We start from the raw sequence: 56790 nt of genomic DNA, 5'->3' as shown, positions 1-56790 counted from the left end.
TCGCTTTCATGGCTGTACCGCCGCTACGCCAACGAACTGCTGACGCACGCCGAAGCCGCACCGCGCTAAATCGCGCGGTACGCCGTAACTCAGAACAGCTTGCCGGGATTCAGAATCCCATGCGGGTCCAAAGCGTGTTTGATCGCGGCCATTGCGGCCAATTCAGCCGGCGAGCGCGAGATCGGCAAGAACTCGCGCTTGAGCAAGCCGATCCCGTGTTCCGCCGACACCGAGCCGTGCAGCGGCCCCAGCATCTCGTAGACGAAGGCATACACCGTACGGTGATCGACACCGGGGATCGAATGGCCATCCACGGTGACATGCAGATTCGAATCGCCGATATGGCCGAAGAAATACGACGCGTTGCCCGGCCAGCGTTGATCGAGCGCCGCGCGGCACCGGTCGACGAAAGCACCGATCTCGCCGATCGGCAAGCTCACGTCGAAGTTGATCGCATCGAGCCGCACCGGAAACTCGGCGGTGCATTCGCGAATTGCCCATAACGCGCGCACGTCGGCCATCGATTGAGCGATTACCGCATCGCGGATCGCTTCTGCGTCGAGCGCTTCGGTGAGCGCGGCGGAGAAGCGTTCGCCGTCGTCGCCCGCGTCGAAGCTCGCGTGTTCGATCAGTGCGTAAAGCGGGTGCGGGTCGGCGAACGGCGAACGCGTGCCCGTCAGTTTCACGCCGAAATCGTAAAAATCCGGCCACATGATCTCGAACGCGCCAATGTCGTTGCCAAAGCGCGTCGACAGTCGGCGCAGCAGGCTGACGGCCGCGTCGTAACCGTCGAGTGCGACGAGCGCCGTGTGACGCGCCGCGCGCGGCGGATGAAGCCGCAAGACCGCGCGCGTGATCACGCCGAGCGTGCCTTCCGAACCGATGAACCAGTGTTTCAGGTCGTAGCCGGTATTGTTCTTGACCATCTTGCCGAGCGACGTCAGCACGTCGCCGTTGGCGAGCACGACTTCGAGGCCGAGCACCTGGTCGCGCGCGGTGCCTGACTGGATCACGCGATTGCCGCCCGCATTGGTCGCGAGGTTGCCGCCGATCTGGCACGAGCCGCGTGCGCCCAGATCGAGGGCAAGTTCAAAGCCGGCTTCGGCGGCGGCTTCCTGTGCGGTTTGTAAAGTCGTGCCGGCGCGCACGGTGAGCGTGGCCGAGGCGGCATCGATTTCTTCAACGCCGGTGAGCCGTTCGAGCGACAGCGCGATATCGGTCGCGCGGGCAATCGCGCCGCCCGCGAGTCCGGTCATACCGCCCTGCGGCACCACGGGTTGATGTGCTGCATGACAGATTGCCAGCGCGCGCGAGACTTCTTCCGTGCTGCGAGGCAAAAGCAGCGCGGCGGGACGCGTTGGATCGTGACGTGTCCAGTCGGTCAGTGCATGTTCGCCGATCTGCTCGCCGGTGCGCACCGCGTCGGCGCCGAGCGCGGCACGTAGCGCGTCGAGCGTCGCCGAAAGCGGTGCGACGCTATGGGTTGCGCTGCCCGCTGCGCCGTTTGCCAAACTCGTATCTGTCATGCAGTGGTTCCTTGCGTTCCTTGAGCGGCCGCTTTCTTCCTATAACCCATCGAATCGTTGATCCGCCCGAGAATGTAATCGCCCGCGGCGACCGGCTGATACTTGAGGTCGGCGTCGCTCGTGCCGAGTTCACGCGGATCGACCGTCGCACCGTAAGTAGGATCATAAAACGTCGCGATCGAATAGCGCTCGCGCCCCGATGCATTGATCACGCGATGCAAGGTGGAGCGGAAGCGATCGTTGGTCCAGCGCGCCAGCAGATCGCCAACATTCACCACGAAGCTGCCCTCGATCGGCGGCGCGTCGACCCACGTGTCGTTGGCGATCTCGCGCACCTGCAAGCCCCCTACCTGGTCCTGCCACAGCAGGGTAATGCAGCCGTAGTCGGTATGCGGTGCGACGCCGAACTGATCCGCGTCCGATTGGGGCGGCTGCGGCGGATAGTAGACCATCTGCGTGCGCTGCATCCGCTTCGTATAGCGCGGCGTGAAGAAATGCTCGTCGACGCCGAGGCTCACCGCCACCGCCCGCAGCAGATCGGCGCCGCACGCGGCCACCGCTTCGTAATAACCATAAAGCGCGGGTTGCAACTCAGGCATGAAATCCGGCCAGTTGTTCGGCCCCCGCAAAGCCTGACCCGCGCGCACATCGGGATCGTCCTCCGGCAATTCGAGGCCGATGCTGAAGAACTCCTTGTAGTCGGGGCGCTTCGCCTGATACATGGTAGCGTCGCCGAGCGCGTTGAAACCTCGATGCCGTTGATTGACCGCCACGCGCCGCTTCGTCTCGACGGGAAACGCAAAGAACGTACGTGCCGCCTGGGCGGCTGCATCGATTGCCGTTTGCGGCACGCCGTGATTGACGATATAGAAGAAGCCGATCGTGGTGCACGCTTCGCGGATTTCATGCGCCACGCGGGTCAAGGCCTGCGGGTCGCCCGCGCGCACGCCGGCAAGATCGATGATCGGAATACGGGTCACGGGCATTGCGCTGCTCCCTGGAAGGCCGGTCGATTCAACTGATAAAAGAGACGTGTGAGTCGGCTTGCGAATCGCGCCACTCGCGACACCTCGCGACACGCAGGCGCGCTTCGCGCGTCCGCGTGCCTGTTCGTTGTGTGTGCGTTGCCGGCTCGTTGCTTCTTCGTTGTATATACCGCCAAAAGCGCACCCGCAAGTTGCTTCGCGCAGCTTCACATAAGGGCTTTTCTCTACTCGCGCGTTTATTTATTTCGCGCCAAAACTGCGGTATATACTGCCTCGAATGATTCGCGCAGAGTCTGCTGACGAACCGCTTTCGCGCGACGCGATTTTGCCAACCGGAGAATCCCATGAGCATCCTTGCAGGATGGAAGTGTCGTTTGGTCATGCTGGCGTTGTGCGCGGCAAGCATCACCGCCCACGCAGACGATCAACTCGCCAAAGTGAAAAAAGCCGGCGAGCTGGTGGTCGGCACCGAAATGCAGTTCGCCCCTTTCGACTTCCTCGAAAACGGCCAGCAAGCGGGCTTCAATAAGGATCTGTTCGCCGAGGTGGGCAAGGAACTGGGCGTGAAAGTGCGCTTCATCGATTTGCCTTGGCCAAGCGTGCTGCCGGGTCTCGAAGCCGGCAAGTTCGATATGGTGGGCGGGCCGCTGACGGTCACCAAGGCGCGCATGGAACGCTACACGTACACGCTGCCGATCGCGGACGCCACCGACGCGCTGCTCAAGCGCGCCAACGACAGCGCGCTCAAGCAGTCGTCGGATATTGCCGGCAAGACTGTCGGCGCGGGCAAAGGCTCGGCCCAGCTCGACCAGTTGAAGGCCTACGTCGCCACCTTGCCGAAGCCGCCTGAAATCCGCGAATACGTCGACAACAATCAGGCCTACGCCGACCTCGCCGCCGGCCGGATCGCGGCGGTCGCGAACTCGATGACCAATATCGCGTATGTCGCCAAACAGCGTCCCGAGACCTTCGCCGTGGTACAGCCGCCGTTCGGCGCGAAGGTGTACTTTGCTTATTGCCTGCGTAAAGACGCGGATAGCAAGCCGCTCGCCGACGCCTTCAACGCGGCGCTCGTGAAGATGCACAACGACGGACGCCTCGCGGCCCTGCAGAAGAAGTGGTTCGGTGTCGCGATGGACGCGCCGACCACGATGCCGGCGCCGAACTATTGACGGTTTGATGTTTGGAGGGACCGCTTATGTTCAGCACGACCGTCTTCCTCCAGGGTTTGCCGCTGCTATTGCATGCGGCACTCGCCACCATCGGCATTTCGTTGACAGGTCTGCTGATCGGCTTTTTCGTCGCGATCGGCGTATGTGCGGCGCGCCTCTCGCCGAGGCGCGCGGCGCGCATGTTCGGCGGCGCTTATGTGTTTTTCTTCCGCGGCGTGCCGATGCTGGTGCAACTGCTGCTGGTGTACTACCTGCTGCCGTTCGCCGGAATCAATGTCTCGCCCATCGTCGCGGCGATCAGCGCCGTGTCGTTATGTTCCGCTTCGTATATCGCCGAGATTCTGCGCGGCGGTTTTCTGAGTATTCCGCCGGGCCATCTCGAGGCCGCGCGCATGCTCGGTCTTTCACCGTTCGATATGCTGCGGCGCATTCTGGTGCCGCAGGCGTTTCGCCTGACGCTGCCCTCGCTTGTCAACGAAATGGTGCTGCTGATCAAGGCTTCGTCGCTGATCTCGGTGGTCGGTGTGGCCGAACTGACGCGCACCGCGCAGAACATTGCGGCCAGCACCTATCGGCCGCTCGAAGCCTACGTCGCCGCCGGGCTGATTTACTTCGTGATCTGCGGCAGCCTCGCGCTCGTTGCGCACGCCGCCGAATACCGTTTGCAGCATGCCTGAACGCCCCTGAGCTCGAGATCGGATAAGTCATGCAAACGCTCGACCCCACCGTCATCACGCACAATCTGCAGCCGATTGCCGCCGGCCTCGCCACCACGCTCGGCACCTGGGCTGCCGGCGTGGCGATCGGCATCCTGATCGGCTTTCTGATCGCCGTGCTGCAACTCTTTTGCGGACGCTGGGTGCGCGCTCTATTGCGCTTCTATATCGAGCTATTCCGCGGCACGCCATTCCTGGTGCAACTGTTTTTGCTGTACTACGGCGGCCCTTCCTTCGGCCTCACGCTCGAACCGATGACAGCCGGCGTACTCGGCCTGGGTCTCTACGGCAGCGCGTATTTCGCCGAGGCGTTTCGCTCCGGCTTTCAATCGGTGCCACCGGGCCATCTCGAAGCAGCCTCCTGTCTCGGGCTCACTCGCTGGCAAGCAATCCTGCGCATTCAGGTACCGCAAATGCTGGTGCTGATCGTGCCCGCGCTCACCAACCTGATCATTGTGCTGAGCAAGGAAACCGCCGTGCTGTCGATCGTCACCGTCCCCGAACTCACCTTCGTGCTGACCGGCATCGGCTCGGCTACCTTCGCTTTCGTCGAGACGCTGCTGGTGCTATGCGTGTGCTATCTCGCGCTGGTTGAATTGACCTCGCGCGCGGGTATGTGGGCAGAAACCCGCATCGCGCGCTTCATGGCATGAACGCAATCCGGACCTCCCTATGAACGCCATCGCCGACATGCCCTCCTCCGCGTCTAACGCCGCCTTCGATACGCCGCCAAGCGCGCCGCTCATCGAAGTGCGCGGCCTGAAAAAACGCTTCGGCGAAGTCGAGGTGCTGCGCGGCGTCGACCTCGAGATCGCCCGCTCCGAAGTGGTCTGCATCATCGGGCCGTCCGGTTCGGGTAAAAGCACACTGCTGCGCTGCCTGGCCGCACTCGAAACCTACGATCACGGCGACGTGCGCATTGAAGGCGAGCTACTGGGCTATAGCGAGCGCAATGGAAAACGCGTGCGAGCGTCGCAGAACGAGATCAATCGCGTGCGGCGCAACGTCGGCATGGTGTTTCAGCAATTCAATCTGTGGCCGCACATGACAGCGCTCGGCAATGTGATGGAAGCGTTGCTGCGCGTGCGCCATCTGTCGCACGACGAGGCGCGCCGCCGTGCCAATGCGATGCTGGAAACGGTCGGCCTCGCGCATAAGGGCGACGCCTATCCTGCGAAACTCTCGGGCGGCCAGCAGCAACGCGTCGCGATTGCACGCGCGCTGGCGATGGAGCCTCACATCATGCTGTTCGACGAACCGACCTCGGCACTCGATCCCGAGCTGGTCGGCGAAGTGTTGCAGGTGATGAAGCAGCTTGCGCGCGACGGCATGACGATGGCCGTGGTCACGCACGAAATGGGGTTTGCCGCGCAGGTGGCCGATAAGGTCATGTTCATCGATCAGGGACGTATCGCCGTGCAAGGCAAGCCGCGCGAAGTCTTTCACGATGCGGGGCAGCCGCGTTTGCGGCAGTTCCTGCAAAACTATTTCGACCGTAATGCGTTCTGGACGCGCGGCCCTGATGACGTGGAACCGCAATGAAAACCACGCACGCGGCGATTGAGCCGCCCGCCGCCCGCTACGAACAGGTCAAGAACCATATCCGCCAGATCATCGAATCGGGCGGCCGGCAAGCGGGCGAACGGCTGCCGTCCGAGCAGGAGCTGGTCACGACACTCGGCGTGTCGCGCATGACGGCGAATCGCGCGCTGCGCGAACTGGCCGATGAAGGTCTCGTCACCCGCGTGTCCGGCGTCGGCACCTTCGTCGCGCAAACCAAACCACAATCCACGCTGCTGATGATCGCCCATATCGGCGACGAAATCCGCTCGCGGGGTCACGAATACAGCTACGACACAGTTCTCGCGCAACGCGAAACCGCGCCGGTGACCGTGTCGAACGCACTAGGGCTGGCACCCGGAGCGTCTGTGTTTCATGTGATTTGCGTGCATCGCGAGAACGGCTTGCCGGTGCAGCTCGAAGACCGTTACGTCAATCCGGTAACCGCGCCCGACTTCCTGAAGCAGGACTTTGCCACGACGAGGCCGTCCGAGTATCTTTTCCTGACGGTGCCGGCGCACGACGTCGAACATGTCGTCGACGCGGGCCTGCCGACGCGCACCGAGGCCGAATTGCTGGAAATTCACGCCGACGAGCCGTGCCTGACGCTGATGCGCCGCACCTGGACGAGCGGCGTTGCGGTCACGTTCGCACGCTTCGTGCATCCGGGTTCGCGCTACCGGCTGGGTTGCCGGTTTACGCCGGACCTGTCGCAGCGCCAAGGCTAGCGGCGCCCACGCCGCGCACCGTCGCCCTCGCCCTGTGGCCCTCGCCCGCCTCGCGAGGACGCCGCCTGAAGATTGCCTGCTGGCTGCTTATACGTTGCCCGCCAGATGAAAACGTGATGCCGGATGCCACAACTGCACCGACGTCGCCACATCCTCGCCGACCCAGGTGCGGCGCCATAGCTGCAAGCAAGGCTCGCCGATATCCATCATCAGATGCCGCCGCACATACGCGTCGGGCTTCTGCGCATAGATGCGAAACTCCGCGCGCTGGATCGGCGCGAGCCGCACCATGTAATGATTCGGCGTCTCGACGGTGAAGTCCTGTTGCAGGTAGTCGGGAAACACCTTCGGATTGACGTAGCGATCTTCGTACTGAATCGGTTCGCCCTCCTCGCTATGCACGATGCACGAGTGAAACGCAGGACCGCTGGCGAGGCCGAGCGCTTCGAGCGCGTGCGGATCGTCGCTGGGTTCGAGCATCAGCACGCGCGCTGAATGACGATGACCGCGCGCGGCGATTTCGTCGGCAATATTGCGGATTTCCAGTACCGTCGATTCGTAACGCTGCGGCGCGACGAACGTGCCGGAACCTTGCACGCGCGTCAGCACCCGTTCGGTGGTGAGCTCGCGCAAAGCGCGCGACACGGTCATGCGCGCGACGCCGAATTCCTTGACCAGTTCCGTTTCGGATGGGATCAAGCCGCCCGGCTTCCAGTCCCCTTCGCTAATGCGCCTGAGTACATAGCGTTTGATCTGCTCGTAGGCGGGCATCGCTCTCGCGGGTGTCTCCTGGGTGCGGCCAGGCGGGTCCTGCGTCTCTGCGGCTTGCGGGTGTGTGTTTGTAATAGTGTTCACGTCGACCTCGTGGGTGGTACGCGGGTGGTACACATTTTTGGCCGGCTCACCGGCGGGTAGCCCGCTCACCGGCTTTGTCTCCGTTCATGCAATCCGTTCATGCAATCCGTTCATGCAATCCATGCATGCAATCCGTCAATCAGGTCTGCCAGTCGGGTCTGTCAATCGCAGGCCCAACGACCCGGGCCCGGCAAGCGGCCCTTCAACCTGCATGGGCGGCCGCGTTGCCGTCATTGGCAGCCGGATCGGCGCCGAGCCTGTTCGCGGCGGCCACACTCGTCACGCTTGCCAACGCAGCAAGACTCGCGCCGCCGCTCAAAGCACCCGACCCGGGGCGAATGTTACCCGGGTTTGGCAGCGGCGGTGGCATTCCGTCGGCGATCATGCGAAACGCAATCGCCATGTCGTCCGCGAGCGGCCGGTCGTCGCGGTAAGTCGGTACGACGCCGCGCACGCGATGCCAGAGCGCGTCCGTGTGCGGCGCGCGCGATGCGTCGACGCTCTGCAGATCGTAAGCTTGTGCCGCCGCCAGCAACTCGATAGCGACAATGCGTCCGGCATTGTCGAGAATCTCCAGCGCCTTGAGCGCGGCAGGCGTGGCATGGCACAGGTGGTCCTCCTGCAAACCGGACGTGATACCACCGTCGAGACTCGCCGGCATCGCGAGGCGCCGGTTCTGCGCCACCAGCGAAGCCGCCGTGTACTGCGCGATCATGAAGCCGGAACAGGTGCCGCCCGGCTCCGCAAGAAACGCCGGCAAGCCGCTCACGAGCGGATTGACGAGGCGATCGAGGCGCCGCTCGGCCATCGCCGCGACTTGCGCGATCGCGGTGGCAAGGCTGTCCATCGCCAGTGCGATCGACGCCCCCACCGCGTGCGCCTGCGAATAGACGCGTGGCGCTTCCGGCGTGCCGGCGACGATCGGGTTATCGGTAATCGATGCGAGTTCGCGATTGACCACGTCGGCGGTCGCGGCGAGCACGTCGCGCGCGGCGCCATGTACGTGCGGAATGGTCCGCATGCTCAACGGGTCTTGCGTGCGCTGGCCGATCACCGCGGCGAGAATGCCGCTGTGCGCCAGCGCGGTGCGCATCCGCTCGCCCACCAGGTTCAGACCCGGCGAAATGCGCAACGCCAACGAGTCTTCATCGAAAGCCGCGATCTGGCCACGCAGGTTCTCGAAGCTCATCGCGGCGACCACATCGGTCCAGTCGAGCAGGCGCGCGGCACGCGCCAGCGCCAACGCTGCGAGGCCCGTCACGCACGGCGTGCCGTTGACGAGGCATAGCCCCTCCTTCGCGTCGAGCACCAGCGGTTCGAGGCCGAGCAGTTGCAACGCATCACGCCCTTTGAGGCGTTCGCCGCGATAGCGCACGTGGCCCTCGCCAATGCACACCAGCGCGATGTGCGCCATATGGCTCAGATAACCGACCGAGCCGAACGCCGGCACTTCCGGCAGGCAATCGGCATTGAGCAATGCGACCAGTCGATCCGCAACTTCGAGGCGAATCCCCGAATGCCCGTGCGCAAAGTTGTTGACGGCGGCCGCCATGATCGCGCGTGTCTCAGCGACACCGAGTGGCGCGCCCACGCCTACCGCGTGGCTCATCAGAATGTTGCGCGACAGCGTGCGTTGTTCGGACGGCGACACGATCACATCGCACAACGCGCCGACGCCGGTATTCACGCCATACGCGCGAATCCCGCGCTCGACGATCTGTTCAACAAGTACGCGCGCCGCGGCGATGCGCGAGCGGGCTTCGGCGGAAAGCTCGAGCGGTTCGCCGGCGGCGATTGCCGCCACCTGAACCCAGTCGAGAGGACGATCGGAACGGATCACGGCCATGGTAGTGCCCGGTGCAGTGAAGTGGAGTGAAATGACGACGGGATAACCCGCGAATGCCGATGAATCAGTTAGTCGTGCGATCCTGGTGACTCGACACGAACTGGCGGAACCGGTCCGACTTGCACTCGACGAATACTTCGTCCGGCGTACCATCGGCTTCGACCTGACCTTGATGCAGGAACATCACGCGATTCGACACGTGCCGCGCGAAGCCCATCTCGTGCGTGACGACCAGCATGGTGCGGCCTTCTTCGGCGAGCGAGCGCATCACACGCAGCACTTCGCCGACCAGTTCGGGGTCGAGCGCCGAGGTCGGTTCATCGAACAGCATCACCTTCGGATGCATCGCCAAAGCACGCGCAATCGCCACCCGTTGCTGCTGACCGCCGGACAGATGCGCCGGATAGTGGCCGCGCTTTTCCGCAAGGCCGACTTTCGCGAGCAACGCTTCCGCCTCCTCAACCGATTCGGCGCGGCTGCGCTTCTGTACGCGCATCGGCCCTTCGATCAGGTTCTCCAGCACGGTCATATGCGACCACAGGTTGAAGTTCTGAAACACCATGCCGAGTTGCGAGCGCACCCGGTCCACCTGACGGCGGTCGCTCGGCTGCAGCTTGCCGTCGCCGCGCCGCTTCATTTTCAGCTCTTCGCCGCCGAGCGCGACCGAGCCGTCATCCGGCGTTTCGAGCAGATTCAGGCAGCGCAGAAAGGTGCTCTTGCCGGAACCGCTCGCGCCGAGAATCGAAATCACGTCGCCTTGATGGGCGTCCAGCGAAATGCCTTTAAGCACATGGTGGTCGCCGAACGACTTATGGATGTTCTTGACCGACAGTGCAACAGGTGCCGTAGCGTTCATAGGGTTCTCCAGATTCTGCAAGAAGTGCGATCGTTCAGGGCGTAGCGCGGCGTGCTTCGGTCGTGGTCGAAACGGGCCGGTTCGGCGCGCTTTGCGCGGGCGCCGCACGCAGATGGCGCGACAGGCGCGTCTCGAGCAAACCGAGCAACCGCACAATGACGAAATTCAGGAACAGATAGATCAACGCGGCGCAGATGAATACTTCCGTCGTGCGGTATGTTTGCTGAATGATCTGCTGCGCGACACCGGTCACTTCCCACACGGTGACGAGACTTGCCAGCGCGGTGGATTTGACGAGCAGCACGGCCTCGGTGGAGTACGCGGGCAGACACTGACGCAACGCAATCGGACCGATCACACGGCGCAGCAGCGCGAAACCCGACAAGCCGATCGAATAACCCGCTTCGATCTGGCCGACCGGCACGGCCATCAAACCACCGCGGATAATCTCCGCGGTATATCCGGCAGTGCACAGCGCCAACGACAAAACCGCGCACATGTACGGCTCGCGTAACACCGGCCACAGAAAGCTCTCGCGAATCACGCCGAACTGGCCCATGCCGTAGTACACCAGGAACATCTGGATCAGCAGCGGCGAGCCGCGGAACACAAGAATATAAGCACGCGCGAAGCGGTTCGGCAGCCAGTGCGGCGACACGCGCATCGTGACGATCACGAGCGAAAGCAAGCCACCCAGAATCAGCGAGCAGAAGAACAGCCCGAGCGTGGTCGGCACGGCCGCGATCAGTTGCCGCAGCGTATCGAGCAGGAAATCGAAGTCGAAGTGCATGATGTCCGGTCCTCGTCAGTTGCGAGCGAAGTTGCGCTTGAAGGATCGGCCCACGCGCGCTTCCGCGCGGTTGAAGATCCGGTTCGAGATGCTGGTCATCAGCAGATACAACGCGCCGCCCACCACGAAGAACGTGAAGTACTGGTGTGTCGAACCCGCCGCCACCTGGCTCACGCGCAGCAGTTCGGCGAGCCCCGTGACGGAAATCAGCGCCGAGTCTTTCAGGCTCAATTGCCAGACATTGCCGATGCCCGGCAACGCGAAACGCAGCACTTGCGGAATCAGAATGCGGCGCGCCATGGTCATGGTGGGCATGCCGATCGAACGCGCCGCTTCGAGCTCGCCGCGCGATACCGCGAGCACCGCCGAGCGGTACACCTCGGCCTGATACGCGCCGGAAATCATGCCGACAGCGAGCGCGCCGACCACGAACGGCGGCACCCCGACAAAGCCGTCCGCGCCGAACCATTGACCCACCGTGGTGACGAGCGTCGAGCCGCCGAAATAGAACAGATAGATGACGAGCAATTCAGGGACGCCACGAAACACCGTGGTGTACGTATCGCCAATCACGCGCAGCGTGCGAAACCGCGACAGCTTGGCCGCCGCGACCAGCGCGCCGAATACGGCGCCGACCGCGAGCGCTGCCAGCGTGAGCGCGACCGTCATCAATGCCGCGAGCAGCAACACGCCGCCCCAGCCCTCCGGCCCGAAGCCGAGCATCCCTATCAGAGCCATTCCCTACCCCTCATCCATTGCGACGGATCGAACCCGTGGGCCTGCCCGGTTTCTTCACACCGCGCAGGCCGTTACTTCTGAACGCTCAAACAGCTCAGGAGCGAATCAAGGCGTGACGTCGGTCTTGAACCACTTGGTGGAAAGTTTCTTGACGGTGCCGTCTGCGAGCGCGGCGCTAATCGCGGTGTCGAACTTCGCTTTCAGGTCGGCATCCTGCTTGCGGAACGCGAGGCCTTCACCCGGACCCCAGATCGGGCCGCCGATCTTCGGGCCGGCCATGATGATCGACGCGTTGTCCTTCTTGTCCATGTTGGCGGCGTAGTAGGTCACGTCGTCGAACGAGGCGTCGATACGGCCATTGGCCAGATCGAGGTCGCGCTCAGGCGAGGTCTTGTAGACACGGATCGTGGACACGTCCTTGAAGCCGTCGTTGATGAATTTGGTGTAGACCGTGCCCGACTGAATGCCGATGGTCTTGCCCTTCAGCTGCTTGCGCAAAGCGTCGACGGTGGGCTGATCGGTCTTCGGATCGCCCGACAGCTTGACGACCGGCGCGCCAGGCGCCGCCTTGGGCAACACCTTCGCGTCGGTCACGGCGAACGTGGCCGGCGTAGCGGCGTAAGGCCTCGAGAACGCGATGATCTTTTCACGTTCCGGCGTGATCGAAATCGCGTCCATCAACACGTCGAACTTGCCCGCCTGCAGACCGGGAATCATGCCGTCCCAGTCTTGCGCCACGAGGTTGCACTGCAGCTTGATGCGCTCGCACAGATTGGCGACCAGTTCAGGTTCGAAGCCGCCCAGCTTGCCGCCCGGCAACGTCAGGTTCCATGGTGCGTAACCGCCTTCGAGGGCGATCGTCACCGTCTTCCAGTCTTTGGCCTGCACGGGTGCCGCGAAAATCGTCGCGGCGCCGAGAATGGCACCCATCAATGCTTTTGCTAACGTCGTGCGCTTCACTTTCACGTCGAAACTCCTTGGATTGGGGAAACCGCCGAACTGGACTTTTAACTGCGCCTTAATTTGTATAGACAAGTCTGCATGAGTCAAAAAGCCATCGCAAGAGGATTTGTTTGAAATCATGCGGATCATCGGGTAAGCCCCTATAAGATGCCGTGTGACAAGGCTCTAAAGGGAGCTTCGAACGCACGAACATGGCGCACCGAGCGAAGCCGGATGCACCAGTTCGATTTCTTTTGTCTAGACAGGTTGGTGTCTGAATGCTGGCGCAGTTCGAATCGGCGCGTTGCGCGCCCTACCAGATGAACGGCACGAAGCGGTAACGCACGCGTGAGACGTAGCCGGTATAGCCGTCGAGTTGTTCTGCCAGTACGCGCTCCTCGCGTACCGCGCGCCAGCCGATACCGATCACCATCACCGGCACGCAGGCAAGCCCCCACCATGAACCCAGCAGCAACGGCGTGCCGATGAACAGCAACAGCGCGGCCGAGTACATGGGATGACGGACATGGGCATACGGGCCGGTGTCGATGACTTTATGGCCACGGCCTGTCTGAATCTTCACAACCGGCGCGGCATAGCTATTGGCCCGGAAAACAATCAGGCAGAGAAGCAGGCAGACAAGAATGCACAGCGAGCCGACACTCATCAGCCAAACCGGAAACGGCGCCGACCAGCGGTAACGCACAGCGTCGAGTCCCATCAGGACGAGCCAGGCGCTCCAGACCACCGTCACCGCCACCATGAAAATTCGGTCCCAGCGGCTTTGTTGCGCCTGCACGATCGGCGCGAGACGCTCGGCAAGCAGACCAGGGTCATGGCGCGCCAGCCACAAACCGACCCACAGACTCAGGCCGCCTGTCTCGATCAGATACCACCAGCCCGCAGGCCAGGCGAACGTGCCCGCGGCGCCGAACAGCAGCGCGCCCATGCATGCCAGCCAGAGCGACGTTTGGAGGATGAGGCGCGTGATCATGGTTGGGTCGTGGCGCGTGTGAGTGGTTATGGGCGAAGGAGCGCCGCCTGGGCGCTCGTTATGCCCGCGATGCCCTGCCTTAGGCCAGAGCCGAAGCCGAACTCACGCGCCCGAACACGTCCGCCATGTCGATGTCCCCCGTGTTCAGGCCGAATTGATCGTGCAGGCAAGTCGCGAGTTCGTCCGCACTCTTCAATTGCCGCTCGCTGATGATCTGGCCATCCGCCGCGCGTTCGTTCAACTGGTTGTCGAGCAAGGTCAGGCGCGATTCCGGCAGGACGAGGCAAACGATCAGGTGGTTCAGGAACACGGATTCCGGCGCGGTCGAGGTGTACCAGTTCGATGTCTCGTAGTCGATCCATTCGACCGGGTGCAGGTCGAAACGGTAGACGCGAGCCCAGGATTCATCGCGAGACTGCACTTCGAGATAGAGCGCACCGCGCGCCGCATCGGCCAGACGGAACGTGCCCAGCTGGGTGGGCTGCGCGCTGCCGGCGACGAGCCGCAGCGGAGCGGTCAGCGTCACGCTGCCGAAACCGACGTCGGCGATCCACGCTTCGTTCCCGATGTCGACCCGCAGGACCATGTGCGTGCGCGGCGGAATCGTGCCGGATTCGCGGCCCCAAAGAACCCGGCCGAGCAAAGGCGTTACGTCGAAGCCCAACTGCATCAGGACATTCGCGAACAATGCGTTCTGCTCGAAGCAATAGCCGCCGCGTTTTTGCGTGATCAGCTTGTGTTCGATTGATTCGAGATCGAGTTTCACCGCGCGATGCGTGAGCGGGTTCAGGTTCTCGAAAGGAATCGATCTGGGGTGCAGCTTATGGAGTTCCTGAAGCACTTCCAACGTCGCCGCGCGAGGCCCCTGGTAGCCTATGCGGGTGAAGTAATTTTCCAGATTCACGGTATGTGACATCGGTGTCGTCCCGGTAGGGTTTGGAAATTGTGCGCCTGGTATGCGCTTGAGAAGTGCTTCGCGCCATCGCGCGGCATCGGAAGATGATCATAGCTTCTTTTGTTACCCGCTCGACGGAACACGAATCCACCACTCGCGCCTGCCTGCTCACGTCCGGCTCCTGACATTGAGCTTTCGAGTTACGCCCGCTTTTCGCCCCCGCTCCGCCTGGCAGCGATTCGACATGGCCAGATTCATACCAAAACATTACATATTTATTCACTTTAACTTACGCACAAACAGCCTTTAGTAGCAGTCCGTAAAGCTCAAAATTACACACCAGTAATATTGATGCGAATCGTTCTCATTTGTGTTGACGCACTTATTCCGCATGCGTACGATCTCGCCATCTGCTGCATGAGGCGTCGCGAACCGATGCGGCAACTCGCACGCTTTACGGCAACGTAATGCCGCGATGGTTAGATCAGTCGATACAACACAAATAAGGATTTCGATGAAGTTCGCCCAATCAACTGAACGCGCCGGCCTGGCGCGTTGGCTTCGCGACGCCGGCACCGCGCGCCGTTCGCGTTTGCCTTCGATGCGGCGCCTTGCGCTCTGCACCGCTTTCGCCTGGGCCTCGTTGACCGCCGGCGTAGCCATGGCCGACGCCAATCCCGATGCCGCACCGGAAGCGCCCGAAGCCGACCTGAACATCAAGGCGACTCAAACGAATCAATGGACCGGCGTGTGGAATCGCGCGACGTTGCTCGGCGACATCGGCGGCCTGCGCCCTTGGCTCGGCAAATATGGCGTGACGTTCGCGCTCACCGAAACCAGTGAAGTGCTCGACAACCTGCGCGGCGGCCTTGCGCGCGGCGCGGATTACGACGGCCTCACGACCGCGACCTTGCAGATGGATACGCAAAAGGCGTTCGGTTTGCCGGGCGGCCTGTTCAACGTCAGCGCGTTGCAGATCCACGGCGCCAACCTCAGCGCCAACAAGCTGGGTACGCTGAACACGGCAAGCGGTATCGAAGCCGATGACGCTACCCGCCTGTGGGAATTGTGGTATCAGCAGTCGTTCCTGAACAAGCGTGTCGACATCAAGATCGGTCAGCAGAGTATCGATCAGGAGTTCATCACCAGTTCGAACGCGGCACTGTTCGTCAACACGATGTTCGGCTGGCCCGCGCTGCCCTCGTACGACATGCCTTCCGGCGGTCCCGCCTATCCGCTGGCCGATCTCGGCGTGCGCGTGCGCGGCCAGATCACCCCTTCGTTGACAGCGCTCGTCGGCGTGTTTGACGGCGATCCGCTCGGCAACAATCCGAACAACAAGAGCGGCACCAACTTCAACCTGCATAACGGCGCGTTGTACATCGGCGAGTTGCAGTACGCGATCAATCAACCGGCCGACGGTGAAATGGTCGGCACGGGCGGCGGCGGTCTGCCGGGAACCTACAAGCTCGGCCTCTGGTACAACAACGGCAGCTTCGCCGATCAGCGCTTCGACAACACCGGTCTTTCGCTTGCGAACCCGGCGAGCACCGGCGTCGCGCAGAACCATCATGGCGACTACAGCATCTACGCGGTAGCCGACCAGATGATCTGGCGCCCCGATCCGGACGAGCCGCGCAGCCTCAGCGTTTTCGGGCGGGTGATGGGCGCACCGGGCGACCGCAATCTGGTGAGTCTGTCCGCCAACCTCGGCATCGTGCTGAAAGCGCCGTTCGCCGGCCGCGACAACGACAGCGCCGGTATTGCGCTCACCTATATCAAGGTCGGCAACCACGCGAACGGCCTCGATCAGGATAACCAGGTATTCAGCGGCGGACCCTATGGCGTACGCACCAGCGAAACCACGCTTGAAGCGACCTACCAGTACCAGGTCACCCCGTGGTGGCAATTGCAAGCCGATGCGCAATACACGTTCAATGCCGGCGCCGGCCAGAACCCGAGCGCGCCGACGCAACCGCTGCGCAATACGTTCGTCGTCGGTCTGCGGACCAACATCACGTTCTGATGCCGTTCGCCATGACTACCCACGCAGATTCGCATAACCCGATTAAATCGAACGCCATGCTGTCGATCATGACCGTAACTACCGCTTTGTGCTCAGGCACGGAGGCACACTCATGAACCATCCCACGCGCAAATTTTTGCCGCGCACCGCGCGGGCCCTGATTGCCGCAACCGTCAGCGCCGCTGCATTCGTGACGGCCGGCGTTGCCCAGGCCGAGCCGCAAGGGTTCCTCGAAACCATCAAGCACCACTCCACGCTGATCAACACGGTGCCGGAGAACGGCGACCAGAATCCGTATGCGGTCGTGGTCGCGCCGGTCACGGCAGGCACCGTCAAGCAAGGCGACGTGCTGGTCGGGAACTTCAATAACTCGACCAATCTGCAAGGCACCGGCAGCACGATCGTCAACTATCATCCGGACACCAAACAGATGACGGTGTTCGCAACAGTGCCGCGCGATCTCAAGGAATGTCCGGGCGGCATCGGTCTGTCGACCGCGATGACGATGCTCAAATCGGGCTACGTGATCGTCGGCAGCACGCCGAGCAATGACGGCACCACCGGCACCAAGGGCGCCGGCTGCCTGATCGTGATCGATCCGAACGGCAAGGTCGCATCGACCATCACCAGCCCGAACATCAACGATCCGTGGGGCAACATGGCGGTCGTCGACAACGGCACGAGCGCGACGCTGTTCGTCAGCAATGCCGGCTTCGGCGTGGGCGGAGCGCAAGGCAATCCGCCGGTGTTCAAGCAGGCCACCATCCTGCGTCTGGACCTCGACGTGCCGGCCGGCAAGGCGCCGGTCGTGAAGAAGGAAACCGTGATCGGCAGCGGCTTCGGCGCGCAGGCGGACAAGGGCGTGTTCCTCGTCGGTCCGACCGGCCTCGCGCTGTCGGGCGATCAGAAACTGCTGTACGTCTCCGATGCAATCGGCAACCGCATCACCGAAATCGACGAACCGATGACGCGCGACACCAGCGCCGGCGTGGGTCGCCAACTGACCGCCGACGGTCTGCTGCATCGCCCGCTCGCCATGGTCACCGCGCCGAACGGCCACCTGCTCGTCACCAACGCGTTGAACGGCCAGATCGTCGAAATCGACCCGGCCAGCGGCAAACAGCTCTACGCGCGCTGGATCGACACTGACAAGGCCCAGTCGCCCCCCGGCAACGGCGACCTGTTCGGTCTCGCCCTGACGCCCGAAGGCGACGGTTTCTATTACGTGCAGGACGACGTGAACACGCTGGTCCTCGCGAAGTAAACCAGCCAGGCGCGAATCCGGCCGGCGAGCCGGACGCGCTTGCGGCACACCCCCACCGCCAACTGAAGGCGAAGTAACCATGGCAAACGATCAACCCCCGCGGCCCTCACGGCGCGGTTTTCTGAAGGCCGGCAGTGCGGCGGTCGCAGCGGGCGCGAGCCTCGGTGCGACCGGCATCGCCCAGGCCGCGCTTGGCAAGACGCCGGCACACGCCGCCGATCCGACCCAGGCAGTCGAGCCGTTCTACGGTTTGCATCAAGGCGGCATTGTCACGCCGCAGCAGAGCCACACGTATGTCGCCGCGCTCGATCTGACAACCGCGAACCGCGCCGACGTGATCGCGCTGCTGCGTGCGTGGACCGACGCCGCCGCGCGCATGACGCAAGGCCACACGGCCGCGCCGCTGCCGACCGGCGCCGCGGCCAGAACCGAGCTGACCGACACTAGGGCCGATACGCCGGTCAGCACGAAGGCCGACGCGCAAACCGGTAGCGCCGCCGACACGACCGCCAACAACGCGGCCTACAGCCCGACCAACGCCAAAGCCGCGCCCGATTCCGGCGACGTGCTCGGTCTCGGCCCGTGCGGCCTGACGATCACGTTCGGTTTCGGCCCGGGGCTGTTCACAAAGGACGGCAAGGACCGCTACGGCCTCGCCGCGCGCCGCCCCGCCGCGCTCGTCGATCTGCCACGTTTCAACGGCGATCAGCTGATCGAGCAGAAGACCGGCGGCGACCTGTTCATCCAGGCCTGCGCGAACGATCAGCAGGTCGCGTTTCACGCGGTCCGGCAATTGGCGCGCCTCGCTTACGGCACCGCCGCGATGCGCTGGGGCCAATCCGGTTTCCTGTCCGGTCCGCGCGGTCAGACGCCGCGTAATCTGATGGGTTTCAAGGACGGCACCAACAATCCGTCGACCGCGAAGCCGCAGTTGATGAACGAGTTCGTGTGGGCCGGCGCCACGGCCGACGCACCGTGGATGGAAGGCGGCACCTACACCGTGGTGCGGCGCATCCGCATCACGCTCGAGCATTGGGACAACACCGAAGTCGACTTCCAGGAACAGGTGTTCGGCCGTCACAAATACAGCGGCGCGCCGATCGGCAAGAAGAACGAGTTCGACCCGGTCGACCTGAAGGAAGAAGACAAGGACGGCAATCCGGTGATCCCGGAGAACTCGCACGTGCGTCTGTCGAATCAGGCCAGCAACAACGGTGCGCAGATTCTGCGCCGTTCCTATTCGTACAACGACAGCACGAACTTCTATATCGAGCGCTGGCCGCCATGGCGTCAGGAAACCGAGTACGACGCGGGACTGATTTTCCTCGCTCACCAGAGCGACCCGCGTACCGGCTTCATTCCGATCAACGAAAAGCTCTCGAAGTTCGACATGATGAACCAGTTCACGACGCACGTAGGCAGCGCGATATTCGCGGTGCCGCCGGGCGCGAAACCGGGTTCGTATATCGGCGCGGGGCTGTTCGAGACGTAATGCAAGCTGAGCAGCAAGCCGCCGGCCATGAGGCAGGCGGCGCTTTGAAGACCAACAACATCACTAACGGATTTTAGGATCATGGCTCATTCCTGGTTTGGCACCCGCCTGCGCTTGCTCAGCAGCGCTGCCGCCCTCACGCTGGCCGCGTTCGCAACCGTACCCTCGGCGGCCCACGCCGCGTCGATCACGCTGTACAACGCGCAGCACGAACAGGTCGTCAATCTGCTCGCCAAGGACTTCGAAAAGCAGTCCGGCATTTCGGTGAAGATCCGTAACGGCGAAGGCCCGGCAATGGCGGCGCAAATCGTCGCGGAAGGCGCAGCGACGCCCGCTGACGTGTATTTCACCGAAAACTCGCCCGAGCTGATGCTGCTCGAAGAGAAAGGCCTGCTGAGCAAGGTGGACAGCTCGACGCTCGCTACCGTGCCGGCGCGCTTCAGCTCGCCGACCGGCGCATGGGTCGGCGTGACCGCGCGCGAAAACGTGCTGGCCTACAACACCACCAAGCTGCAACCGTCGCAACTGCCGCAGTCGCTGTTCGATCTGGCCAAGCCGGAATGGAAAGGCAAAGTCGGCATTGCGCCTAGCGACGGCGACTTCCTGCCGCTGGTGAGCGCGGTACTTGCCCTGAAGGGCGAAGCGCAAACCGTCGCATGGCTGAAGGGTCTGAAAGCCAACGCGCAGATTTTCGACGACGACGAAGGCGTGGTGGCCGCCGTCAATCGCGGCGGTGTTGCAACCGGCCTGATCAACAACTACTACTGGGCACGTCTGCACGCTGAGATCGGCGATGCGAAGACCCGCAGCGCGATCTATCACTTCGGCAACGGCGATGCCGGCGCGACGGTGAACGTGTCGGGCGCGGCGGTACTGAAGTCGGCTCACAACGCCGACGGCGCACAGAAGTTTCTGGCCTACCTGGTTAGCGAGCGCGCCCAGCAGTTGATGGCGAACAGCCACGTCATGTTCGAGTATCCGCTGCGCGCAGGCGTGGCGTCGGACCCGATCCTCAAGCCGTTCGCTGAACTGAACCCGCCGGCGCTGACCATCCAGCAACTCGGCGACGACAGCCAGGCCGGCAAGCTGCTGCGCCAGGCAGGTTTGCTGTAAATGAGCGATGCCATATCAGCCGGCCCTCCGGCTGTCACCCCCGCCCCGGCGCGCGCGCGTTTGCGCGCGCCGCGCGGGTTGTTCGCGGCAGCAGCACTCAGCGCTTTGCTGGTGCTGCTGCCGATTGCGTTTACCTTCTGGCGCGCGGCGAGCTTCGGTCTCGCTGAAGCGGTCGATCTGATCTTCCGGCCGCTGGTCGGCGAACTGCTGATCAACACACTGCTGATCACCGTGTCGGCCACACTCGTCTGCGCCGTCGTCGGCACGGCGGCCGCGTGGTTTGTCGAACGCACGAATCTGCCGGGGCGGCGCATCTGGGCCGTGCTCGCCGCCGCGCCGCTCGCCATGCCCGCCTTCATTTCGAGCTATGCATGGGTGTCGCTGAGTCAGGATTTGCAGGACTTCAACGGCGCGCTGCTGGTGCTGAGCTCGGCCTATTTCCCGCTCGTCTACCTGCCCGTGGCCGCCGCGTTGCGCAGCATGGATCCAGCGCTGGAAGAAAGTGCGCGAGCGCTCGGCTGCAACCGCTGGACCACGTTCCTGCGCGTCGTGCTGCCGCAACTGCGTCCGGCACTGCTCGGCGGCATGCTGCTGGTCGCGCTCGGCGTACTGTCTGAATTCGGTGCGTTCACGCTGCTGCGCTTTCACACTTTCACGACGCAAATCTACGCGGAATTCCGCACCAGTTTCGACGGCGGCGGCGCTTCGCTGCTCGCGTGCCTGCTGATCGTGATCTGCCTCGTCGTGCTGGCATTCGAGTTTCGGGTACGCGGCGCGGCGCGTTATGAACGCGTCGATCGCGGTACACGTCGCGCGGTCTTGCGCTACGACCTCGGCGCATGGCGCTGGATCGTCGTCGCCGGCTTCGCCGCGCTGGCGATCACCACGCTCGGCGTGCCGCTCGGCATGATCGGTTACTGGCTCACGCAACCAGGCGCGGCTGCCGTCACACCGGCCGACGTGTCGCCCGAACTGCTATTCAACGCAACGATCTCCTCGCTCGGCTTCGGACTCGCTGCCGCCCTGCTGACTACGCTGCTGGTCGTGCCGCTCGCCTTCCTGCTGGTGCGTTATCCGACCCGCTTCGCGACGCTGTTCGAACGCACCGTGTTCCTGGCGCAAGGCATCCCGGGACTGGTGATCGCACTGGCGATCGTGTCGCTCGCGGTGCATGCGCTGCAACCGCTTTATCAAAGCGCGACGCTGCTGGTGATCGCCTACGCGATGCTGTTCATGCCGATCGCGCTGGTGAGCGTGCGGGCCGCCTTCATGCAGGCGCAGCCGCGCCTTGAGGAAACCGCTCGCGCACTCGGCCTGAGCTGGACGCAGACGCTGTTGCGCGTGGTGTTGCCGCTGGCGGGTCCCGGACTCGCCGCGGCAGCGGCAATGGTGTTCATCTCCGTCGTCACCGAATTGAATGCCACCCTGCTGCTCTCGCCGATCGACACGCAGACACTCGCGACTCAGGTCTGGGCCGACACCTCGACCATGGCGTTCGCCGCCGCGGCGCCCTATGCGGCGCTGCTCACCGGCATTTCGCTGTTCGCCTCCGGCCTCCTGTTCGCGTTGCTCGGCAAATCGGCGCTGCTCGGCGAACGTAGCTAAACTTCGCGCGCTCTCGCCCGCTTTTTCCATCGGATTTTCATGAGCGAACTTCGTATCCGCGGACTGCAAAAATCGTTCGACGGCCATGCGGTGCTGCACGGCATCGATCTCTCCGTCGAGCGCGGCACGCTGCTCGCGCTGCTCGGACCGTCCGGCAGCGGCAAGACCACCTTGCTGCGCCTTCTGTGCGGCTTCGAACGCGCGGATGGCGGCAGCGTCGAAATCGACGGCCGCCGCGTCGTCGGCGACAACCTGCATGTGCCTTCCGAACAGCGCCGCATCGGCTATGTGCCGCAGGAGGGCGCGCTGTTTCCGCATCTTTCCGTAGCGGACAACATCGTCTTCGGCCTGCCGCGCACGCAGCGCCGCGCGCGGCATCGTGTGGCCGAATTGCTGGAACTGGTCGGCTTGCCGGCGAACTTCGCCGAACGCGCGCCGCAGCAGTTGTCAGGCGGCCAGCAACAGCGTGTCGCGCTGGCCCGCGCGCTGGCGCCGTCGCCGACCCTGGTGATGCTCGACGAGCCATTTTCATCGCTCGATGCGGCTTTGCGGCTCGAAACGCGCCAGGCGGTGGCCAGCGCGTTGGCCGCGGCCGGCGCGACCGCCGTGCTCGTCACGCACGATCAATCGGAGGCGTTGTCGCTCGGCCACGAGGTCGCGGTGCTGTGGAACGGGCGGCTGATCCAGACCGCGACGCCGGAGACGCTGTACCGCAGGCCGGTGACGCGCGAGCTTGCCTCCTTCGTCGGTGAAGCGGTGCTGTTGCCGGGCACGGTCAGGCAGGATCGCGTCAACTGCGAACTTGGCGATTTGCCGTTGTGCGAGCCGATGGGCAACGGCGCGGTCGACGTCATGGTCCGGCCTGAACAGATTCGTCTGTTGCGTGCCGAAGAAACCATGCGGGATGGCGCGCCGTCGTATGCCGCCGTGGTGCGCGAGGTGATTTTTCAGGGGCAGGACGCGGGCGTCGCGCTGCAATTGCAGTCCGGCGCGCAGACGATGGTGCGCGCTCGTGTGCCGGGGTATCTGTCGCCGCAGCCAGGCGAAAACGTGCGGCTCGCCGTGGATGGCGCAGTGACGGCTTATCCGCGGGCCTGAGCGGCGCGCGCGGATCAGTCGCTCATGCAGCAGCCGCTCCCCGCATTGCCGCTTGCGGCCGCAGCGACAAATCCTGCACCATCTGTGCGGCCAGATAATCGCACGTCGGCCGATCCGATTTGGCGCTGCGCGCCACCACGATTTCCAGCGGTGCGATCTTCGGCAAGCCTTGCGCTTCACCGAGTATTGCGAGCCGCGACGGCACGCTGCAACGCGTAAGCGCGATCACCGACAGCCCCGCATCCACGGTCGCCACCAAACCCATCAAGCTTGCACTGCTAAACGCCGCCCGATAGCGGATCCGCGCACCGTCGAGCGCCGCCAGCGTATGCTGGCGCGCGACACAGCCCGGCTCATATAGCCCGACCGGCAACGGCGACGCCGCCAGCACCGGCGTATCCAGCGACGCCCCCACCCATACCATCGGCTCGCTGCGCACGAATTCGCCGCGCAGTTTGCGGTCGCGCGTGACGAACGCGAGATCGATCTTGTTATCGGCCAGCATCGGCGCGAGCGATGTGCTCTGCGCGCAGACGATCTCGATCTCCACATGCGGATACAGATTCGAAAAGCGCCGCAACACCGGCGAGAGCAGTGACGACACGTAATCGTCCGGCGCGCCGAGCACCACGCGCCCGGTCACTTCGGGCCGCACGATTGCCGACCACGCCTCCTCGTGCAACGCCAGCACACGCCGGGCGTATTCGAGCAAGGTATTGCCCGGCCGGGTGAGTGAGAGATTGCGCGTGTTGCGGGCGAACAGCGTGGTGCCCAGCATGGTTTCGAGCCGCTTGATCTGCATGCTGACCGCTGCCTGCGAACGGTGCACGGTGGTCGATGCCTTCGTGAAGCTGCCCGTTTCCACCACCGCGACGAAGGTGCGCAGCAAATCGACGTCGAATTCGGGGTGCATGATTTATCAATCCAGCTTATGGAATTTCTCAATTTAATTCGTTTGTCGACGCAAGGCAAGCCGCGCAATACTTGGACTCCCTTATGTGACTCCACCTACGCGACCCCACCTTAAGGAGCGGTTTCGCATGTCCCTCACCCAACGTCAGCAAGGCGCCATTACGCTGGCCAGTGGCGGCCTTCTGATGGGCACGCTCGGCATTTTCGTCGAGGAAGCGCGGCTCGGCGCGCTGACGCTGGTGTTCTTTCGCTGCCTGTTCGGCTTCCTCTCGCTCGCCGCGTATTGCGCGTGGAAAGGCTTCTTCACGCGTGCGCATTTCACCCGGCGCACCGTCGCGCTCGCACTGATCTCCGGCGTCCTGATGGTCACGCAATGGGTCGGTTTCTTCGACGCGATTCATCGCACCAGCATTGCGGTGGCGACGGTGGTGTTTCACGTGCAGCCGTTCTGGGTCGTGTTGATGGGCGCGGCACTGTTCCATGAACGCCTCGGCGCCGACCGGCTCGGCTGGATCGCGACGGCCTTCGTCGGGCTCGTGCTGGCCTCGGGCGTTGCGGCGAGCGGGAATCTGCAGGGACATGCCAGCTATCTGATCGGCATCGGCGAGGCATTGGTGGGCTCGGTGCTGTACGCGAGCGTCACGCTGATCGCCAAAGGGCTCGGCAATCTGCGCCCGCATCTGCTGACGCTCGCGCAATGCGCGGTGGGCGTGGTGTGCCTGCCGTTCATTGCGCCCCTCACTGCCGTGCATATCGGGCCGATGCAATGGTTCTGGCTGGTCGGCATGGGCGTGCTGCATACGGGGCTCTCGTACGTGCTGATCTACGGCGCGCTGCCGAAGCTGACCACGCCCATCATCGCCGTGCTGCTGTTCGTCTATCCACTGACCGCGATCGTGGTCGATGCCGTTGTGTACGGGCGGGCGCTCTCGCTGCCGCAACTCGCGGGCATGGCCTTGATCGTGATCGCCAGCCTCGGCGTGAATCTGGGCTGGCCGCTGCTGTCGATGCTGCGGCCCGGCGGGCGTATGCGGCATCACGCGGATTGACGGTGGATCGTTGAGCGGCGGACGGCTGCTTATTGAGTAGTGGCCCGCCGCTTGCCGCCTCGCCGCCACGGCGGCGGCTCGCGCATCACCTCAGCTTTCATTTCGTCGACAAGATCCCTGCAAAAAACCCGCATTCTCCATTCAATTCGCACAATCGCGAATAGTTCTCGTTTATAATTTCTGAATATTACAAGCCGGGCATTGATCCGGTTTTCGCTGTACCTCCCGTTCCCACATCGACATGCCATTCCGAGGCAGCCGATGTCACGTCCGTGCATTTCGCGCACTGACGCACGGCGCCCCGGCCGTTTCAATTTCGGACTCGTTCGAAGCCAACAGGGGAATTCATCACTTCGTCTCGCCTGACCGACCACACGATTTCTGCCTGATCGTGCGCGCCAGCTTGCGTCCTCCTCGCACCCGCCTGGCGCTTTTGCATGACCGCTTTTGCTGCACCCGAAAACCAATAACACCACCGATCCACGCTCGAACAACGTTGCCATGAACGTCAAAAAGAATACGTATCGCGCACTACTGCTCGCCACTTCTCTCGCCAGCGCCAAACCTTTGCTGGCGCAACAAGCCACACCCGGCACCGGCGCGCCCGACAACACGCTGCCCGCCATCGCCGTCCAGGCCGCGGCCGATCGCTCTTACGACTCGAGCACCTCGAACACCGCGACGAAGATGAACATGTCGCTGATGGACGTGCCGCAAACGGTCAACGTCGTGCCGCGCGCGCTGCTCGACGAACAGAACGCGACTTCGCTGCAGGACGCGTTGCGCAACGTGCCGGGCATCGGCTTTTCGGTCGGCGACGGTCAGCGCGACCAGGTTACCTTGCGCGGCTTCAACAACATCACCGATCAGTACGTCGACGGTATTCGCGACGACGCGCTCTACTATCGCGATCTGTCGAACGTCGAACGGGTCGACGTGCTGAAGGGTCCCGCAGCCGTGCTCTATGGACGCGGCTCGGCCGGCGGCCTGATCAACCGCGTGCTGAAAAAGCCGACGGCAAATCCGCAGCAGGCGGTAGGCGTAACGCTCGGCACCGAAGGCGAACGGCGCGGCGAATTCGATCTCGGCTGGAATGCGAACGACGCCGCGCGTTTTCGCATTACCGGCGCCGCCGAAAACTCGAATAGCTTTCGCAACCAGTTCCAGTTGAATCGCCAGGCGGTGGCGCCCTCCGCGCAATTGCGCATCGATAAGGACACCATCGTCAATATCGAAGCCGATTATCTGCACGACCGCCGCACTTCGGATCAAGGTCTGCCCGCCTATCTCGGCCGCCCGGTCAATGTGCCGATCAACACCTATTACGGCTCGGCCGACGCGGCGAACACGTCTTATAACGACGTGGACGCGAAGAGCGCGACCGTGTCGCTCGATCACCGCTTCAACGATTCGCTGTCGCTGCACACGGCCGTGCGTGCATACGACTTCTCGCTCGAACGCAAAAACTACGTGACGTATGAGCCGATCAGGACAGCGCAGAACCCGGTCGTCACACTCGATCAAAGTACCCGCTTTCGCCAGGACCATGGCGTGGACGGACTCTTCGAGTTGACGCAAAAAACCACGCTGTTCGGCATGAAACACGAACTGCTGTACGGCATCGAGCTGTCGCAACAGCAAAAATTCGACACCATCTACTCGACCAATAAGGTCGCCACCTACAACCTGTACGATCCGCAACTCATCGACTTGCCGGGCGTTAAGCCGGGCACGGCGGCAAAGACGAATGCGGCTACCGTGCTGGGACTCGCCGGCGTCTACGCGCAAGATCTGATCTCGCTGACGGAGCATTGGAAGATTCTTGCCGGCCTGCGCTTCGACTATCTGACGCAAACCCGCAACGACTACACGTCGGCGCACGTGAATCTGGATCGCACGGATCGCGCGTGGAGCCCGCGTGTCGGTCTGATTTACGAGCCGCTCGATTGGGTGTCGCTGTACGCGTCGTATAGTCAGTCGTTCTCTCCGCTTGCCGATACGTTGATCAGCAGCGGCGCGTTCGCGAACGGCTCCGCGCTGGCGCCGCAGAAGACCACCAGCTTCGAAGTCGGCTCGAAGTTCGATCTGGGCCGCGCGAGCGCGAGCATCGCGCTGTTCGATATGAAGCAGACCAATCAGCAGATCGCCGATCCGTCCAACCCGACTTACGCTCTGCCGATCGGCACGCAACACGTGCGCGGACTGGAACTGTCTACCACCGGTGAGATCGCGCCGAAGTGGTCGGTGTACGCGGGCTATGCGTATCTGAACGGCAACGTCGACGGCTCGCCGCAAGCGAGCTCAGCCGGGCTGGTGCTGCACAACAATACGCCGGGCCTGATGCCGCGTCATAGCGCGAGCGTGTGGATCAAGCGCGATCTGAAATACGGGTTCTACGCGGCCGGCGGTGCGCAATTCCAGTCGGCGCGCTATACGTCGGCCAGCGACGCGGTCACGCTACCTTCTTTCGTGACCTTCGATCTCGGCGCGGGATATCACGGCAAGAACGTCGACGTGGCGTTGACGCTGGATAACCTGTTCGACCGCAAGTACTTCATCGCGGCGCACGGTAACGCGGATATGTACAACATGCCGGGTGCGCCGCGCACGCTGACGGTGTCGGCAAGGTGGCATATGTGAGCGCTGCGATGCGCTGATGGGTTAAACGAAAAACCGGGCAGCGCGCCCGGTTTTTTTCGTCCAGCATCACTGCGGCAGCACCTCGCCTTTAGTCTCCGGCGCAAACGGAATCACAAACAGACCAGCAATAAACGCCAGCGCCGTGAGCGCCACCGGCACGCCGAGCGTATGCATATGCAGCACCGCTGCGCCGAGCAGAAAGTTGACGCCCGCCCCGATAAACCGGCCGAACGAAGTGCAGAACGCGAACGCGGTGGCCCGGACGCGGGTCTCGAACTGCTCCGGCAACCACAGGCTGAACAGCGCAAAATTGCCGCCGAAGAAGCCCAGTACAAAGAGCCACGCGATAAACGGCGCAAGTCCATTCGGCAAATAGAATGCCCAGCCGAAACTTCCGGCAATCGCCACCGCCATGCCGGCGAAGTAAACCGCCAGCGTCTTCTTGCGCCCAATCCGTTCCGCGAGCGGCGGCAACGCGAGACAACCGAGAATCGTCGCAATCGACAGCAAGCCGGTTGCCAGCGAGGCTGTCCTGATTGCATCGTTCTTCGTCATACCGGCCTTGGTGGCCAGTTGAATCACGGCCGATGGCTCGTAGACCGCACCCGCCCACAAACCGACGATCGCGATCGTCAACAGAATGCATGCAACCCAAGTGCGGCGCCGATAGGTCGGCCCGAGGATTTCGCGCAGCGGCTTGGCACGCACGACGCGCTCCTCGGCCTTCTGCCACTTCTCCGATTCCTTCACCCGCAGCAGCACCAGAATCGCGACCACGACCGGCACCGCGCCGGTCAGGAACATCGCGCGCCAGCCGAAATGCACGCCGATCGTGTAATTGAGCGCAGCCGCCAGAAAGAACCCCGCGTAGTAGCCCGTTTGCAGATACCCGGCGCCCATCTTGCGGCGATCTTCCGGCCATGCCTCGGCCACATACGTACCGGCCAGCGCCCACTCGCCGCCGATCCCGACTCCGGCAATGAAGCGATAGATGGCGAGTTCCCAGACGTTGTGCGACGTCGCGGCAAGACCCGTGAAAATGGCGAAGGTGAAGATGGTGGCCGCCAGCACCTTGGTCCGGCCGAAGCGGTCCGCCAGCGGCCCCCAGATAAAGGACAGCCCCCAGCCGACCAGAAACAGCGCGAACAGAATCGAACCGGCGAGGCCGACATTCGCGGGCGTTGCCGCATAGCCCGAGCGCGGCAGCAGTTCGGTCAGCGCCGGCGTCAACACAAGTGCGTAGATGAACGAATCCATCCCGTCGAGCGTCCAGCCGGCCCACGCCCCCCAAAACCCCGCGATCTGCGAACGATTGAGCGGCGTACGGCGCCGCGCGACCGACGTGCGGTCGGTGAGTGAATTCATCATGCTCCTCCAGCCCTGCGGTTGACGTACGTGTCTGACATAAAGGAAACGACGGATGGCATGCTTGCCGGTCACTCGATGCGCCTCGTATAACGTTGATAGGCACAACGCGCGAAGCGCATCGCAGTCCTTTGGCGCTCAAAAACTTTCCGGGTTTGGCCACCTGTTACAAGCTCAATTTCATATATAATATTTGATATCATGAACGACGCAACAGATGGTTTTCCCCTGGACGGCCCGGCGCGCAGCCCGCTTCTGCCTGTGGCGGCGCCCCGCGAGAGCATGTCCCACGTGATCGCGGAGGCGCTGCGCGCGGCGATTGTCGACGGCACACTGGCGCCTGGTGCGCCATTGCGCCAAGACGCCATCGCTCGGCACTTCTCAGTCAGCGCAATTCCCGTGCGCGAAGCCCTGCGCCAGCTCGAAAGCGAAGGCTGGGCGAGAACCGCGGTGCACAAAGGCGCGAGCGTCGCCCCTTTATCGGCGGACGAAGCACGCGAAATCTATGAGATCCGTTCCGCGCTGGAGAGCCTCGCGATTGGTCTCGCGATTCCGAATCACACCGCCGCCACGCTGCGCGAATCCGCCACGCTGTGCCGCGCCGCCGAGCGCGAGCCGGACCCGTCGTTGTATGTCGCGCGTAATGTGGCCTTTCATATGAGCCTGTATGCGCCCGCCGCCCGTCCGCAACTCGAGGATATGATCGGCACCCTGCATCGGCGCGGCGAAAGGTATTTGCGCCTGAAGTTCGGCTTGCCGTCGTACAAGGGCGAATCGGACCATGAACACGCCGCCCTGCTCGATGCGGTTCAGCGCCGCGATATCCCTGCAGCACAGTCGCTGGTTGTCGCGCATCTGCTAGGCACCGGCGAGCTGCTCCATCGTTTTCTGACCGAACGCGCGCAAGCGGAAGCCGCGCTTGCGAATCAACCCAAGCCGCGCGCCAGACGCACGCGCACCGTCACCGGGAGCTGAATCCGCCGATGAACCACCCCGCCGAAGCCACTGAAGCGTCCGTCGCCACGCGTTCCTGGACGACCCGCCGCGACGAAAAGAACCGTCGCCTCGCGGCCATCGCACCGTGGCTGGAAGACGGCATCCTGCCGACCAACCGCATCGTCGATGCACTCGAAACACTGATTCAACCTGGCGACCGCGTCGCACTCGAAGGCGACAACCAGAAACAGGCCGACTTCCTGTCCCGCTCGTTTGCCAAGGTCGATCCGCAAAAGATCCACGACGTGCATCTGCTGATTTCGAGCATCAGTCGTCCTGAGCATCTGGCACTGTTCGAACGCGGTATCACGCACAAGGTCGATTTCTCGTTTGCCGGGCCGCAGAGTTTGCGCGTCGCGCAGTTGCTCGAAGACGGGCAGCTGGAAATCGGTGCGATCTATACGTACGTCGAGTTGTACGCACGCATGTTCGTCGACCTCACGCCGCACGTCGCGTTGCTGTGCGCGGAGAAGGCCGACCGTCACGGCAACCTGTATACCGGTCCGAACACCGAAGACACGCCGACCATTGCCGAAGCCGCGGCGTTCCGGCATGGCATCGTGATCGTGCAGGTCAATGAGATCGTCGACGAACTGCCGCGCGTCGATATTCCGGGTTCGTGGGTCGATGTGGTTGTGCAGGCGGATCGGCCCTTCGCGGTCGAGCCGCTGTTCACGCGCGACCCGCGGCATATCGGCGATCTGCAGGTGCTCACCGCGATGATGGTGATTCGCGGCATCTACGAACCGTACGGTGTGAGCTCGTTGAATCACGGCATCGGCTTCGATACCGCGGCGATCGAACTGTTGCTGCCCACGTATGGCGAATCGCTCGGCCTGAAGGGCAAAATCTGCCGCAACTGGACCCTTAATCCGCATCCCACCATGATTCCCGCGATCGAATCGGGCTGGGTCGACAGCATTCATTGTTTCGGCAGCGAAGTCGGCATGGAGGCGTATATCGAGGCGCGTCCCGACGTATTTTTCACGGGCAACGACGGCAGCCTGCGCTCGAACCGCGTGCTGTGCCAACTGGCCGGCCAATACGGCGTCGATCTGTTTATCGGCTCGACCTTGCAGATCGACGGCGACGCGAATTCATCGACGGTCACGCGCGGACGTCTTGCCGGTTTCGGCGGTGCGCCGAACATGGGCCACGATCCGCGCGGCCGGCGTCATTCGAGCGAAGCCTGGCTCAAGCTGCTGAAGAACCAGGGTCCGGTCTCGCGCGGGCAGAAGCTGGTCGTGCAGATGGCCGAAACGTACAAGAAAGGCGGCGAGCCGACTTTCGTCGATGAACTCGACGCGGTCGCTGTCGGCGCGAAAAGCGGCATGCCGATTGCACCCGTGATGATCTACGGCGACGACGTAAGCCATGTCGTCACCGAGGAAGGCATCGCGTATCTGCACAAGGCCGAAGGCATCGACGAGCGGCGTGCGGCGCTGGCTGCGGTGGCCGGTGTGACGCCAATCGGGTTACGCGCGAAGCCGGAGCAGACGGCTGAATTACGTCGACGCGGCATCGTCGCGTATCCGGAGGACCTCGGCATTCGGCGCGGCGAAGCGAAGCGTTCGCTGCTGGCGGCACGCAGCATCGACGATCTGGTGACGTGGTCGGGTGGCCTGTACGCGCCGCCGGCCCGCTTCAGGAGCTGGTAACCATGGCGCCTGCCGCTTTGCTCGAACGCGAGGCCGGCGCGATGCCGGCAGCGCAAGCTGAATGCATGCCTCTTTCTGCTGCATTGACTGACCGACAGACCGGTGGCGTCAAGACACGCACGGCACGCTCCGATACCCAACTCGATACGCAACTTGCGCACTACGCCGTCACCGCGCTGATCGAAGAAGCGCAGCTTACGCCGAAGCCCGCACTGGTCGACCGGCGCGGCAGCGGCGCGCATCGCGACCTCGATCTGCCTACCATGCTGCGCTCGGCCCGTACGCTCGAACCGACATTCGCGGCGCTGGCACGCACGGCTCGCCAGCGGGGCGAACCTTCGGCGCTGTTGCGCGCCGAACTCGCGCAAATCGGCCGCGCCGGCGAGCGGGACATGTTGGCTGCCACTCGCGGCAGCAATGCCCATCGCGGCGCAATCTGGATAGTCGGCTTGCTGGTGGCGGGCGCATCGATGTCAAGCACTGCCACGCGTGTGAGTGCTCCCAAGATCTGCACGCTCGCCGCGCAGATTGCGTGCTTCCCGGACCGCTTCGCCGCCCCCACCGATAGTCACGGCGAACGGGCGCGGCAGCGCTATCAGGTGGGCGGTGCGCGCCGCGAGGCACAAGACGGTTTCCCGCACGTCATCGAGATCGGCTTGCCCGCGTTGCACACGGCGCGAGCCAACGGTGTCGACGAAAACGCCGCGCGCATTGACGTCCTGCTCTCGATCATGGCCTCACTCGACGATACCTGCCTGCTGCATCGCGCGGGTTTGCCTGGTTTGCACGCCGCGCAGCACGGCGCTCACCGTGTGCTGGAGGCCGGCGGAAGTTCGACGCCGCACGGCCAGGCCGCCTTCGTGGCGTTGGAACACGCATTACTGTCGCTCAACGCGTCCCCTGGCGGCGCAGCCGATCTGCTCGCCGCCACCCTCTTTCTCGACATGCTGGCGCATCACGACGCCGCTGGGAGCTCAACCGCATGGAACATCTAACCTTCGACTATCCGGCGCAACGCGCCGTCACGACGCGCGCGCATGTCGGCGTAGTCGGCTCGGGCGATCTGGAAGTCCTGCTGTCGCCCGCCGAAACCGGTGCCGCCCTGAGCGCGCATGTGGTCGTGCGCACCAGCGTCGACGGTTACAGCCACATCTGGAAGAGCGTGCTCGACCGCTTCTTCAGCCGTTACGACGGCGCCGCGCAAATCGAAATCAACGACTTCGGCGCGACGCCCGGCGTGGTGGCACTGCGGCTCGCCGAAGCCATCGAAGCGGCGGAACAGGGGGACGGCGCATGAACACAATCGCCACCGCGCGTTCCGCACCCATGCTGCTCGACAGCTTCATCGAGCTGCCCGCGCGCGAACGGGCTCGCGCGCTGCTCGACGCGGGCACGTTCCGCGAACTGCTCGGACCGTTCGACAAGATCGAATCGCCGTGGCTGCCGCTGCAAGGTGTCGTCTGCCAGGCGGATGACGGCTGCGTGATCGCGCGCGGCACCATCGACGGCGAGCCGGCCGTGGTCGCCGCGATCGAGTCCGCGTTCCAGGGCGGCAGTATCGGCGAAGTCTCGGGCAGCAAGATCGCCGCTGCGCTCACCATGGCCTTGCGCGACTGCGAACGCGGCAAGATCGTCCGCCCCGTCGTGCTGTTCGAGACCGGTGGTGTGCGGCTTCAGGAAGCCAATCTCGGCCTCGCGGTAATCGCCGAGATTCAGGCCGCGATCGTCGCGTTGCGCCGGCATGTGCCGGTCGTCGGTGTGATCGCGGGGATGGTCGGTTGCTTTGGCGGCATGTCGCTGGCAGCGGCCTTGTGCTCGTATCTGGTCGTGACGAAGCAAGGACGGCTCGGCATGAACGGCCCCGAAGTCATCGAACAGGAAGCCGGTATCGAAGAACTCGACTCGAGCGACCGGCGCCGCGTGTGGCAATTGATAGGCGGCGAACAAAGGGCCGCGACCGCGCTCGCCGATCAACTGGTCGACGACGCTACTGACGCCGTGCGCGCAGCCGTGCACGCCGCGTTCAAGCTCGGCCTGCCAGCCGCGCACCGCAGCGAACAGGTCGACATGTTCCTCGAGCGCCTCGCGCGGATCGACCCGGCCAGTGTGACACCCGAAACGATGCGTGACGTGTACAACCCATCTTCTGCGCAACACAACGCGCGCAAGGAGCAGGCATGAGCGATACCTCCCTCAGCCGCGGCGCGCGCTGGTTCCATGCGCTGGCCGGCGAACCGTCCAGCAAGGCGCCCGTATGGAGCAGCGATGCATCGCTCGGCGGCGAGACCGCGCGCTTCATTGCGGTGGTTCCCGATCCCGACAACCGCTTTGCGCGCGCCACCGACAACGTCGTCGGTCTCGAACAAGGCTGGCAGCTCGCGCGCGCGGTACGCGAGGCCATCGCGCTGGACGAAACGAGCGGCACGGGCCGCCCGATCGTCGCGATCGTCGATGTCAAAAGTCAGGCGTATGGCTACCGCGAGGAAATGCTCGGCATCCATCTCGCATGCGCGGCCGCGGTCGATGCGTACGCGACGGCGCGCGATGCCGGGCATCCGGTGATCGCGCTAATCGTCGGGCCCGCCATGTCCGGCGCGTTCCTCGCGCACGGCTATCAGGCCAACCGGATCGTCGCACTCGACGCGCCGGGCACGATGGTCCATGCGATGGGCAAGGAAGCCGCCGCCCGGGTCACGCGGCGCACCGTCGAAGCCCTCGACGCGCTCGGCGAAACGATTGTGCCGATGTCGTACTCGATGACGTCGTTTGCCAAACTCGGCCTGCTCGATCAACTGATCGAAAACGTCGACGCCGATGCACCGGATGCCGCGCAGATCGAACGGGTGCGTCAGGTGCTCGTCGGGCAGATTCGCAGCGCCCGCGAAGGGCAGCGCGATCTTTCGCACCGGCTCGAATCGGCAGCGGCGCGCAAGAACCGCGCGGCGTCGATCGAAGTGCGGCGGCGTCTCGCCGAACAATGGGACGCTGTGTAATGCAGGCCTGTGCCGCGCCACCGTTTGCAGTCGCTGACCCGCTGTCGTGCGATGCGCGTTGGCGGCCGCACGATCTGCTGCGCCTGCACCGCTTGCCGCTTTTCGACGGCGAGCCGGCATGGGTGCGCGAATCTTTCGAGCGCGCGCCGTATGTGGTTGTGAGACGCGCGCTGGCCGCGGACGGCTTCGTGGCGATCGGCGTGCGCGGTATGGAGCGCTCGCAGCGTTACGGCACGTGGGTGCATCTGGACGATATCGAAACTGCCGTATCGCCGGAGGCGTTAGCCGTGCGCAATCCTCTTGCGGCGCGCAATGCGTTGCCCGCTTTTACGGCCCTTGCCCTTGCCGTCGTGCAACGCGAGGCGGCCGGTGGCGCATTGTCTGAATTCGTCTGGGGACCAACCGGCAGCACGGGCTTCGAACTGGCCACCCAGATACCCACCGTTACGTTATCGAGCGATCTCGATCTGCTGATCCGCACGCCGGAGAAACTCTCGCACGACATGGCTATTCAGTTGCTGCATCAGTTGCAAGCCATCGCACAATGCGCCGGCATTCGCGTGGACGCGCAACTTGAAACGCCCGCGGGCGGCGTTGCCCTGACAGAGTGGGCAGCGGGCAAAGCTCGTGTGATGGCACGCCATGCGCGCGGCCCTCAACTGGTTCGCGATCCGTGGGCGCCCGCTCACGTCGCCGCCTGATGCTCGCCCTTCTGTTTCCCGGCCAGGGGGCGCAATCGGACGGATTTCTGCATCGTCTGCCGCAGCACCACGCCGTGACCGATACGCTCGATGAAGCGTCGCAGGTGCTCGGTACCGACCTACTCACTCTCGACACACCGGACGCACTGCGCTCAACCGTAGCCGTTCAGATCGGCTTGACCGTTGCGGGCGTGGCGATCACGCGTGCACTAGCCGATGCACAACTCACGCCGGAGATCAGCGCCGGTTTGTCGGTGGGTGCCTATGCAGCGGCGGTCAGTTGCGGCGCGATTCGCTTCGATGACGCGTTACGCATGGTACGAAAACGCGCCGAATTGATGGAGACGGCGTACCCGACCGGCTACGGCCTCGCAGCGGTGTCGGGTCTGACCGAGCACCAACTCGAAACACTCGCCGTGCAACACGTGGACGCGGGCTATCAACGGGTCTATATCGGCAACGTGAATGCGCCGCGTCAGATCGTCATGGCCGGCGCGAATGCCGCGCTGGACGCCTTCATCGAACGCGCGCTAACTGCGGGCGCTCGCAAAGCCGTCCGTCTTGCGGTGAGCGTGCCGTCGCATTGCGAACTGCTCGCGCATGCCACGGACGAGCTGGTCGCATACGCACAACATGTCCCTTTCCACACGCCACAAAGCATCTATGTCGGCAATCGCGGTGGCCGTCCGCTGTACACGGCAGAGGCCATTCGCGACGATCTTGCGACCAATATGCGCCATACCGTCCGCTGGTTCGACGCGCTCACCGTCATGCAGGAAATGGGTGCCCGCGTGCTGATCGAAGCGCCGCCGGGTCAGGTATTGACGGACATTACGCGTGAGAATTTTCCCGACGCCGCCGCGCTTGCCGCGAACAGCTTCACGTTCGACAATCTGGCCGCTACGGCGCGTCGGCGCCTCGCGCAATAACCGGCGTCAGGACGCGGCCTCACCGCCGCGCTTTGAGCGCCACCTTCCATGGCGGAACAGGCCTCGGCCTCGCGGCCCATTACCGCCGCTCGATCAACTGCCGCCCCATCGCCTTCGCATACTGGTCACACGCGCTGCGCGCAACACGCGACGCCGCCAGCACACCGACGTCGGCGTCGTCGCGGTAGTACATCGCGATGTCGATCGGCGGCGGCAACGGACGCACCTGTAGTTGCCCAAGTTCGCCGCTGCCCAGGAAAGGCTCGACAAACAGAGCCGGCACCGCCGCGATTCCATAGCCGTCGCGCAACAGTTTCACGATCACCGCAACCGACGGCATGCAGGTCACCTGCGTATCCGCTGCCGGCACGCCGGCACGCTTCGCCAGCATCTCGACGATCGCATCCACGGCGATTTGCGGCGCGGTGCCCCGGCCGAACGTCAGCACGGGTTTCTGCAAGATCGTCTGCACATGTTTCGCGCGACTCGCCGGAATCAGATCGTTGCGCGCGATCCAGCGCACGGGATAGCTCGCCAGCAAGGTCGAAACAATCGACGCTTCCTGCACGCCGGTTTCCTCCACCTGAATGACGAGATCCAGTTCGCCCGCGCGCAGCCGGGGTCCAAGCACGGCACTCGTGTCCACGCTCAGGTCTACAACGATGCGGTTGTACTCGACATTCAGCATCCGGATGTAGTCCGGCAGCCAGCTATGCACCACTGTTTCGACCACGCCGAGCCGCAGCCGCTTCGTCACCTGGGTTTCGTCCTGCGCGGCCAGTTGCAGCGAACGCGTGGCCTGCACGACCGAGCGCGCGTGCGCGAGCAACCGTTCGCCATGCGCCGTGAGTTGAAACTCCGCAGCGTCGCGTTCGATCAGCTCCACGCCCAACTCGGCTTCAAGCGTTTTGATACGCAGCGAAATTGCAGCGGGCGTCGCATGCATTGCAGCCGCGGTCGCGCGAAAGCTGCCTAGACGGGCGAGCGTCAAAAACGTTTCGACAAAGCGCGTATTCATTGCATTAGCTCTCCCAACAGCGATCTGATGCACGCGATCATCGCGGCTGAATCCTGCCTGTGCTGTTAAGTTTAATTTAACAAAACACAAGAATAACTCGCTGGATGGATATTTTTGGCGTTACTAATCTGGATTCCATAAGTCAACCGGACCTAGCTGGAGTCGAGCCTTTCATGTCCTACACGCCTTCCGAGTTTCGTCAACAGATTCGCAATCGCCGCCTGTCCGGCCCGACTGCGGGCTACTGTGGCGACTATGCACAAGCCAACCTCGCCATCCTGCCGAGGCAATACGCCGACGATTTCCTGCGCTTCTGCACGCTCAATCCCAAAGCCTGCCCATTGCTCGGCATCGGTGAACCGGGCCAATGGCGCGTACCGTCGCTAGGCGACGATCTCGACATACGCAACGACGTCCCCGCGTTTTATGTGTATCGCCACGGCGAGCGCAGCGAGGAAGTGCATAGCCTCGACGAGCTTTGGCGGGACGACCTGGTGGTGTTCGCGATCGGCTGTTCGTTTTCGTTCGAGGAAATGCTGCGGCGCGAAGGCATTCCGCTGCGCCATATCGAACAGCAGGTGAATGTGCCGATGTATCGAACCCGCGAGCGCAACGTGGCCGCGGGCGTGTTCGGCGGTAACCGCGTGGTTTCGATGCGGCCGATGAAAGCCGCCGACGCGATCCGCGCCATTCAGATCACCAGCCGCTTTCCCGCGGTGCATGGCGCGCCGGTGCATATCGGCGATCCTGCGCTGCTCGGTATTCGTGACATCGCGCGGCCCGATTTCGGCGACGCAGTCGAAGTGCGCAGCGACGAGCTACCCGTGTTCTGGGCCTGTGGCGTCACGCCGCAAGCCGCAATAGAAAGTGCGCGTTTGCCGTTTGCGATCGCGCACAAACCGGGACACATGCTCGTCACCGACATTCCCAACACCACGCTGGCGATACTTTAACCGCGGCGTTATTCGAGTTGTCCTAACCACAAGCTGCACGGCAAGACGCGGCCACCGACCACGACCGGAGTCCCAGCATGAAAACCGAAGCGCAATTGACCGCAGACGCCGAACGCTACGACGCGCCCGGTACAGGGAAAGGACCGTTCGCATGGTATCGGCAGATTTCCGCCGGCGAAAAGCGTGCGTTCTGGAGCTGCAAGATCGGCTACGTGCTCGACGCCATGGACACGCAATTCCTGAGCTTCGTGATCCCGACGCTGATTGCGACGTGGGGCATCACACGCGGCGATGCCGGGCTCATCGGAACGGTCACGCTGTTGAGTTCGGCCGTCGGCGGCTGGGCGGCCGGCGTGCTGTCCGATCGCATCGGCCGGGTGAAAACCTTGCAGATCACGATTCTCTGGTTCGCGGTGTTCACGCTGGCGTGCGCGCTGGCGCAGAACTTCTCGCAGTTGCTATGGGCGCGCGGATTGATGGGGCTCGGCTTCGGCGGCGAATGGACGGCGGGCGCGGTACTGATCGGCGAAGTGATCCGTCCGCGTGACCGCGGCAAGGCGGTCGGCCTGGTGCAGGCAGGCTGGGCGATCGGCTGGGGCGTGTCCACGCTGCTGTTTATGGCGGTGTTTTCATGGATACCGGCCGAATACGCGTGGCGCGTGCTGTTCGCGATCGGCATCGCCCCGGCGCCGTTCGTGATCTGGATCCGCCGCTTCGTCGACGAGCCGGAGGTGCATCGGCAGCAGAAAGAAGCGCAAGCCGCCGCACAGACGCGCCCTTCGCTGATCGACATCTTCCGCGGCGATATCGTCTGGACGACTTTGCGCGCATCCATTCTCGCGACCGGCGTGCAAGGCGGCTATTACGCCGTCACCACATGGTTGCCGACGTATCTGAAAACCGAGCGGCATCTGAGCGTAATCGGCACCGGCAGCTATCTGGGCGTGGTCATCGTCGGTTCGTACTGCGGCTATCTGACCGGCGCTTACGTCAGCGACAAAATCGGCCGCAAGCGCGCGTTCATCGCATTCGCGCTGGCTTCGTGTGCGATCGCGCTGATCTATACGCAACTGCCGCTCGATAACCTCACCATGCTCGTGCTTGGCTTCCCGCTCGGCTTCTGCGCGTCCGGCATTTTTTCAGGCATGGGCGCGTTCCTCACCGAACTGTTCCCGACCCGGATTCGCGGCTCCGGTCAGGGGTTCTGCTACAACTTCGGGCGGGCGGTCGGCGCAACGTTTCCTTTCCTGATCGGCTACGTTTCGCAGACCATGCCGCTCGGCCATGCGATCGGCGTATTCGCCGCCGCGGCATATGGCGTCGTGATTCTCGCCGCGCTGACCTTGCCGGAAACCAAAGGACGCGAACTCGACGCCTCCTGAGGCAGGCCGCTGAGCATTCCTGCTATAGCGCCTGCTCCGGCGCGCGTCCGATCACGTGCGAATCGGGCGCCGTGGCGCCGCCCGGCCCCCGCTCACGCTCGCGGCCGGGGGTTGCGACCGCACCGGTGCCACCGGGACGCCGCGTCGATTTTGCGTGCCGCTCGATCAATCGCTGCAGCAGACAGAACGCGCATAGCAACGCACCGATCACGATGCGGGTCCACCACGAACTGAGGGTGCCGTCGAAGGTAATCAGCGTCTGGATCGTGCCCAGAATGCCGACGCCGAATAGCGAGCCGATCACATAGCCGACCCCGCCCGTCAACAAGGTGCCGCCGATCACCGTCGCCGCGATCGCATCGAGTTCCATGCCCTGGCCCTGCAGCCCATAGCCCGACAGCACATAGAACGTGAATACCGCGCCGCCGAGCGCCGAGCAGAACCCGCTCAGCGCATACACGCCGATCCGCGTCCGCGCGACCGGCAAGCCCATCAGCAAGGCCGAGCGCGGATTGCCGCCCACCGCATACACGTTGCGGCCAAAGCGCGTGAAATGCGCGACATAGATCGCAGCGGCCAGCGTGACAAGCGCGATCAACACATTGGCTGAAACCGAACCGACACCGATATTGAGGCGAAACGCGGAAATTTTCTGGAACGTCGGATCGTTGATGGTGATCGACTGCGTCGTGATCAGGAAGCACAAGCCACGCGCGAAGAACATGCCGGCCAACGTGACAATGAACGCCTGCAAGCGGAAGAAGTGAATGAGTGCGCCCTGCACCGCGCCGAACACCGTGCCCATCAGCAGTACGATCGGCACGATCAGCCAGACCGGCCAATGCATGTGTTCGGACAGTACCGCTTCGACGATGGTGGTCAGCGCCACCACCGAGCCCACCGACAGATCGATCCCACCGGACACGATCACGAATGTCATGCCGATTGCGACAATCAGCAGGAAGGCGTTATCGACCAGCAGGTCGAGCAGCACCTGCCACGAGAGAAAGCCGGTGTACATCACGGAGCCGAAACCGAACAGCGCGCAGAACAGCAGGATGGTCACGGCGATGGGCAGCGTGCGCGGATCGACGATATGGGCCCAGACGTCGAAAAGTCGTTTCATCATCGCGCCACCCCGCGCTGCGTGAAGAGCGACATGGCAAGCGCGCGCGCCGAGGGCGACTGGATCACGCTCACCGCGAGCACCACGGCCGCCTTGACGACGAGCGTCGCCTCCGGCGGCACGCCGATCGAGTAGGTCGTATAAGTGAGCGTCTGGATAATCAGTGCGCCCAGCACCGTGCCCGTCAGACTGAAGCGGCCCCCGAGCAGCGAGGTGCCGCCGAGCGTCACCGCCAGAATCGCGTCGAGTTCGAGCAGCAGGCCCGCGTTATTGCCATCGGCGCTGCGCACGTTCGAACTGATGAGGATGCCCGCCATCGCGGCGGTCAAGCCCGAGAAACCGTACACCGCGAACATCAGCGCTTTCGAGCGCAAGCCGACGAGGCGTGTCGCCACCGGATTGACGCCGATCGCGCGAATGAAAAGCCCGAGCGCCGTGCCTTCAACGAGCGCCGCGGTGGCAAGCACGGCCGCGCTTGCGATCCACACCGAGCACGGCACGCCAAGCCAGTACCCGCCGCCGACCAGCAGATAGCCGGGTGCGCCAATCGGTATGATCTGCCCCGCCGTCAGCAACTGTGCGATGCCGCGCCCGGCCACCATCAGGATCAACGTGGCGATGATCGGCTGCATGCCGACGAACGACACCAGCAGTCCGTTCCACATGCCGCTCAATACGCCGACGATCAGCGCCGCGATTAACGCTTGGGCGATCAATCCGCCACTCGGCTCGGGCTGCGTCGCGAGTATCGTGGCCGCAGCGGCGCCAGCAATCGCCACGACCGCGCCGACTGAAATATCGATGCCACGCGTGGCTATCACGAGCGTCATGCCGGTGGCGACCAGCACCAGCGGCGCCGCGCGATTCAGGATGTCGATCGGCGCGCCGAACAGGTGGCCGTCGAGCATACGCAGCGACAGAAAATGCGGATTCACCCACAGATTCAGCGCGCACAACAGCACCAGCGTGACGCAAGGCCAGATCAACGGCCGCTCCGCACCGTCGCGCACGAACCAGTTCGATAGCTTCATTCGCCGCTCCCCGCGATGAGTCGATAGATGTTGTCTTCGTTCGACGCGTTGCCGGCCACTTCAGCGATCTTGCGGCGGTCGCGCAGCACCGCCACACGATGGCTCACGCGCAGCACCTCGCTGATCTCCGATGAAATGAACAGGATGCTCAGACCGTTCGCGCATAGCGCCAGCAAGCGGTCCATGATGTCGAACTTCGCGGCGACGTCGATGCCGCGAGTGGGTTCGTCGAGAATCAGCAGCTTGGGATCGGTAGCCAGCCAGCGCGCAAGCAGTGCTTTCTGCTGGTTGCCGCCGGAGAGCAACCCGATCGGCTGTTCGGCATCCGTCGCCTTGATGCCGAGACGCTCGATCCACATGTCGGCGATTTCATGGGCGCGCTGCCGTTTGATCTTGCGCCACCAGCCGCGTCGCGCCTGCAACGCCAGCAGAATGTTCTCGCGGATCGACAGTTCGGCGACGATGCCCTCTTTCTTGCGGTCTTCCGCGCAGTAGCCGATGCCGTGCCGCACGGCGTCGTGGGGCGAACGCAGCCGCACCGGCCGGCCTTCGATCAGAATCGTGCCGCTGTCGGCGCGGTCCGCCCCGAACAATAGCCGCGCGGTTTCCGTGCGGCCCGAACCGAGCAGACCGGCCAGCCCGAGTATCTGACCCGGTTGCACGTCGAGGTCGAGCGGCTGCAAGGTGCCGCGCCGTCCAACGCCGCGCAGTTCGACGAATGGCTGAAGCGCCGCGTTGCCCTGCGGCCCTTTCCCCTCATGGGCAGCATGCCCGACCTGCGCCGCTTCGCGCAGGCGCGCGCTCATGCGCTCGTGACCGACCATCTTCGCGACCAGTTGGTCGGCGGGCAGGTCGCGCGCCAGATATTCGCCTTCGCGTTCGCCGTTGCGCATCACCGTGATGCGATCGGAGACGGCATAGGTCTGCTCGATGAAATGCGTGACGAACAGGATGGCGATTCCCGATTGCTTGAGATGCCGAAGTATTTTGAAAAGCTGCGTGACTTCGCCGTCGTCGAGGCTGGAAGTCGGCTCGTCGAGGATCAGCACGCGTGCATCGACCGATAACGCTCTGGCGATCGCCACCATCTGCTGCACGGCGATCGGATAAGCATCCAGCGACCGCGTGACGTCGAGCGTGACGTCAAGACGTGCGAGCGCGGCCTGCGCACGGCGCTTGATGTCGGGCCAGTCGATCGCGCCGAACCGCTTCGGCTGCCGGCCCGCAAAGATGTTCTCCGCCACCGACAGGTTCGGGCACAGGTTCACTTCCTGATACAGCGTGCGCACGCCGGCGGCCTCGGCCTCCTGCGGCGAAGCAAACGCCACGACTTCGCCGCCGAGGCGGATCGTGCCCGCATCAGGCGCGAGTACGCCGGTCAGCACGTTGATCAAGGTGGATTTGCCGGCGCCGTTCTGCCCCATCAACGTATGAATCTCGCCGGGAAGCAGGCGAAAATCGACTCGCTGCAGCGCTTTCACGCCCGGGAAAGTCTTGCTGACACCGGCCGTCGCAAGAATCGGCTCGAGCGGATGCGAGGCCGCGCTTGCGTGGGCGTGCCCTGGACTGGCCGGGGTGGCCTGAGTGGCCGGCGGATTGGGTTCCGATGCGGGATGCGTCATAGACCTCGCTCGATGGGCGTTGCGTTGCTCGGGTTGGCTCAGGCAGATCGAGTCGGGCACAAGCTGATCCGGCGGAAAAGAGACCGCCCGATGCCAAAGCAGCCGGGCGGTCAGGCACCGCTGGAGAAACTTTGATGATCTGTCTTCAGTTCGCTTTTTATCCTGCGCCTATCGTATGGATAGCTAACCAGTTAGCCGCCATACCCTGCCCCATACAGTTCGAGTCAGTACTTGCGTGTCGGCAAAGTCTGCGCCGCGACGCTCATCGGGAAGACCGTCTCCTGCGTCAGGATCCGCTTGGGCAGTGGCTTGCCGGCCACCACGTCCTTGACCGCTGACATCAGTTGCGGGCCCAGCAACGGGCTGCATTCCACATCGACGTTCATCTTGCCCGCGGCCATCGCCTGGAAGCCGCCCTTGGTCGCATCGAATGAAACGACGGTGATGTCCTTGCCCGGATGCATACCGGCCTCTTCCATCGCCTGGATCGCGCCGAGCGCCATATCGTCGTTATGCGCATAAACTACATTTATTTTATTTCCATAAGTTTTTATAAATGCTTCCATCACCTGCTTGCCGCCAGCAAGGGTGAAATCGCCGCTTTGCGACGCGATGATCTTAAATTTGGGATCGCTCTTGATCACTTCGATCAAGCCGGCATGCCGGTCGTTCGCGGGAGCTGAGCCAACCGTTCCTTGCAACTCGGCGATGTTGATGGGGCCTTGATCGTTTTTATAGTGATCCTCGAGCCAATGACCGCCACGCCGTCCTTCTTCCAGGAAGTCCGAGCCGATCATCGTCACGTACAAGGATGTGTCCTTCACGTCGATGTTGCGGTCGGTCAGGATCACCGGAATGTTTGCGGCTTTAGCTTCGCGTAGCACCGGTTCCCAGCCCGATTCGACGACGGGCGAAAACGCGATCACGTCGACTTTCTGCGCAATGTAAGAGCGGATCGCCTTGATCTGGTTTTCCTGCTTTTGCTGGGCGTCGGAGAACTTGAGTTTGATCTTCGCATCCGCCGCCGCGGACTTCACCGACTCGGTGTTGGCGGTTCGCCATGCGCTTTCGGCGCCGACCTGCGCGAAACCGAGCGTGATCTGTTTGTCCTGCGCGTAAGCGCCCGGTGTTGCCAGCGCCAGCGCGCCGATGCTCGAGCAAAGCGCGAGCGCGCCCAACGCACGACATGCGGCGCGTCGTGTATTCGCCATGACTGTCTCCTGTTCGTTGTTGTGTCAGCGATCCATAACGAACCCGCCCAGCGTTTGCGGCCCTCAGGGTGTGTGGATCGTGATGTAGCGTAGTGTCTGGGGCGTTAACCGTCCAATCATATGATTCGCGTCGGCGATACCAATTTTGGTATGGCGGGCGGGTTCAGTTATGACGTGGGGCGGGACGGTTCCGCGGGGATGACGCTCGCTCGCGCGGGCGGAAGGGGGACGTGGGCAATGCTCTTTTATGCGTTTAAGTGCCCGACCTCAGGGTCTCCGGCCATTGGCCAGTGCCGGGTGGGCACCGGATTGGACGACTGACGGCCGGCCCTCCATCTAACGGGCCGCTCCACGCGGCGTCACCCAGCGAAACGTCAGATTGATGCGCTCGCCGGCCACGCGCGGCTCCTTCGGCACACGATGCCGCCATTCGGCCTGCGTGTTGCCTTTCATCACCAGCAAGCTACCGCCCTTCAGCGAGAACGACTGCACGACGCCGGTCTTGTTATGCCGCAGGTCGAAGGTGCGCGCCACGCCGAGGCTGATCGACGCAATCACCGGCTGCACGCCGAGTTCCGGCTCGCGGTCCGCGTGCCACCCCATGCTGTCGGTACCAGTGCGATAACGGTTGATCAACACGCTGTTAAAGCGCGCCTGGCAGCTTGCTTGCGCCGCGCTCCTCAGTTCGGCGACGGCCGGCGTCCACGGTTGCGGTACGTTGCGAATCCCGGAGTAGACGTAGACCGCGTCCGGCTCGCCCTGCCAGGCAGTCAGCCGCGGCAGCGGCACACGGCCGGCCGGTGTGCCCATCATGTCCTGACGCCACTCCACTTCGTCGATGAGTTGGGTTAGCGCGTGCGCCGCGGCCTCGGGTGTGAGCCACTCCGGGAACCAGTCCACGTCGGGCGTTGGGAAGTTATCGAAAAGGTCCGCCATGAGATTGCCTGAATGCGATTGCGCACGCGATTCGTGCGCGACTAGAAACCCTGGCTATTATGGCGGCAACGGCGACGACTCTCATGCCTGCGGCTTGCGCTGTCATTCGCCAGCGTCATCCATTTCTCCGATTCTTTCATTTCGACGGACTTCCATCATGATTCTTTCCGATCAGGCTCTCGATCAACTCTTTCGCGAAGCGCGCACGCACAACGGCTGGCAGGACAAACCGGTCGACGACGCCGTGCTCAGGCAACTTACCGAGCTCGTATTGCTCGGGCCGACCTCGGCCAATTCGAGCCCCGGCCGCTTCGTCTACGTGAAAACGCCCGAAGGCAAGGAAAAGCTGCGTCCGGCCTTGTCGCCGGGCAATCTCGAGAAGACGATGGCAGCACCGGTCACGGTGATCGTAGGGATGGATATGGCGTTTTACGAGCATCTGCCGAAGCTGTTTCCGCACGCCGACGCACGCAGCTGGTTCGCAGGCAACGATAAGGCGATCGCGGATACGGCCTTTCGGAATTCGACGCTGCAAGGCGGCTATCTGATTCTCGCCGCCCGCGCGCTCGGTCTGGACACGGGCGCGATGTCGGGATTCGACGCCGCCAAGGTCGACCAAGCCTTCTTCTCCGGCACGACCGTCAAGTCGAACTTTCTGATCAACCTGGGCTATGGCGACCCGTCGAAGCTGTTCCCGCGCAGCCCGCGCTTCGCCTTCGACGAAGCCGCCCGGATCGTCTGACAGGCTGTCGGCCGCCTATGCCGCCGCCGATGCCAATGCTAACGTGCCGCCGGTGTATTTATCCGAACAGCGCCACGTAGAACACCACCGCGCCGATCACCGCGCCGACGAAGCAGAAGCCCTCGTCGGCGTCGTCGCCACTGGAGCGCAACCACGCGCCGACGACGCCGAACAGCCCTGCGATGCCGAGCGCAACGCATACCATCACGACGTCGAATAACGCGCTTTTGCCCAATTCGGAGAAGTCGATGCCGCGCACGCCGAAGTACAAGGCGAGCGCCATCAGGCATATACCCACCAGCGGCAGCATGACGTGACTGCCCTCTCGTCCGACGTGATGCCCATGAAGTACGTGGCGTACGTGACTACCTGATCCAAGCAGTTTCATGATGCGCCCTCCTGCCTCGCCCTCAACTGACAACCGAACCACCCGCCCCTTGGCCGCGATGGCCTGAGGCTGCCGCTTCTGCAAGCTGCTTTTATTTGAGAATACTCCACGCGACAGGCAATTCAAAGCCCATTTAATTAGAGTGTCCACAGCGTTTCGCCGATCCTGCCGGCCCGGATGCGGCAAGCGGAATTGCTGCAATGCGATATCCGTTGCGTCGTCTGGCACGGACCTGCTCGGCCGCGGCTGGAAGCAAATCTGGCGCCGTCGGCAAGGGGCGCCACATCTCGGTAGAATGATCCGGCTCGCCCGCCATTTCATGATCGCGCCTGGCGAGCCGCTGCCGCTGCTCCGCGCGTCGGCCCCTTCCCGCCTCTATCCTCTCTATGCGCCGCTCATCGTTTCTTGTTCGCATCATCCTGATTGGCATCCTGCTACATATCTACGTCGGCCTTCGTCTGATTCCCGACATGCCAGTGAGTGCCGTCGGCCGTTGGCTGTGCGCGCTGTGGCTGGTGCTGTCGATCTTTCTGATACCGCTCGGCATGCTGGCGCGCACCATCAAACAGCAACCGCTCAGCGACCGCCTCGCATGGGTCGGCTTGCTGGCGATGGGTTTCTTCTCGTCGCTGCTGGTGCTGACGTTCGTGCGCGACCTGGCGCTCGCCTCGCTGCTCACCGTCGATGCAATCTGGCCGAACTCGTTGACGATCGCGCACTGGCGCATCGGTTCGGCGGCGGCGGTACCGTTGCTTGCATTGCTGTCAACACTCGTCGGCCTGTTCAATGCACGGCGCCGCGCAAGAGTAGTGACGATCGAAGTGCCGATCGACGATTTACCGGCAGCACTGGACGGTTTCACGATCGTGCAGATCAGCGATATCCATGTCGGCCCGACCATTAAAGGCCGCTACGTGGATGCGATCGTCGACACGGTGAATCGCCTGAAGCCGGATCTGATTGCCGTCACAGGCGACGTGGTGGACGGCAGCGTGCCGCAACTGACGAAACACACGCAGCCGCTGTCGCGGCTCAGTGCGCGTCATGGCGCGTTTCTCGTGACCGGCAACCACGAGTATTACGCCGGCGCGAACGCCTGGATCGACGAATTCCGGCGCCTGGGGCTAAACGTTCTGCTTAACGAGCATGTGATCGTGGAACACGACGGTGCGCGGGCCGTGATTGCCGGGGTGACGGATTACTCGGCGGGTCATCATGACCCGTTGCATCGCAGCGACCCGGTTGCGGCCCTCGCCGGCGCGCCAGGCGACGTGCTGATCAAAGTACTGCTCGCGCACCAGCCGCGCTCCGCGGAAGCAGCCGCGGCAGCAGGCTTTACGCTGCAACTGTCCGGCCATACGCACGGCGGCCAGTTCTTCCCGTGGAACTTCTTCGTGCGTTTTCAGCAGCCGTTCACAGCCGGTCTCGCGCGACTGAATGGCCTGTGGGTCTACACGAGTCGCGGCACCGGCTACTGGGGGCCGCCGAAGCGCCTGGGAGCGCCCTCGGAGATTACGCGATTGCGCCTCGTGCCTGGCGAGCCCGACTGAAGCGCCGGACCAGCCGTCCAACATCCCCGCGCCGAAGTCATACGGGATTAGGTGGCACAAAAAAGCGCGGACGTCTGCAAAGACCGTCCGCGCTCCAGCGCTAATGCGCCCGTCAGCTAATGCCTGTTACTACGAGTTACTGCGCGGGCGCCACGGCCACGCTAACTTGCGGTGCATACGCCACCAACACTTGCATGCCCGGCGTCACGCCAGCGAGCTTTGCCGGTTCGCGCCCCTGAATATGAAACACCTCGCCATTCGGGCTCTTGAGCGCCATGATGCCGGTGGCGTGATCGATGGCCTGAACTTCAGCGCTTACGTTCTGGGCCGTGTTCTGCGGCGCCGGTTGAGCCGCCGAACCATGGCCGCCGGCACCGTGCGTAACGCTGACCGTGGCGTTACGCATCATACGGATATGGATCTTGCCGCCCTGTCTGATCTGCGCCAGGTTGCTCGTATCGGTGATGGTGAACGACGCTTCGGCGCCCTGCGCGTCGAGCACGGTCACCGAATGTTTAGCCTGATCGACCGACTTAACCACACCATCTGCCTGCAGCGTACTGCTGCCTTCAAACGGAGCGGGCAAACCGGCGGCAAACGACACGAGCGGAGCAGCGGCAATCAATGCACCGGCGATGATGCCAAGAGCTTTATCTTTCATACATTCCTCAAATTGGGTAAACAGCGAACAGGGGCGACGTTGTGCGGATCGGATACGTCTGGCATGACACCAGGGCGACCGAAAGATATCTGGGCAAAACCGAGAGAAGTGAAACGCGGATTGGGCACCAGAACCGCACGACATGCTTCGAAGTGTGCAAACAGTGTGTTTTCCGGGATGGACGCCGTCAATATTCGGAGTCCGTATTTATGCACGGAAAATTCTGCGCTCGCCGTGGAAGAGTCCGCGGACACCCGACAACTTATTGCGCCACCCGCCTCATCCCAGCTTGACTTAACTTTGCAGAGCTGCCTAAAATTCGGCCAGTTCATTTAACCGGAATCACGATCTTGGACAGTAGCAGTAGTACCAGTCGAGCTTCGATTCGCCCGATCGCCTGATCGGCAAGATTTCCGCGCCAGCCTTTAACTGTCGCCGTCTTGCCTTCGGGCCGACGGTGCACGTCGTATATCCCCTCGCACTGCCAGTGAAGCGCCGCATGGCTCAACGCCCGGCCGACGCTCCATGATTTTTTTGCGCGCCAGTGTTGGCTCGCTGGCGTCGTCACGCCTAACCGCAGCCGCGTGCTTACGTGCTGTTGTCACGTGCAAGATTCACACTGTGCGAACAACGCATCTCAACCTTTCTGATCGATGACAATTGAATTCGTCTTGCGGCTCCTCGCCGCCTTCAGCTGTGGCGTTGCGATCGGCCTCGAACGGCAGATGCGCCAGCGCAACGCCGGCCTGCGCACCATCACGCTGGTGGCGAGCGGCGCGTGCCTGTTCGTCACGCTGGGCGTGCTGACGGGCAACGGGACCGCCGGCATCACGCAGATTGCCGCGTATGTGGTATCGGGCGTCGGCTTTCTTGGCGGCGGTGTGATCATGCGCGACAAGGGTTCCATTCAGGGGATCAATACGGCCGCCACACTATGGTGTTCGGCGGCGGTCGGCGTATTGTGCGGTGCGGGGCATTACGGTCCGGCGCTCGCCGGCACCGCAGTCGTGCTGTTGACCAATACCGTGCTGCGTGAAGTCAGCCGTGCCATCAACGCAGCGCCCGTTTCGGACGCCGACCTCGTGCGCGAGTATGTGCTGACGATCGTTTGCCGGGAGGCCGACGAGATTCACATTCGTACCGCGGTATCCAACTCGATGTATTCGTCGCCGCTGTCTTTCCAGAGCCTGACGAGCGAAGACATCGAAGACGAGTCGGGACGCATTCGCGTTACGGCAACCTTGAAGCTGCATCCGAAAGATCAATCGAAGCTCGAACAGATGGCGAGCCGCATCAGCATGGAAAAGAGCGTCTCGAGCGTTAGCTGGATCGCGAAAGAAGCGGAACCGACGCCGGAATGAGTCGCCACGTGTAAGCTCCCCATATTCGCGCGCATCGTCTACACTTAGCTTGCAATAGATTTAGACAATGTTAATTCCGCGTCCTGAATATGGACTGTCCCATAACCTTCGACTAAGCTCTGTCACCGTGAATTTTTCACACTCAACCATGGAGTCTCGATTATGGAACACGGCATCATTGCATGGCTCATCATCGGCGCAATCGCCGGCTGGCTGGCTGGCGTGCTCGTCAAGGGCGGCGGCTTCGGCCTGATCGTCGACATCATCGTCGGGATTGTCGGCGCGTTCATCGGCGGCTGGCTTGCCGGTGTGCTGCACATTTCACTGGGCGGCGGCTGGATCGGTTCGATCATTACCGCTGTGATTGGCGCCGTCATTCTGCTGTTTCTTATCCGGCTTGTCCGGCGCGGCACCTGAGCGTAGCACCTGATGTCTTACGGCGTTAGGGGCGAATGCCCCCTGACGCCGCTTTCACTTAATTAGAGCACGGCCTCCACTGCCGGCAACATCGAGCCGGTGTCACGCAGGCGCGTATGCCACGCGAAAGCCTGATCCAACTGATGCGGCGTTTGCCCACCCCATTGCAAGGCGTCCCGATAGTAGTCGCGCAGCAGATCGCGATAGAGCGGATGCGCACAGTTCTCGATGATTAGCGTAGCGCGTTCGCGCGGCGCCAATCCGCGTAGGTCGGCCAAGCCCTGCTCCGTCACGACCACGTCCACATCGTGTTCGTTGTGATCGCAGTGCGGCACCATCGGCACGACGCTCGAAATCCGCCCTGCCTTCGCCATCGACTTCGTCGCAAAGATCGCGCACGACGCATTGCGCGCGAAATCTCCCGAGCCGCCAATGCCGTTCATCATGTGCGTGCCGCCGACGTGCGTGGAGTTCACATTGCCGTAGATGTCGAATTCCAACGCGGTGTTCAATGCGATCAAACCGAGCCTGCGAATCACTTCAGGATGGTTGCTGACCTCCTGCGGGCGCAGCACCAGATGATCGCGATAGCGCTCGAGTTCGCTGAACACCTGCGCCTGGCGCGCGGCCGACAGCGTGATGGACGCTCCCGAGGCGAACGTCACCTTGCCGGCGTCCATCAGATCGAAGGTCGAGTCCTGCAGAACTTCCGAGTAAATTTCGAAAGCTTCGAAGGGCGAATCGACAAAACCGGCCAGCACCGCATTTGCAATCGTGCCGATGCCCGCCTGCAAAGGCGGCAAGTTCCGCGGCATGCGCCCATGCGAAACCTCGTGCCGGAAGAACTCGATCAGATGGCCGGCAATCAGTTCGGTCTCCACATCGGCGGGCAGCACCGTTGACGGGCTGTCCGCCTTATCGGTGATCACGATTGCCGCGATTTTCTCCGGCGGGATTTCAATGGCCTGCGTGCCAACCCGGTCTTGCGGACGCACGATCGGCAGCGGTTCGCGATTCGGTCTGCGGCCCGGAATCCAGATGTCGTGCAGCCCTTCGAGTGCGAGGGGCTGAGCAAGATTGATTTCGACAATCACCTTGTCGGCGAGAATCGCGAAGCTGGCCGAGTTGCCCACTGAAGTGGTCGGCACAATACCGCCGGTTTCGGTGATCGCAACGGCTTCGATAATCGCAATATCGAGTTTGCCGAGCTGATTTGCGCGCAGCATCTCGACTGTTTCGGACAGGTGCTGATCGACGAACATCACTTCGCCGCGATTGATCGCGTCGCGCAGAGTCTTGTCGACCTGAAACGGCAAGCGGCGCGCTAACACATGCGCCTCGGTAAGCATGCGATCTACGTCATGACCAAGCGATGCGCCGGTCATCAACGTAATTTGCAGCGGCTTGCCTTCCTGAAGAACCCGCTCGGCGAGCGCGACGGGAACCGCTTTGGCATCGCCCGCGCGCGTAAAACCGCTGGCGCCGACACGCATGCCATCCTGAATGAGAAGCGCCGCCTCAGCGGCCGACGTGATTTTTCCGCGCAGTGCGGAGCAACGAATCCGGTCTTGATACATGAAACTGGGTCTCTCCATAGTCAACCGTCCAGTCTACCGGTGCGCACGTCTGCGGTGTGCTTCGCCCAATAGCCAGATTGCCGCACCGGCCGCGGCGTCTTGATGAGACGGCGTCGCGACCAGGCATTTCATCGCATGCAGCACTTCCGCGACAGGTCCAGCGGGTACCGCAGGTGTTACTCGTGGCGTTGCCTAGCTGCCGAAGTAGATATTGCAGAAGCTCACAGGCCCGACGCACTCTTCCACTTTAGCCGCCGGTGCAACGGCGCGGCCTTGCGCGGCAACGCTGTTGGCGCGCGGCGCATTCGCTTGCGCAACCTGTTGCTCCGGAGCGGCCGGCGCCGTTTGCGCATGGGCGACAACAGCGGACAAAGAGCAGGCAATCAGGGCAATCTTCAACACATTCATTTCGTTCTCCAGTACTTACGGTTACCGCCAGCAGGACGTCCCTTGTGGGGATTGCAAGGCAGTGATGAAACTATATGACTGCCACCTACGTGGATAAACGGGGCTGGGCGGAAGTGATCTTTCCATCTGGCAGAAAGATCGAAGCTGCTCCCGGTCCGGCGCACATGAGTACCGGCCTCAACGCGCATGAAACGGTGCATCTTTGTCGAGCAACGCTGTGCGGATGAAATGCAGACAACTCAGAATGCGCTGCAGATCATGCCGCTTGTCGCGATCGACATGAACGGTTTCCAGTACGTCCTGCGCGATCCATGTGGCCGAGCGCACGGAGACGAGCGACTGTGCGAGTGCAGGCGCATCAGGTCGCGCGAAGAGCCGTGCAAGGTCGTCACAAGTACGCTCGAGACTGTCACGCCAGCGCGGATGAAGTCCTTGCAAATAGCTGGCATGCGCCGCTTCGTTACGCAGATCGATCACGGCATGCCCTACTTCGAGCGTGACGAGCATCCATCGCAGCGCGTCTCGGCGGCGGCGCGAGCGGCGTGTCAGCAGCATGCGTAGCTGCGACGTCAGATCGTGCGTGCTCGACTGAAAACGTTGATTGAGTCCGGGTAATTCGTCCTTGCAAGCGGACACCACCTGGGTGCGCAAGTCGCCCTTGATTCTCTCGGTGAGCCACGGCATATCCGCGGGAAACACCACGGCAAAAACGATCGCGGCAAGCAATAGCGACACGGTGATCGCCATGCCGTTATTGATCAGCAGATCGGGAGCATAGGTGACGACGTTGTCCGGGCCGGCGAGCAGGCAGAAGAACACCGAAAAACCGATGCCATAGCCTGCCGCGAGCTTACGCGACGCGATGAATGCGCCGAGTGCCAGCACCGGCGCAAGCGTCGCACAAAGCAACGGAAAACCGTCGATGCGGGGATACACGTGGCACATGAAAAGATAGCCCGTCATGGTCGCCAGCACAGCACCAATGGCCATCTGCACGGCCATTTTCGATGCGTTCGGCGCGGTCGACGTCAATGCACAGACCAGCGCCGCGCCGATCACGGCAAGACCGCCGCTCGGCCAGTCGGTGGCGATCCAGAACCAGCCGGCAATCGCCATGACCGCGGCCGATCTCGCAAAGGTAAACGCGACCACATAGCCGTTGGTTTTACTCACGTAGCGGCCGGCGGTGCGCTGCCCTGCTGCCGACTTGCGCCGCGCCAACGACGCGTAAGTCTCGGAGTAACGGATCCATTCGTCGACGAACCGATATAGCAATTCCGCGGCCGTATCGAAGTCCGCCAGCGATTCAGCGGGGCTGGCTTCCAGCGGCCGCCTCGTTTCGCGTACGCGCCTTGGCAAGCTCGCCTGGAAAAGCCGCATACGGGCAGCGAGGCTCGATGCATCGACGTCCGCGTCGCGGGTGGACGCCAGCAGTATCGAGAGCTCGTGGAAATATGGCGTGATGGCGTCGACGATCCGGCTCGGGCCGCCGTCGCGCAGGCGTTTGAGCAACTGGCGCAGCGCGTGCAGCCGCGCGCATGCGTCCATGAACTCGCCGTTCAAACGGCCGAGATGCTGGTTGCGTGAGCGCATCGCAGGGTCCTCGAAGGCGGCAAACGTGCGCGTCGCCTCGAATCCGACGATCTCGTCGACGAGATCCGCAAAGCGCCGTTCAAACTGGCCGCGCTCGATTCCACGACTCAGCACGTCGGCCGCGAACGCAGTAAAATTCGTGTATCGAATCTGGAGCGCATGCCGCAAGGCAAGGCTGGAGCGCTGCGGCACGATCAGCGCGCTCACCGCGCTCGAACACACGATCCCGACCGCCACCTCGGCCGCTCGCGTGAGCGCCGCCAGAAAGAGCTCGTGAGGCATGGTGACATTCGGAATGCCGATCAGAGCGGCCGTGTAACCAGCCAGCACAAAGCCGTACCATCTGAAATGCCGATACCGGACCGCCGCCGCGATACACGCGCTCACCCAGCCGATCATGCCGAACATGTACAGTTCGGGCTGCTGGACGAACAGCGCGCCGAGCACCAACGCGGCGATCGTTCCCACCGCGGTGCCGAGAATCCGATAGAAACTCTTGGCGAGCACCATGCCGCTAAACGGCTGCATCAGCACAAACACCGTCGTCATCGCGATCCGCGGCTGCTGGAGATCCAGCAGCATGGCAATGCCGAGCGCCAGCAAACCTGCGGTGACCGTTTTCAGCAGATGCAGCCAGATCAAACCGTCGCTATTCGCCCAGTCTCGAATGGCTGGACTGAGCGCTGGCAACATAACGCTCCACTGGCGGCGGGCGTCCACCGTCGGTTTGATCGCATGTTGGCGTTTCATCAGAGAGCAACGCGTCCCGGTTTGTCACTGGAAGAGGCGCCGGTGAACGCTGCGTGCACCGGCCAGGCAAGGCGCCGATTGTAGGAGCATGTGCTGCGCGTATTAATGGGACGGGCGCGGAACCTCCCTTCCAGAACGAACAACAATGGACTTGCAGGACAGGGGGACAATACGGCTTCTGCCGTGAAATAGAAGGATCGATGGATACGTTACAAAATATGCGAGTGTTCGTGCGCGTGGTCGAAGCCGGTAGTTTCACCGCCGCCGCGCAGTCACTCAATTCAACGACCGGCGCGATGTCCCGCGCCGTCTCGGAACTCGAAGCTCATCTGCGTACACGCCTGCTGAACCGGTCGACGCGGCGGCTCGCGCTCACCACGGCGGGCGAGCGTTACCTGAAGCGGTCTCAACAGATCCTTGCGGATGTCGATACGGCGGAAGAAGAAGCAAGTTGCGCGCACGAGCGCCCGAGCGGCGCGTTGCGCATGCACAGCTTTGCCAGCATCGGCCAGCATTATGTGTTGCCCGCCATCTCGCGCTATCGTGCGCTCTATCCCGAAGTGACCGTCGAGCTGACGTTATCGCAGCGCATGCCCGATCTGTTCGAAGGTAGCGCCGACGTCGCTGTGGTCGGCGCCTCGACGCTGCCGAATTCCGACCTCGTGTCACTCCCGCTGGGTACAACTTTCAGCATCCTGTGCGCATCGCCTGCTTACGTGCGCGCTCATGGCGCACCGCAGCAGCCGGGTGACCTGGCGCACCATGAGTGCCTGATTTTGCACACGCCCGCATTTCCACCCCACGAATGGGTGCTCGACGGCCCCAACGGCAGCGAGACGATGGAAGTAAACGGACCCGTGCAGGTGAATATCGCGGAATCGCTGATCGTTGCGATTCACGAGGGAATGGGCATTGGTATGGTGCCCCTTTATGCAGCGATCACGGGCTTGCGTGACGGGACGCTAGTCCGCGTATTGCCGGAATATACGCTGCAGAAGATGAACGTTTATGCGCTGTACCCGTCACGCAAGTTCATCGATGCGAAGACGCGGACTTGGGTTGAGTTCTTACGCGCGCATCTGCCGAAGGTAATTGCACGCGACGAGGCATTGCTTGCAGAAATCGGCCAGATGGATGCAGTTGATGGCGGGATACCTGCGAGAACGGCCAGCATTGGGGACGGAGACGCCGCGGCACACTGATGCTGATTTTCGGCTGATTTTTGGCTGAGAAACTGCCGCATCTGAGCAAGGCAGTAGCGGGGATAACGAAGTGGCGGACCATTTGTGATGAAGTACATGGCCTGCCGGATAGCTTCGTTTTCACGACGCGCCTCCCGGCATGGAGGCGCGTTGTCACGCGGAGGCTGGGAACGGGAGTCAAGCGCCCCCTTGCGGTCGCGACGACACAGAATCTTGTACTGTGTTTCCGGTGTGCGTAAACGCAGAAACCCCACCTTTTCGGGGTGGGGTTTCTGATGCTGCTGGGGAGCCTGACGATTACCTACTTTCACACGGGAATCCGCACTATCATCGGCGTGGAGTCGTTTCACGGTCCTGTTCGGGATGGGAAGGGGTGGGACCGACTCGCTATGGTCATCAGGCATGACTTGTTGTCGT

The 56790-nt window shown here is 63.0% G+C and carries 52 protein-coding genes and 1 rRNA gene (1 of these 53 only partly in view); 29 read left to right on the top strand and 24 right to left on the bottom strand.

Annotated features, from left to right (window positions below):
- A protein-coding gene (locus tag HWX91_RS34120) for a hypothetical protein (RefSeq protein ID WP_028197373.1) crosses the window boundary here: on the top strand, window positions 1-69 show its end. It extends 708 nt beyond the left edge of the window; 69 of the gene's 777 nt are visible here — the last part of the coding sequence; the start codon falls outside the window, past its left edge; it ends in the stop codon at window positions 67-69.
- Window positions 70-89: 20 nt separating this feature from the next.
- On the opposite strand, the gene HWX91_RS34115 is transcribed toward HWX91_RS34120, so the two are convergent.
- Both HWX91_RS34115 and HWX91_RS34110 read right to left on the bottom strand, forming a co-directional pair.
- Window positions 90-1526, bottom strand: a complete 1437-nt coding sequence (locus HWX91_RS34115) for an FAD-binding oxidoreductase (RefSeq protein WP_028197374.1) — start codon at window positions 1524-1526, stop codon at window positions 90-92.
- The gene (locus HWX91_RS34110; RefSeq protein WP_028197375.1) at window positions 1523-2512 is read right to left on the bottom strand and encodes an isopenicillin N synthase family dioxygenase; all 990 of its coding nucleotides are present in this window, start codon (window positions 2510-2512) and stop codon (window positions 1523-1525) included. The genes HWX91_RS34115 and HWX91_RS34110 overlap by 4 nt, the downstream gene beginning before the upstream one ends.
- A gap of 344 nt (window positions 2513-2856) precedes the next feature.
- Here HWX91_RS34110 and HWX91_RS34105 point away from each other — a divergent pair, with 344 nt between their 5' ends.
- The 5 genes from HWX91_RS34105 to hutC (HWX91_RS34085) are packed head-to-tail and all read left to right on the top strand — an operon-like array spanning window position 2857 to window position 6688.
- Window positions 2857-3684 carry a transporter substrate-binding domain-containing protein gene (locus HWX91_RS34105; protein ID WP_028197376.1) on the top strand — a complete coding sequence of 276 codons (828 nt, stop codon included), beginning with the start codon at window positions 2857-2859 and terminating at the stop codon, window positions 3682-3684.
- A 26-nt stretch (window positions 3685-3710) separates the two neighbouring features.
- Window positions 3711-4361: an amino acid ABC transporter permease gene (locus tag HWX91_RS34100; protein WP_028197377.1), complete on the top strand. Its 651-nt coding sequence runs from the start codon at window positions 3711-3713 to the stop codon at window positions 4359-4361.
- Between the two features lie 29 nt (window positions 4362-4390).
- Window positions 4391-5053 carry an amino acid ABC transporter permease gene (locus HWX91_RS34095; RefSeq protein WP_028197378.1) on the top strand — a complete coding sequence of 221 codons (663 nt, stop codon included), beginning with the start codon at window positions 4391-4393 and terminating at the stop codon, window positions 5051-5053.
- 19 nt (window positions 5054-5072) lie between these two features.
- On the top strand, window positions 5073-5942 hold the full coding sequence (locus tag HWX91_RS34090) for an amino acid ABC transporter ATP-binding protein (RefSeq protein WP_028197379.1): 870 nt from the start codon (window positions 5073-5075) through the stop codon (window positions 5940-5942).
- Window positions 5939-6688: a histidine utilization repressor gene (gene hutC / locus HWX91_RS34085; protein ID WP_028197380.1), complete on the top strand. Its 750-nt coding sequence runs from the start codon at window positions 5939-5941 to the stop codon at window positions 6686-6688. Before HWX91_RS34090 ends, hutC (HWX91_RS34085) begins: the two co-directional genes overlap by 4 nt.
- An 87-nt stretch (window positions 6689-6775) precedes the next feature.
- Here the strand turns inward: hutC (HWX91_RS34085) and hutC (HWX91_RS34080) are convergent, their stop codons facing one another.
- The 8 genes from hutC (HWX91_RS34080) to HWX91_RS34045 form a co-directional block, all read right to left on the bottom strand.
- The gene (gene hutC / locus HWX91_RS34080) at window positions 6776-7459 is read right to left on the bottom strand and encodes a histidine utilization repressor (RefSeq protein ID WP_028197381.1); all 684 of its coding nucleotides are present in this window, start codon (window positions 7457-7459) and stop codon (window positions 6776-6778) included.
- Window positions 7460-7745: 286 nt separating this feature from the next.
- Window positions 7746-9389: an HAL/PAL/TAL family ammonia-lyase gene (locus HWX91_RS34075; RefSeq protein WP_028197382.1), complete on the bottom strand. Its 1644-nt coding sequence runs from the start codon at window positions 9387-9389 to the stop codon at window positions 7746-7748.
- Between the two features lie 64 nt (window positions 9390-9453).
- Window positions 9454-10245: an ABC transporter ATP-binding protein gene (locus HWX91_RS34070; RefSeq protein ID WP_028197383.1), complete on the bottom strand. Its 792-nt coding sequence runs from the start codon at window positions 10243-10245 to the stop codon at window positions 9454-9456.
- Between the two features lie 34 nt (window positions 10246-10279).
- A complete protein-coding gene (locus tag HWX91_RS34065) occupies window positions 10280-11035 on the bottom strand; it encodes an ABC transporter permease (protein WP_028197384.1) in 756 nt (251 codons plus the stop codon).
- A 15-nt stretch (window positions 11036-11050) separates the two neighbouring features.
- Window positions 11051-11773 (bottom strand): ABC transporter permease, encoded by a 723-nt coding sequence (locus HWX91_RS34060; RefSeq protein WP_028197385.1) that lies wholly within the window; start codon window positions 11771-11773, stop codon window positions 11051-11053.
- 105 nt (window positions 11774-11878) lie between these two features.
- On the bottom strand, window positions 11879-12703 hold the full coding sequence (locus HWX91_RS34055; protein WP_221306593.1) for a transporter substrate-binding domain-containing protein: 825 nt from the start codon (window positions 12701-12703) through the stop codon (window positions 11879-11881).
- A 325-nt stretch (window positions 12704-13028) separates the two neighbouring features.
- On the bottom strand, window positions 13029-13709 hold the full coding sequence (locus HWX91_RS34050) for a methyltransferase family protein (protein WP_028197387.1): 681 nt from the start codon (window positions 13707-13709) through the stop codon (window positions 13029-13031).
- Window positions 13710-13788: 79 nt separating this feature from the next.
- A complete protein-coding gene (locus HWX91_RS34045; protein WP_028197388.1) occupies window positions 13789-14625 on the bottom strand; it encodes an arylamine N-acetyltransferase family protein in 837 nt (278 codons plus the stop codon).
- 493 nt (window positions 14626-15118) lie between these two features.
- On the opposite strand from HWX91_RS34045, the gene HWX91_RS34040 reads away from it, so the two are divergent.
- From HWX91_RS34040 to HWX91_RS34015, 6 genes are all read left to right on the top strand, one after another.
- On the top strand, window positions 15119-16630 hold the full coding sequence (locus tag HWX91_RS34040; protein ID WP_028197389.1) for a carbohydrate porin: 1512 nt from the start codon (window positions 15119-15121) through the stop codon (window positions 16628-16630).
- Window positions 16631-16742: 112 nt separating this feature from the next.
- Entirely contained in the window at window positions 16743-17894 is a 1152-nt protein-coding gene (locus HWX91_RS34035; RefSeq protein WP_028197390.1) for an NHL repeat-containing protein, read from the top strand.
- A 79-nt stretch (window positions 17895-17973) separates the two neighbouring features.
- Entirely contained in the window at window positions 17974-19386 is a 1413-nt protein-coding gene (locus HWX91_RS34030) for a Dyp-type peroxidase (RefSeq protein ID WP_028197391.1), read from the top strand.
- Between the two features lie 81 nt (window positions 19387-19467).
- Window positions 19468-20499, top strand: coding sequence for an iron ABC transporter substrate-binding protein (locus tag HWX91_RS34025; RefSeq protein WP_028197392.1), 1032 nt, complete (start codon window positions 19468-19470; stop codon window positions 20497-20499).
- Window positions 20500-22104 carry an ABC transporter permease gene (locus tag HWX91_RS34020; RefSeq protein WP_028197393.1) on the top strand — a complete coding sequence of 535 codons (1605 nt, stop codon included), beginning with the start codon at window positions 20500-20502 and terminating at the stop codon, window positions 22102-22104.
- Window positions 22105-22143: 39 nt separating this feature from the next.
- Entirely contained in the window at window positions 22144-23202 is a 1059-nt protein-coding gene (locus HWX91_RS34015) for an ABC transporter ATP-binding protein (RefSeq protein ID WP_028197394.1), read from the top strand.
- Window positions 23203-23224: 22 nt separating this feature from the next.
- Here the strand turns inward: HWX91_RS34015 and HWX91_RS34010 are convergent, their stop codons facing one another.
- A complete protein-coding gene (locus tag HWX91_RS34010) occupies window positions 23225-24115 on the bottom strand; it encodes a LysR family transcriptional regulator (RefSeq protein ID WP_028197395.1) in 891 nt (296 codons plus the stop codon).
- A gap of 127 nt (window positions 24116-24242) precedes the next feature.
- Here HWX91_RS34010 and HWX91_RS34005 point away from each other — a divergent pair, with 127 nt between their 5' ends.
- Both HWX91_RS34005 and HWX91_RS34000 read left to right on the top strand, forming a co-directional pair.
- The gene (locus HWX91_RS34005) at window positions 24243-25163 is read left to right on the top strand and encodes a DMT family transporter (RefSeq protein WP_028197396.1); all 921 of its coding nucleotides are present in this window, start codon (window positions 24243-24245) and stop codon (window positions 25161-25163) included.
- Window positions 25164-25664: 501 nt separating this feature from the next.
- A complete protein-coding gene (locus HWX91_RS34000) occupies window positions 25665-27803 on the top strand; it encodes a TonB-dependent receptor (protein WP_028197397.1) in 2139 nt (712 codons plus the stop codon).
- A 66-nt stretch (window positions 27804-27869) separates the two neighbouring features.
- On the opposite strand, the gene HWX91_RS33995 is transcribed toward HWX91_RS34000, so the two are convergent.
- Window positions 27870-29168: an MFS transporter gene (locus tag HWX91_RS33995; protein WP_028197398.1), complete on the bottom strand. Its 1299-nt coding sequence runs from the start codon at window positions 29166-29168 to the stop codon at window positions 27870-27872.
- A 201-nt stretch (window positions 29169-29369) separates the two neighbouring features.
- Between HWX91_RS33995 and HWX91_RS33990 the strand changes: the two genes are divergently transcribed.
- The 8 genes from HWX91_RS33990 to mdcH are packed head-to-tail and all read left to right on the top strand — an operon-like array spanning window position 29370 to window position 36445.
- Window positions 29370-30143, top strand: a complete 774-nt coding sequence (locus HWX91_RS33990; RefSeq protein ID WP_028197399.1) for a GntR family transcriptional regulator — start codon at window positions 29370-29372, stop codon at window positions 30141-30143.
- A gap of 8 nt (window positions 30144-30151) precedes the next feature.
- A complete protein-coding gene (gene mdcA / locus HWX91_RS33985; RefSeq protein ID WP_028197400.1) occupies window positions 30152-31822 on the top strand; it encodes a malonate decarboxylase subunit alpha in 1671 nt (556 codons plus the stop codon).
- A gap of 2 nt (window positions 31823-31824) precedes the next feature.
- Entirely contained in the window at window positions 31825-32817 is a 993-nt protein-coding gene (locus tag HWX91_RS33980) for a triphosphoribosyl-dephospho-CoA synthase (RefSeq protein ID WP_028197401.1), read from the top strand.
- Complete coding sequence (locus tag HWX91_RS33975) at window positions 32805-33119, top strand: malonate decarboxylase subunit delta (RefSeq protein WP_028197402.1); 315 nt, start codon at window positions 32805-32807, stop codon at window positions 33117-33119. The genes HWX91_RS33980 and HWX91_RS33975 overlap by 13 nt, the downstream gene beginning before the upstream one ends.
- On the top strand, window positions 33116-34003 hold the full coding sequence (locus HWX91_RS33970; RefSeq protein WP_028197403.1) for a biotin-independent malonate decarboxylase subunit beta: 888 nt from the start codon (window positions 33116-33118) through the stop codon (window positions 34001-34003). The genes HWX91_RS33975 and HWX91_RS33970 overlap by 4 nt, the downstream gene beginning before the upstream one ends.
- Window positions 34000-34815 carry a biotin-independent malonate decarboxylase subunit gamma gene (gene mdcE / locus HWX91_RS33965; RefSeq protein ID WP_028197404.1) on the top strand — a complete coding sequence of 272 codons (816 nt, stop codon included), beginning with the start codon at window positions 34000-34002 and terminating at the stop codon, window positions 34813-34815. Before HWX91_RS33970 ends, mdcE begins: the two co-directional genes overlap by 4 nt.
- On the top strand, window positions 34815-35516 hold the full coding sequence (locus HWX91_RS33960) for a malonate decarboxylase holo-ACP synthase (RefSeq protein WP_028197405.1): 702 nt from the start codon (window positions 34815-34817) through the stop codon (window positions 35514-35516). The genes mdcE and HWX91_RS33960 overlap by 1 nt, the downstream gene beginning before the upstream one ends.
- Window positions 35516-36445: a malonate decarboxylase subunit epsilon gene (gene mdcH / locus HWX91_RS33955; RefSeq protein WP_028197406.1), complete on the top strand. Its 930-nt coding sequence runs from the start codon at window positions 35516-35518 to the stop codon at window positions 36443-36445. The genes HWX91_RS33960 and mdcH overlap by 1 nt, the downstream gene beginning before the upstream one ends.
- Before the next feature lie 79 nt (window positions 36446-36524).
- Here mdcH and HWX91_RS33950 read toward each other — a convergent pair whose 3' ends face one another.
- Window positions 36525-37463, bottom strand: coding sequence for a LysR family transcriptional regulator (locus tag HWX91_RS33950; RefSeq protein WP_028197407.1), 939 nt, complete (start codon window positions 37461-37463; stop codon window positions 36525-36527).
- 173 nt (window positions 37464-37636) lie between these two features.
- Between HWX91_RS33950 and HWX91_RS33945 the strand changes: the two genes are divergently transcribed.
- Window positions 37637-38416: a putative hydro-lyase gene (locus tag HWX91_RS33945; RefSeq protein WP_028197408.1), complete on the top strand. Its 780-nt coding sequence runs from the start codon at window positions 37637-37639 to the stop codon at window positions 38414-38416.
- Window positions 38417-38493: 77 nt separating this feature from the next.
- Complete coding sequence (locus HWX91_RS33940; RefSeq protein ID WP_028197409.1) at window positions 38494-39798, top strand: MFS transporter; 1305 nt, start codon at window positions 38494-38496, stop codon at window positions 39796-39798.
- A gap of 22 nt (window positions 39799-39820) precedes the next feature.
- Here the strand turns inward: HWX91_RS33940 and yjfF are convergent, their stop codons facing one another.
- From yjfF to HWX91_RS33915, 5 genes are all read right to left on the bottom strand, one after another.
- Window positions 39821-40924: a galactofuranose ABC transporter, permease protein YjfF gene (gene yjfF / locus HWX91_RS33935; protein WP_028197410.1), complete on the bottom strand. Its 1104-nt coding sequence runs from the start codon at window positions 40922-40924 to the stop codon at window positions 39821-39823.
- Window positions 40924-41955 (bottom strand): ABC transporter permease, encoded by a 1032-nt coding sequence (locus HWX91_RS33930; protein WP_042275364.1) that lies wholly within the window; start codon window positions 41953-41955, stop codon window positions 40924-40926. The genes yjfF and HWX91_RS33930 overlap by 1 nt, the downstream gene beginning before the upstream one ends.
- Window positions 41952-43577 (bottom strand): sugar ABC transporter ATP-binding protein, encoded by a 1626-nt coding sequence (locus HWX91_RS33925; RefSeq protein WP_028197412.1) that lies wholly within the window; start codon window positions 43575-43577, stop codon window positions 41952-41954. Before HWX91_RS33925 ends, HWX91_RS33930 begins: the two co-directional genes overlap by 4 nt.
- Before the next feature lie 224 nt (window positions 43578-43801).
- Window positions 43802-44788, bottom strand: coding sequence for an ABC transporter substrate-binding protein (locus HWX91_RS33920; protein ID WP_030100885.1), 987 nt, complete (start codon window positions 44786-44788; stop codon window positions 43802-43804).
- A gap of 336 nt (window positions 44789-45124) precedes the next feature.
- On the bottom strand, window positions 45125-45724 hold the full coding sequence (locus HWX91_RS33915) for an alpha-ketoglutarate-dependent dioxygenase AlkB family protein (RefSeq protein WP_028197414.1): 600 nt from the start codon (window positions 45722-45724) through the stop codon (window positions 45125-45127).
- Between the two features lie 157 nt (window positions 45725-45881).
- Here HWX91_RS33915 and HWX91_RS33910 point away from each other — a divergent pair, with 157 nt between their 5' ends.
- Window positions 45882-46466 (top strand): malonic semialdehyde reductase, encoded by a 585-nt coding sequence (locus HWX91_RS33910; RefSeq protein WP_028197415.1) that lies wholly within the window; start codon window positions 45882-45884, stop codon window positions 46464-46466.
- Between the two features lie 58 nt (window positions 46467-46524).
- On the opposite strand, the gene HWX91_RS33905 is transcribed toward HWX91_RS33910, so the two are convergent.
- Window positions 46525-46854, bottom strand: coding sequence for a hypothetical protein (locus tag HWX91_RS33905; RefSeq protein WP_028197416.1), 330 nt, complete (start codon window positions 46852-46854; stop codon window positions 46525-46527).
- A 386-nt stretch (window positions 46855-47240) separates the two neighbouring features.
- Between HWX91_RS33905 and HWX91_RS33900 the strand changes: the two genes are divergently transcribed.
- Complete coding sequence (locus tag HWX91_RS33900; protein ID WP_028197417.1) at window positions 47241-48404, top strand: metallophosphoesterase; 1164 nt, start codon at window positions 47241-47243, stop codon at window positions 48402-48404.
- Window positions 48405-48540: 136 nt separating this feature from the next.
- Here the strand turns inward: HWX91_RS33900 and HWX91_RS33895 are convergent, their stop codons facing one another.
- Entirely contained in the window at window positions 48541-49065 is a 525-nt protein-coding gene (locus HWX91_RS33895; protein WP_028197418.1) for a hypothetical protein, read from the bottom strand.
- A 653-nt stretch (window positions 49066-49718) separates the two neighbouring features.
- On the opposite strand from HWX91_RS33895, the gene HWX91_RS33890 reads away from it, so the two are divergent.
- Both HWX91_RS33890 and HWX91_RS33885 read left to right on the top strand, forming a co-directional pair.
- Window positions 49719-50426 carry an MgtC/SapB family protein gene (locus HWX91_RS33890; RefSeq protein WP_028197419.1) on the top strand — a complete coding sequence of 236 codons (708 nt, stop codon included), beginning with the start codon at window positions 49719-49721 and terminating at the stop codon, window positions 50424-50426.
- Window positions 50427-50588: 162 nt separating this feature from the next.
- Window positions 50589-50843, top strand: a complete 255-nt coding sequence (locus HWX91_RS33885; RefSeq protein WP_028197420.1) for a GlsB/YeaQ/YmgE family stress response membrane protein — start codon at window positions 50589-50591, stop codon at window positions 50841-50843.
- A gap of 62 nt (window positions 50844-50905) precedes the next feature.
- On the opposite strand, the gene HWX91_RS33880 is transcribed toward HWX91_RS33885, so the two are convergent.
- From HWX91_RS33880 to HWX91_RS33870, 3 genes are all read right to left on the bottom strand, one after another.
- The gene (locus tag HWX91_RS33880; RefSeq protein WP_028197421.1) at window positions 50906-52420 is read right to left on the bottom strand and encodes an acetyl-CoA hydrolase/transferase family protein; all 1515 of its coding nucleotides are present in this window, start codon (window positions 52418-52420) and stop codon (window positions 50906-50908) included.
- A gap of 192 nt (window positions 52421-52612) precedes the next feature.
- Complete coding sequence (locus HWX91_RS33875; RefSeq protein WP_028197422.1) at window positions 52613-52828, bottom strand: hypothetical protein; 216 nt, start codon at window positions 52826-52828, stop codon at window positions 52613-52615.
- A 177-nt stretch (window positions 52829-53005) separates the two neighbouring features.
- Complete coding sequence (locus tag HWX91_RS33870; protein ID WP_028197423.1) at window positions 53006-55171, bottom strand: FUSC family protein; 2166 nt, start codon at window positions 55169-55171, stop codon at window positions 53006-53008.
- Between the two features lie 200 nt (window positions 55172-55371).
- Here HWX91_RS33870 and HWX91_RS33865 point away from each other — a divergent pair, with 200 nt between their 5' ends.
- A complete protein-coding gene (locus HWX91_RS33865) occupies window positions 55372-56373 on the top strand; it encodes a LysR family transcriptional regulator (protein ID WP_025648106.1) in 1002 nt (333 codons plus the stop codon).
- A gap of 288 nt (window positions 56374-56661) precedes the next feature.
- Here the strand turns inward: HWX91_RS33865 and rrf are convergent.
- A 5S ribosomal RNA gene (gene rrf, locus HWX91_RS33860) occupies window positions 56662-56774 on the bottom strand.
- Window positions 56775-56790: the final 16 nt, after the last annotated feature.

Origin of the sequence: Paraburkholderia fungorum (genome assembly GCF_902833645.1) — a bacterium.
GTDB lineage: Bacteria > Pseudomonadota > Gammaproteobacteria > Burkholderiales > Burkholderiaceae > Paraburkholderia > Paraburkholderia fungorum.
The sequence above is the reverse complement of the archived record's forward strand: the minus strand, read 5'-3'. Positions and strand labels throughout refer to the sequence as shown.

What these genes read in the sequence shown, in the direction of transcription:
- hutC (WP_028197381.1), bottom strand. Translation starts at nt 7,459, where the DNA reads ATGCCCGCCTACGAGCAGATCAAACGCTATGTACTCAGGCGCATTAGC.
- HWX91_RS34075 (WP_028197382.1), bottom strand. Translation starts at nt 9,389, where the DNA reads ATGGCCGTGATCCGTTCCGATCGTCCTCTCGACTGGGTTCAGGTGGCG.
- HWX91_RS33930 (WP_042275364.1), bottom strand. Translation starts at nt 41,955, where the DNA reads ATGAAGCTATCGAACTGGTTCGTGCGCGACGGTGCGGAGCGGCCGTTG.
- HWX91_RS34105 (WP_028197376.1), top strand. Translation starts at nt 2,857, where the DNA reads ATGAGCATCCTTGCAGGATGGAAGTGTCGTTTGGTCATGCTGGCGTTG.
- hutC (WP_028197380.1), top strand. Translation starts at nt 5,939, where the DNA reads ATGAAAACCACGCACGCGGCGATTGAGCCGCCCGCCGCCCGCTACGAA.
- HWX91_RS33975 (WP_028197402.1), top strand. Translation starts at nt 32,805, where the DNA reads ATGGAACATCTAACCTTCGACTATCCGGCGCAACGCGCCGTCACGACG.
- HWX91_RS33865 (WP_025648106.1), top strand. Translation starts at nt 55,372, where the DNA reads ATGGATACGTTACAAAATATGCGAGTGTTCGTGCGCGTGGTCGAAGCC.
- HWX91_RS33895 (WP_028197418.1), bottom strand. Translation starts at nt 49,065, where the DNA reads ATGAAAGATAAAGCTCTTGGCATCATCGCCGGTGCATTGATTGCCGCT.
- HWX91_RS34070 (WP_028197383.1), bottom strand. Translation starts at nt 10,245, where the DNA reads ATGAACGCTACGGCACCTGTTGCACTGTCGGTCAAGAACATCCATAAG.
- HWX91_RS33970 (WP_028197403.1), top strand. Translation starts at nt 33,116, where the DNA reads ATGAACACAATCGCCACCGCGCGTTCCGCACCCATGCTGCTCGACAGC.
- HWX91_RS34060 (WP_028197385.1), bottom strand. Translation starts at nt 11,773, where the DNA reads ATGGCTCTGATAGGGATGCTCGGCTTCGGGCCGGAGGGCTGGGGCGGC.
- HWX91_RS34045 (WP_028197388.1), bottom strand. Translation starts at nt 14,625, where the DNA reads ATGTCACATACCGTGAATCTGGAAAATTACTTCACCCGCATAGGCTAC.
- HWX91_RS34055 (WP_221306593.1), bottom strand. Translation starts at nt 12,703, where the DNA reads ATGGGTGCCATTCTCGGCGCCGCGACGATTTTCGCGGCACCCGTGCAG.
- HWX91_RS34005 (WP_028197396.1), top strand. Translation starts at nt 24,243, where the DNA reads ATGTCCCTCACCCAACGTCAGCAAGGCGCCATTACGCTGGCCAGTGGC.
- HWX91_RS33905 (WP_028197416.1), bottom strand. Translation starts at nt 46,854, where the DNA reads ATGAAACTGCTTGGATCAGGTAGTCACGTACGCCACGTACTTCATGGG.
- HWX91_RS34095 (WP_028197378.1), top strand. Translation starts at nt 4,391, where the DNA reads ATGCAAACGCTCGACCCCACCGTCATCACGCACAATCTGCAGCCGATT.
- HWX91_RS33885 (WP_028197420.1), top strand. Translation starts at nt 50,589, where the DNA reads ATGGAACACGGCATCATTGCATGGCTCATCATCGGCGCAATCGCCGGC.
- HWX91_RS33945 (WP_028197408.1), top strand. Translation starts at nt 37,637, where the DNA reads ATGTCCTACACGCCTTCCGAGTTTCGTCAACAGATTCGCAATCGCCGC.
- HWX91_RS34100 (WP_028197377.1), top strand. Translation starts at nt 3,711, where the DNA reads ATGTTCAGCACGACCGTCTTCCTCCAGGGTTTGCCGCTGCTATTGCAT.
- HWX91_RS33940 (WP_028197409.1), top strand. Translation starts at nt 38,494, where the DNA reads ATGAAAACCGAAGCGCAATTGACCGCAGACGCCGAACGCTACGACGCG.
- HWX91_RS33900 (WP_028197417.1), top strand. Translation starts at nt 47,241, where the DNA reads ATGCGCCGCTCATCGTTTCTTGTTCGCATCATCCTGATTGGCATCCTG.
- HWX91_RS33920 (WP_030100885.1), bottom strand. Translation starts at nt 44,788, where the DNA reads ATGGCGAATACACGACGCGCCGCATGTCGTGCGTTGGGCGCGCTCGCG.
- HWX91_RS34020 (WP_028197393.1), top strand. Translation starts at nt 20,500, where the DNA reads ATGAGCGATGCCATATCAGCCGGCCCTCCGGCTGTCACCCCCGCCCCG.
- HWX91_RS34050 (WP_028197387.1), bottom strand. Translation starts at nt 13,709, where the DNA reads ATGATCACGCGCCTCATCCTCCAAACGTCGCTCTGGCTGGCATGCATG.
- HWX91_RS33910 (WP_028197415.1), top strand. Translation starts at nt 45,882, where the DNA reads ATGATTCTTTCCGATCAGGCTCTCGATCAACTCTTTCGCGAAGCGCGC.
- HWX91_RS34000 (WP_028197397.1), top strand. Translation starts at nt 25,665, where the DNA reads ATGAACGTCAAAAAGAATACGTATCGCGCACTACTGCTCGCCACTTCT.
- HWX91_RS34110 (WP_028197375.1), bottom strand. Translation starts at nt 2,512, where the DNA reads ATGCCCGTGACCCGTATTCCGATCATCGATCTTGCCGGCGTGCGCGCG.
- HWX91_RS33960 (WP_028197405.1), top strand. Translation starts at nt 34,815, where the DNA reads ATGCAGGCCTGTGCCGCGCCACCGTTTGCAGTCGCTGACCCGCTGTCG.
- HWX91_RS34040 (WP_028197389.1), top strand. Translation starts at nt 15,119, where the DNA reads ATGAAGTTCGCCCAATCAACTGAACGCGCCGGCCTGGCGCGTTGGCTT.
- HWX91_RS33870 (WP_028197423.1), bottom strand. Translation starts at nt 55,171, where the DNA reads ATGAAACGCCAACATGCGATCAAACCGACGGTGGACGCCCGCCGCCAG.
- mdcH (WP_028197406.1), top strand. Translation starts at nt 35,516, where the DNA reads ATGCTCGCCCTTCTGTTTCCCGGCCAGGGGGCGCAATCGGACGGATTT.
- HWX91_RS33980 (WP_028197401.1), top strand. Translation starts at nt 31,825, where the DNA reads ATGGCGCCTGCCGCTTTGCTCGAACGCGAGGCCGGCGCGATGCCGGCA.
- HWX91_RS33915 (WP_028197414.1), bottom strand. Translation starts at nt 45,724, where the DNA reads ATGGCGGACCTTTTCGATAACTTCCCAACGCCCGACGTGGACTGGTTC.
- HWX91_RS33875 (WP_028197422.1), bottom strand. Translation starts at nt 52,828, where the DNA reads ATGAATGTGTTGAAGATTGCCCTGATTGCCTGCTCTTTGTCCGCTGTT.
- HWX91_RS33890 (WP_028197419.1), top strand. Translation starts at nt 49,719, where the DNA reads ATGACAATTGAATTCGTCTTGCGGCTCCTCGCCGCCTTCAGCTGTGGC.
- HWX91_RS34025 (WP_028197392.1), top strand. Translation starts at nt 19,468, where the DNA reads ATGGCTCATTCCTGGTTTGGCACCCGCCTGCGCTTGCTCAGCAGCGCT.
- yjfF (WP_028197410.1), bottom strand. Translation starts at nt 40,924, where the DNA reads ATGAAACGACTTTTCGACGTCTGGGCCCATATCGTCGATCCGCGCACG.
- HWX91_RS33950 (WP_028197407.1), bottom strand. Translation starts at nt 37,463, where the DNA reads ATGAATACGCGCTTTGTCGAAACGTTTTTGACGCTCGCCCGTCTAGGC.
- HWX91_RS33925 (WP_028197412.1), bottom strand. Translation starts at nt 43,577, where the DNA reads ATGACGCATCCCGCATCGGAACCCAATCCGCCGGCCACTCAGGCCACC.
- HWX91_RS34115 (WP_028197374.1), bottom strand. Translation starts at nt 1,526, where the DNA reads ATGACAGATACGAGTTTGGCAAACGGCGCAGCGGGCAGCGCAACCCAT.
- HWX91_RS34065 (WP_028197384.1), bottom strand. Translation starts at nt 11,035, where the DNA reads ATGCACTTCGACTTCGATTTCCTGCTCGATACGCTGCGGCAACTGATC.
- HWX91_RS34090 (WP_028197379.1), top strand. Translation starts at nt 5,073, where the DNA reads ATGAACGCCATCGCCGACATGCCCTCCTCCGCGTCTAACGCCGCCTTC.
- HWX91_RS34030 (WP_028197391.1), top strand. Translation starts at nt 17,974, where the DNA reads ATGGCAAACGATCAACCCCCGCGGCCCTCACGGCGCGGTTTTCTGAAG.
- mdcA (WP_028197400.1), top strand. Translation starts at nt 30,152, where the DNA reads ATGAACCACCCCGCCGAAGCCACTGAAGCGTCCGTCGCCACGCGTTCC.
- HWX91_RS33990 (WP_028197399.1), top strand. Translation starts at nt 29,370, where the DNA reads ATGAACGACGCAACAGATGGTTTTCCCCTGGACGGCCCGGCGCGCAGC.
- HWX91_RS34015 (WP_028197394.1), top strand. Translation starts at nt 22,144, where the DNA reads ATGAGCGAACTTCGTATCCGCGGACTGCAAAAATCGTTCGACGGCCAT.
- mdcE (WP_028197404.1), top strand. Translation starts at nt 34,000, where the DNA reads ATGAGCGATACCTCCCTCAGCCGCGGCGCGCGCTGGTTCCATGCGCTG.
- HWX91_RS33880 (WP_028197421.1), bottom strand. Translation starts at nt 52,420, where the DNA reads ATGTATCAAGACCGGATTCGTTGCTCCGCACTGCGCGGAAAAATCACG.
- HWX91_RS34035 (WP_028197390.1), top strand. Translation starts at nt 16,743, where the DNA reads ATGAACCATCCCACGCGCAAATTTTTGCCGCGCACCGCGCGGGCCCTG.
- HWX91_RS33995 (WP_028197398.1), bottom strand. Translation starts at nt 29,168, where the DNA reads ATGAATTCACTCACCGACCGCACGTCGGTCGCGCGGCGCCGTACGCCG.
- HWX91_RS34010 (WP_028197395.1), bottom strand. Translation starts at nt 24,115, where the DNA reads ATGCACCCCGAATTCGACGTCGATTTGCTGCGCACCTTCGTCGCGGTG.